General features: G+C 39.1%; 40 protein-coding genes (1 of these 40 running past the window's edge). 5 read left to right on the top strand and 35 right to left on the bottom strand.

The window, feature by feature from the left end; genetic code table 11:
* The 3 genes from BMY14_RS00210 to BMY14_RS00195 form a co-directional block, all read right to left on the bottom strand.
* Nucleotides 1-636 carry the 5' portion of a sugar phosphate isomerase/epimerase family protein gene (locus BMY14_RS00210; protein ID WP_019554256.1) on the bottom strand. It extends 198 nt beyond the left edge of the window, so only the first 636 of its 834 coding nucleotides appear in the window; its start codon is at nt 634-636; the stop codon falls past the left edge of the window.
* 544 nt (nt 637-1,180) lie between these two features.
* A complete protein-coding gene (locus BMY14_RS00205) occupies nt 1,181-2,083 on the bottom strand; it encodes a helix-turn-helix domain-containing protein (RefSeq protein WP_019554255.1) in 903 nt (300 codons plus the stop codon).
* A 1,037-nt stretch (nt 2,084-3,120) separates the two neighbouring features.
* On the bottom strand, nt 3,121-4,824 hold the full coding sequence (locus tag BMY14_RS00195) for an ABC transporter ATP-binding protein/permease (RefSeq protein WP_091828304.1): 1,704 nt from the start codon (nt 4,822-4,824) through the stop codon (nt 3,121-3,123).
* A 167-nt stretch (nt 4,825-4,991) separates the two neighbouring features.
* On the opposite strand from BMY14_RS00195, the gene BMY14_RS00190 reads away from it, so the two are divergent.
* Nucleotides 4,992-5,657, top strand: a complete 666-nt coding sequence (locus BMY14_RS00190; protein ID WP_091828303.1) for a hypothetical protein — start codon at nt 4,992-4,994, stop codon at nt 5,655-5,657.
* Between the two features lie 174 nt (nt 5,658-5,831).
* Here BMY14_RS00190 and BMY14_RS00185 read toward each other — a convergent pair whose 3' ends face one another.
* Nucleotides 5,832-8,753, bottom strand: coding sequence for a metallophosphoesterase (locus tag BMY14_RS00185; protein WP_091828302.1), 2,922 nt, complete (start codon nt 8,751-8,753; stop codon nt 5,832-5,834).
* A 75-nt stretch (nt 8,754-8,828) separates the two neighbouring features.
* Nucleotides 8,829-10,220, bottom strand: a complete 1,392-nt coding sequence (locus BMY14_RS00180; protein ID WP_091828301.1) for an MFS transporter — start codon at nt 10,218-10,220, stop codon at nt 8,829-8,831.
* A gap of 376 nt (nt 10,221-10,596) precedes the next feature.
* On the opposite strand from BMY14_RS00180, the gene BMY14_RS00175 reads away from it, so the two are divergent.
* Nucleotides 10,597-11,460: an AraC family transcriptional regulator gene (locus tag BMY14_RS00175; protein ID WP_019554249.1), complete on the top strand. Its 864-nt coding sequence runs from the start codon at nt 10,597-10,599 to the stop codon at nt 11,458-11,460.
* A gap of 82 nt (nt 11,461-11,542) precedes the next feature.
* Here BMY14_RS00175 and BMY14_RS00170 read toward each other — a convergent pair whose 3' ends face one another.
* The gene (locus BMY14_RS00170) at nt 11,543-12,433 is read right to left on the bottom strand and encodes an AraC family transcriptional regulator (protein ID WP_245741180.1); all 891 of its coding nucleotides are present in this window, start codon (nt 12,431-12,433) and stop codon (nt 11,543-11,545) included.
* A gap of 346 nt (nt 12,434-12,779) precedes the next feature.
* On the opposite strand from BMY14_RS00170, the gene iolG reads away from it, so the two are divergent.
* Complete coding sequence (gene iolG / locus BMY14_RS00165) at nt 12,780-13,805, top strand: inositol 2-dehydrogenase (protein WP_091828300.1); 1,026 nt, start codon at nt 12,780-12,782, stop codon at nt 13,803-13,805.
* Between the two features lie 148 nt (nt 13,806-13,953).
* Here iolG and BMY14_RS00160 read toward each other — a convergent pair whose 3' ends face one another.
* The 14 genes from BMY14_RS00160 to BMY14_RS00095 all read right to left on the bottom strand — a co-directional run bounded on the left by BMY14_RS00160 (nt 13,954) and on the right by BMY14_RS00095 (nt 31,111).
* Complete coding sequence (locus tag BMY14_RS00160; RefSeq protein WP_091828299.1) at nt 13,954-15,288, bottom strand: GntT/GntP/DsdX family permease; 1,335 nt, start codon at nt 15,286-15,288, stop codon at nt 13,954-13,956.
* Between the two features lie 80 nt (nt 15,289-15,368).
* Complete coding sequence (locus tag BMY14_RS00155; protein WP_091828298.1) at nt 15,369-16,211, bottom strand: class II fructose-bisphosphate aldolase; 843 nt, start codon at nt 16,209-16,211, stop codon at nt 15,369-15,371.
* A gap of 32 nt (nt 16,212-16,243) precedes the next feature.
* Nucleotides 16,244-17,668, bottom strand: a complete 1,425-nt coding sequence (locus BMY14_RS00150; protein ID WP_091828297.1) for a four-carbon acid sugar kinase family protein — start codon at nt 17,666-17,668, stop codon at nt 16,244-16,246.
* A 234-nt stretch (nt 17,669-17,902) separates the two neighbouring features.
* Entirely contained in the window at nt 17,903-18,799 is an 897-nt protein-coding gene (garR, locus tag BMY14_RS00145; RefSeq protein ID WP_091828296.1) for a 2-hydroxy-3-oxopropionate reductase, read from the bottom strand.
* Nucleotides 18,800-18,936: 137 nt separating this feature from the next.
* The gene (locus BMY14_RS00140) at nt 18,937-19,617 is read right to left on the bottom strand and encodes a GntR family transcriptional regulator (protein WP_019554242.1); all 681 of its coding nucleotides are present in this window, start codon (nt 19,615-19,617) and stop codon (nt 18,937-18,939) included.
* Between the two features lie 186 nt (nt 19,618-19,803).
* Nucleotides 19,804-20,730 (bottom strand): DMT family transporter, encoded by a 927-nt coding sequence (locus tag BMY14_RS00135; RefSeq protein ID WP_091828295.1) that lies wholly within the window; start codon nt 20,728-20,730, stop codon nt 19,804-19,806.
* Nucleotides 20,731-20,774: 44 nt separating this feature from the next.
* Nucleotides 20,775-22,190, bottom strand: coding sequence for a GntP family permease (locus tag BMY14_RS00130; RefSeq protein WP_026329382.1), 1,416 nt, complete (start codon nt 22,188-22,190; stop codon nt 20,775-20,777).
* A 161-nt stretch (nt 22,191-22,351) separates the two neighbouring features.
* Entirely contained in the window at nt 22,352-23,239 is an 888-nt protein-coding gene (iolE, locus tag BMY14_RS00125; RefSeq protein WP_019554239.1) for a myo-inosose-2 dehydratase, read from the bottom strand.
* A gap of 331 nt (nt 23,240-23,570) precedes the next feature.
* Complete coding sequence (locus BMY14_RS00120) at nt 23,571-24,995, bottom strand: sugar porter family MFS transporter (protein WP_091828294.1); 1,425 nt, start codon at nt 24,993-24,995, stop codon at nt 23,571-23,573.
* A 278-nt stretch (nt 24,996-25,273) separates the two neighbouring features.
* Nucleotides 25,274-27,220, bottom strand: coding sequence for a 3D-(3,5/4)-trihydroxycyclohexane-1,2-dione acylhydrolase (decyclizing) (gene iolD / locus BMY14_RS00115; RefSeq protein ID WP_019554237.1), 1,947 nt, complete (start codon nt 27,218-27,220; stop codon nt 25,274-25,276).
* 55 nt (nt 27,221-27,275) lie between these two features.
* Nucleotides 27,276-28,034, bottom strand: a complete 759-nt coding sequence (locus tag BMY14_RS00110; RefSeq protein ID WP_091828293.1) for a 5-deoxy-glucuronate isomerase — start codon at nt 28,032-28,034, stop codon at nt 27,276-27,278.
* The gene (iolC, locus tag BMY14_RS00105) at nt 28,031-29,062 is read right to left on the bottom strand and encodes a 5-dehydro-2-deoxygluconokinase (protein WP_091828292.1); all 1,032 of its coding nucleotides are present in this window, start codon (nt 29,060-29,062) and stop codon (nt 28,031-28,033) included. The genes BMY14_RS00110 and iolC overlap by 4 nt, the downstream gene beginning before the upstream one ends.
* A 16-nt stretch (nt 29,063-29,078) precedes the next feature.
* The gene (locus tag BMY14_RS00100) at nt 29,079-29,924 is read right to left on the bottom strand and encodes a class II fructose-bisphosphate aldolase (RefSeq protein ID WP_019554234.1); all 846 of its coding nucleotides are present in this window, start codon (nt 29,922-29,924) and stop codon (nt 29,079-29,081) included.
* 35 nt (nt 29,925-29,959) lie between these two features.
* Nucleotides 29,960-31,111, bottom strand: a complete 1,152-nt coding sequence (locus BMY14_RS00095; RefSeq protein WP_091828291.1) for an iron-containing alcohol dehydrogenase — start codon at nt 31,109-31,111, stop codon at nt 29,960-29,962.
* A gap of 463 nt (nt 31,112-31,574) precedes the next feature.
* On the opposite strand from BMY14_RS00095, the gene BMY14_RS00090 reads away from it, so the two are divergent.
* Entirely contained in the window at nt 31,575-32,372 is a 798-nt protein-coding gene (locus tag BMY14_RS00090; protein WP_019554232.1) for a DeoR/GlpR family DNA-binding transcription regulator, read from the top strand.
* Nucleotides 32,373-32,434: 62 nt separating this feature from the next.
* Here BMY14_RS00090 and BMY14_RS00085 read toward each other — a convergent pair whose 3' ends face one another.
* The 5 genes from BMY14_RS00085 to BMY14_RS00065 form a co-directional block, all read right to left on the bottom strand.
* Complete coding sequence (locus tag BMY14_RS00085; RefSeq protein WP_091828290.1) at nt 32,435-33,202, bottom strand: histidinol phosphate phosphatase; 768 nt, start codon at nt 33,200-33,202, stop codon at nt 32,435-32,437.
* Nucleotides 33,203-33,234: 32 nt separating this feature from the next.
* Nucleotides 33,235-33,495: a TIGR03905 family TSCPD domain-containing protein gene (locus BMY14_RS00080; RefSeq protein ID WP_019554230.1), complete on the bottom strand. Its 261-nt coding sequence runs from the start codon at nt 33,493-33,495 to the stop codon at nt 33,235-33,237.
* A 132-nt stretch (nt 33,496-33,627) separates the two neighbouring features.
* Nucleotides 33,628-34,902, bottom strand: a complete 1,275-nt coding sequence (gene serS, locus BMY14_RS00075) for a serine--tRNA ligase (RefSeq protein WP_091828289.1) — start codon at nt 34,900-34,902, stop codon at nt 33,628-33,630.
* 148 nt (nt 34,903-35,050) lie between these two features.
* Entirely contained in the window at nt 35,051-36,157 is a 1,107-nt protein-coding gene (gene alr / locus BMY14_RS00070; protein ID WP_091828288.1) for an alanine racemase, read from the bottom strand.
* A gap of 173 nt (nt 36,158-36,330) precedes the next feature.
* Nucleotides 36,331-38,298, bottom strand: a complete 1,968-nt coding sequence (locus tag BMY14_RS00065) for a penicillin-binding protein (protein WP_091828287.1) — start codon at nt 38,296-38,298, stop codon at nt 36,331-36,333.
* Nucleotides 38,299-38,683: 385 nt separating this feature from the next.
* On the opposite strand from BMY14_RS00065, the gene BMY14_RS00060 reads away from it, so the two are divergent.
* Nucleotides 38,684-39,130, top strand: a complete 447-nt coding sequence (locus BMY14_RS00060; protein WP_019554226.1) for an Lrp/AsnC family transcriptional regulator — start codon at nt 38,684-38,686, stop codon at nt 39,128-39,130.
* 875 nt (nt 39,131-40,005) lie between these two features.
* On the opposite strand, the gene addA is transcribed toward BMY14_RS00060, so the two are convergent.
* The 10 genes from addA to mce form a co-directional block, all read right to left on the bottom strand.
* The gene (gene addA / locus BMY14_RS00050; RefSeq protein WP_091828285.1) at nt 40,006-43,689 is read right to left on the bottom strand and encodes a helicase-exonuclease AddAB subunit AddA; all 3,684 of its coding nucleotides are present in this window, start codon (nt 43,687-43,689) and stop codon (nt 40,006-40,008) included.
* Nucleotides 43,665-47,120 carry a helicase-exonuclease AddAB subunit AddB gene (gene addB / locus BMY14_RS00045; RefSeq protein WP_091828284.1) on the bottom strand — a complete coding sequence of 1,152 codons (3,456 nt, stop codon included), beginning with the start codon at nt 47,118-47,120 and terminating at the stop codon, nt 43,665-43,667. The genes addA and addB overlap by 25 nt, the downstream gene beginning before the upstream one ends.
* Before the next feature lie 169 nt (nt 47,121-47,289).
* Entirely contained in the window at nt 47,290-50,337 is a 3,048-nt protein-coding gene (locus BMY14_RS00040; protein ID WP_091828283.1) for an AAA family ATPase, read from the bottom strand.
* Nucleotides 50,334-51,488, bottom strand: coding sequence for an exonuclease SbcCD subunit D (locus BMY14_RS00035; protein ID WP_091828282.1), 1,155 nt, complete (start codon nt 51,486-51,488; stop codon nt 50,334-50,336). The genes BMY14_RS00040 and BMY14_RS00035 overlap by 4 nt, the downstream gene beginning before the upstream one ends.
* 125 nt (nt 51,489-51,613) lie before the next feature.
* Nucleotides 51,614-52,573: a phenylacetate--CoA ligase family protein gene (locus tag BMY14_RS00030; RefSeq protein ID WP_019554220.1), complete on the bottom strand. Its 960-nt coding sequence runs from the start codon at nt 52,571-52,573 to the stop codon at nt 51,614-51,616.
* A gap of 119 nt (nt 52,574-52,692) precedes the next feature.
* The gene (locus BMY14_RS00025) at nt 52,693-53,475 is read right to left on the bottom strand and encodes a CheR family methyltransferase (protein ID WP_019554219.1); all 783 of its coding nucleotides are present in this window, start codon (nt 53,473-53,475) and stop codon (nt 52,693-52,695) included.
* A 314-nt stretch (nt 53,476-53,789) separates the two neighbouring features.
* The gene (gene nadC / locus BMY14_RS00020) at nt 53,790-54,635 is read right to left on the bottom strand and encodes a carboxylating nicotinate-nucleotide diphosphorylase (RefSeq protein ID WP_091828281.1); all 846 of its coding nucleotides are present in this window, start codon (nt 54,633-54,635) and stop codon (nt 53,790-53,792) included.
* A 4-nt stretch (nt 54,636-54,639) separates the two neighbouring features.
* On the bottom strand, nt 54,640-56,211 hold the full coding sequence (gene nadB, locus BMY14_RS00015; RefSeq protein ID WP_091828280.1) for an L-aspartate oxidase: 1,572 nt from the start codon (nt 56,209-56,211) through the stop codon (nt 54,640-54,642).
* A gap of 10 nt (nt 56,212-56,221) precedes the next feature.
* On the bottom strand, nt 56,222-57,130 hold the full coding sequence (gene nadA, locus BMY14_RS00010) for a quinolinate synthase NadA (protein WP_091828279.1): 909 nt from the start codon (nt 57,128-57,130) through the stop codon (nt 56,222-56,224).
* 214 nt (nt 57,131-57,344) lie between these two features.
* Nucleotides 57,345-57,671, bottom strand: a 327-nt coding sequence (gene mce / locus BMY14_RS00005) for a methylmalonyl-CoA epimerase (protein ID WP_143063123.1), incomplete at its 5' end; no start/stop codon positions are given.

Below are 57,671 nucleotides of genomic sequence, written 5' to 3'. Positions count from 1 at the left end.
CAGAGAGCCAATTGGAAAATCCTCTGTATCATTGAGATGAACGATAAAGATTTTTTTGCCATCGGCCTTTGCCAGATCTTCAACGTTGGAATTCATTCCATGAAAATGGAAACAATCAAGAGTAATGCCGACATTATCCATAGCAACTTCCTCGATGACCGAATATGCTTCACCAAACGTATTAATAGATGCTGCAGGATGACCGATGAATTCTACCGATATACGCATTTCATAGCTCGCAGCAATCTTCCCCATTTCCTTCAGGCATTTCACAGCGGATTCATGGATTTCCGTACGCGTAACTTTTTTAAGATCAACAGTCGGTACTGTAATAACAGTTTTGCAGCCAATCTTCTTCCCCCACGCACACATCTGGTGAAGTTCTGCCAGAACTTTCTGATAATCTTCTGGTGTACGGTTGTTAAAAAAGCAAAGCGTATTAAAAGCCAATGGCTTTACATGGTGCGTTTTGAAATACTCTCCCAGATCATCAATCGTATGCGTTTTCAAATAATCGGGTAAGCAATCCATCGTGCGCAGTTCGATCATGTCATAGCCATATTTCTCACAAAGCGCCAAATCTTTTTCCAAATTGGATTTTTCCAAAACTGTAGCTTCATTCATACTCAATCTCATTGTTTTTCAATCTCCTTTTTGTTCTTTTCTGTGCACAATTTATAAATTAATGCTTACTACACAAAAACTGTTTTTTTAATATCTCCCAGTTTAAGCCTCTAAAAACCATATTCAATGTAGAAACCAACAGCGCTATCATTGTTACTTTAGATAAGTACAAGGATAAACATCATTCTTTTTCCTTGCAGTATAACCAGATTATCACTGTTTCTATAGATTTTATCTGCCGCGTTCGCTTTGGGTAACAATCATCTTTGGTCATGATAATGTTCAACTTCAATTTTGAACAATTCGCCCCACCTTGTGGTGATATAACTCAATTTCTCCTCACCATCTCAATCAGTTCAACAAGCGTTTTGCAATACTCACGCATTTACTATAACTTCAGTTACTCTAGAAGACTTATGGTTTGTGCAATACACATTAAGTTAATTATAATGTAATATTCAGAAAAATACTTTGTTTTTTCTGTTCGTTTTTAAGCAAAAAAAAGAGTGCAAACCCCAAGTTTTGCACTTTTCTGCAAAAAACATATCCAACCCACTCATTTTTTCTGCCACAATTCGTAAATTTGATTGAGTTGTTTATATTGATTAGCGCCCACTCTATATTTTCGATAGCTTTGCGGTGACATTCCCACAATTTTTTTGAACTGGTTATTGAAATAGCTAATACTATCATAGCCTGCGCTTTCACTAACCTCGGTAATCGAAAGGTCGGTACTGATGAGCAAACTTTGTGCCCGACCAATACGCCGCCGAATAATGTATTGAATGGGCGAAAACCCCGAACGCTTCTTAAACTGATGAGCAAAACTCGATGTACTCATATGTGCCCGAACGCTGAGTTCCTCCACCGTAACCTCCTCCAAATAATGCTGATCGATATAACCTTTAAGCTCGAAGAACAAACTATCTTTATTGTTCTTCTGTTCTTCTGGTTCGTGCGGCACCTGATGCAACAGCATGACCAAGAGTGCATACATTAAATAATGACAAACGGCTCCGCCCTGCATCCGCCCTTCCAGAATCTGATCATATAAAGCATCGAACAACGCCAATATACGTCCGCTCATCATTCCAGTATGCAATATCGGCGAAGCTGCTTCCTCTAGCAGATGGTTTTCTGGTAAACCAGCCAGCTGTAAACCCATGAGGCCGCAGTTATAGAACCAGAGACCTTCTTTTGGGTCTGCACATTCATCATGTAACATACCGCTGTTATAAACAACCATATCACCAGCCCGCACGTCATACACCCGATTTCCAATGCGAATATTGCCGCCTCCTTTGCTAATATACTGTAACTCAAGATGATGTTCATGTGAATGAAATGCTGCTGGCATACTCGTCTGCTCCTGGTCCGCATAACAAACATAGAGCAGTTGCAGCTCCTTTTCGGAAAACTCCGGCTGGAACACATTTTTATTATAGTAAACTACAGTCATACTTTGATACCTCTTTACTGCCAAATAATTAACTTTCCTACCTACATTTTAACAAAAAACGCACCGTAACGACAGTAGTAACAGATGTAAAAACTGCAGAGTGGATTGTATATTTATTAAAGCATGATCTTGTGAAAACAAACTATTATTCCCATCGAAAAGAAAGGAAATATAAAACTGGCAAACGTAATTACAAATATTAATGATGAAATCGCATTACGTATTTTAACTCAATTATGATCTTCCGTCTATTCTTGAAAAGTATGTGTAGAAATCTCTTTCAATACGCTTTCAGTCCCAGCTTTCGATTCACTGATTTTGACAAGAATATTATCCGATTTATTAACTATATCCAAAATTCCCCCAGCAATCAAGGAATACCATTCCTAATAAATACACTGTCATAACATTTCATCTCCTATTCTATAAATTTAAATTCAAAATACACAAAGTTACTCAATGAGTATATTTTGAATAAAAATGGATTTTAAATTCAAAAATAGCTAATAAATTATTAATATATTGATTATATTATGATATTAATTTAATTGCATTATAATGTAATTGCACCAATATAGTCAATAATTAATTTTTATAAAACAAACATAAAAACCTGCTAACAAAAGTCAATCAAAATCAGATGAAATTTCTTTAGATATTTTATTGCATACGAATAGTCCGACACTATTTTAAATTTTTGCCCCGGTTCTGCGTATGTCATTTTTATGCCAGATGAATACGAAAGTTGGAAATAGTCGCATGATTCGGAGGTGCTTATCCTCAAGGAGAAACATGAAATTGAGGTCTCGTCTGTAGGCCTGCTCTATTTTGCGGGAGTTACGAATACAGTTCATGTGAGCATATATAATGATTTCCAGAATCTTCCATAGTACCGCCTGATTTTTCTTGATTTGCTTTTTTGCATACTTAAATTTTACACGTACTCTCAGACGATTAAAATCCTGTAAGTTCTTTTTTTGCAAAAAAAAGTTGCCGCACGTTTTTGTAACGTGCGACAGCCCCGTTTTTATTTTTATTTATATATTTCCTAATATGAAAGCACCATCACCCGTAAGATGCAGCTTTGTTTGATGATGCTGTTTGAGCGTATCACGATGACCAATACTTATCATCACCATCTGTGGCAAATTTTCAGCCAGCAGTTGATACATGATTTTTTCAGTTGCTTCATCCAATGCCGATGAAGCTTCATCTAAAAATGTCCAATCTGGACGAATCAGTAATACGCGCGCAAAGGCAATGCGCTGCTGTTCTCCCAAAGATAAAATTCTCGACCAATCCTCCACAACATCCAGCCTATTGATCAATTGTCCCAACTGGCAAAGCTGCAAAACATTCTGGATTTCATGATCACTCACCGCAATGTTTTTCTCGGGATAAAACAAGACAGTTCTAAGATTTCCCAGTGGCAAATATGGCCGCTGCGGTAAGAACAACCGGCTCGTTCCTAAAGGAATGGTAATATTGCCTTTACCGAATGGCCAAATACCCGCAATCGTCCGCATCAAAGTACTCTTTCCACACCCTGAAGCTCCCGTAATCAAAAGTTTATCACCTTGTTTTAAAACAAAGCTGCACTTTTTCAAAAGAACCTGGCCACTAGGAAGATCCACTGTTAAATCTTCAATCGCAATCACTTGACCATTTTTCTTAAATTGCAAATCTGATTGCACATTCTCCACCAATTGCATATGTTCCGTAAAACCAACCAGACGTTTTACAACGGCAAGCCATTGCGCTACAGATGTATAGGCATCAACAAAAAATGATAAAGCATCCTGCACTCTGCCAAAAGCACTAGTCGTCTGCATAAGTCCACCCAAAGCCATTTCTTTGGCAAAATAACGCGGTGCAGCAAATAAGAGTGGAAAAATTATCGCCAGCTGTCCATACCCGGCTGTAAACCAGGTCAATGCTTTTTCTCGACGCATCAAACTCCAATAATTTTTTATCACCTTAGCAAACCGCTCCGAAAATCCCGTTTTTTCTGGCTCTTCCCCGCGATAAAATGCTATACTTTCACCATTTTCTCGAACTCGCACCATATTGAAACGAAAATCAGCTTCATAACGCTGCTGATCATAATTTAAATGGATCAATTCGCGACCTACCCGATGCGTTAAATAGGTACCCGCAATTGCATAAATCAAAGATAACCATACCATATATCCATATATAGTAAATTCGTAACCACCAAACGGCACCCGAATGATACCTGATAAATTCCAAAGGATCATGACAAAAGCACCTAATGTAGCGGTTTGTTTCAAAAACCCCAATGCCAACTGTAATGTCAAACTCACAAACTGATTGATATCTTCCGAAATACGCTGATCGGGATTATCTGTATCATAGTCTAAGATTTGTAATTTATAATAAGTCTGCTTATCCATCCAATGCTCTAAATAACGAGTTGTCATCCAGGTCCGCCACTTTATCTCGACCATTTGCCGAAGATAAATTGCATAAACAGCAATGGCGATATGAACAACAGCCAGCAATGTGAACCGCCCAATCAGCGGCCAGAATGCTTCATAATTATAATCCTGCAAGGCAGTATAGAAAGTGTTATACCATTGATTGAGCAACACTAAAATATAAACTGCGGCAAAATTAAGTACAATAACGGCCCCCAATAAACCTCGCGCCTTCCACTTTTCATCTGAACTCCAATATCCTTTAAACAGCCGCCAAAAATCAGCCAAGAACTTCTTATTCATTACTTCACACCAAGCTTTCCCTCTATCTATAAATCAAATCCACTGTAAATATCTCCTAGTATAAACTTTATTGAACATTATCGCAAGAAATATCCCCTCAACTATATATAAATAAGCTAAATATGATAAAATAAACGAAGACACTTTATGATATAGGAGATATGATTATGGAAATTTTATCCTACACCTCAGCCAAAACTGCAATTTTCATTACCCTAATCTTGATTGGGTATGCTATTTACATTGAATTCCGCAGCAAAAAAATGATTGCGCTCTTTCTGATTAGCATTTTGGGTGCATCTATTTTTGTCTTGATGACGCACGTTACAACACCAGAAGCAGCAATGACAATTGCACAAAAAAATCAAATTCTCCAACAGCAGCACACTTTTATCGATTGGTATACCAATTATAAAAAAGACATCGACCTTCTGGATAGTAACTGGCAGCAATATGATAAAATACTACAGTCTTTTAAAAATGATGACATCAGCATTCAAACCGTATATCTACGATTGACGCAATTACAAGAACAATCGCTTGCACTTAAAAATAAATTTATCCAGCAAAAACCTCCCGAAAGTTTAGAAGATACAAATTATACTCTGACCGCAAAAATAATTGAGAAAACGAGTAATTATATTACAATGCAAACAGATGTTATAACAAAGTCAAAAGCTGCTGTTGATCCAGCTAACCTCAAGACCAAAAGCCATGATGAACAAGTACAAATACTCGAACGAATCATGACGATCGGCGCCCCTGCCCCTCTCACCATTGCCGACGAAGTTGCCGTACTTAAGGAAAATTTAACACTCCCTGATGAAAAATAAATAAAGCAGCCATTTTGAACTATTTACTGGTTACTTAACAGACTGTTCAAATGGCTGCTTTATTTTGTTTTGTATCCATGTTTATTGAGTACAAATCCATTGTTCGTTAAAAAAAGTGCCGCTATAAAATTTTTACAGCGGCTATATAATCATCACAAAATGATGAAGAGGGCCTCAACCGTGTATAACATCCGTATACTCTGGAAAATCAGATAATCTGTCAATTGGTTCAAACCCAACTGCCCCGGTAAACTTGCCCCGTTGCCAATCTTCTTGTGTTGACCAAAACATTTCGGTAAAATCCGTTTCATTGAAAGCACTGATTTGATATTCCTGTAATTCAGGAATAAATGTACCTTCTGAACCTACTTCAGCTGAAAATTCAGTGACAATACGAATGTACTGAGCTGGTGGCAAACCTTCTAAAACAATATAGTTTGTTCCATTTTTAAGAATAATTTGTTGACGTGCTTTAATGGAAGCACCATCATCTGATACCTCAACACTCGCTTTCATTCCTGCTTGCAACGGGAGTTTTGCTTTTGTTTTCAACTGTTTAAAGTTCCAATATTTTTTTTCAGTCTTATATGCTGGATCAAATACAGCTGGATGACACCATTCCGTTGTATGTGTCCCCACTGTTAAAATATCATGAAAATCAAGCCACACTGCCATTTTCTCAGCCTTTATGCCAGCTTTTTGCGGCTGTTCATAAATCTGCCGATTTTCTTGTTCTGATAAATGATCTTTATAAAAGCGGACTTGACTTATTTTTGCCGGAAGATGCGTAAAATATTTAGGTCTATCAATTTCTGTTATCACATGACCTATATAGGAGTATCCAATAAAAATTGGTTCATTTTCCCAATTTCGCAGTTTGGTATCAGCAGCAATTCCTGAAACATGGGCCACACGTTTTCCATTACAATATGAATTCCCCCCTATTTGCTTATCAAAAGTCAATGTATATTGTGTCCATTGGTTCAAGTTGACCATACCGCCCTGCCATGAATATTCTGTAATATCATGGCAAGTCCCCCATTTGAGTCCACCCGCACGTTCAACAACCATCCTCATTAAATAAGTTGCTCCCCAGCCAACCGATTTACCCTTTACCATTAAAGGATTATGCCCCATTTCGTTCTGCTTGGCCAAACGATCTACATTTGCCCAAACCATTCCACTAAAAGCATTCTTTACTCGCAAATTGGGTCGCGCCGGTATCTCAATATAATCACCATATTGCTCCAGACAAATCTCAACTTTGTCGGGTCTTGTGATCACTTTTGGATTGCCATGCAAAAGTGCATAGTTTCCCTGCCCTGATTTATCCTGAATTCTTGGTATGATCCGAATCGGTCCAGGAATTTTAATATCACGCGGCAATTGATCCGCAATACTAACCTGATAACTTCCACCCTGATAAAATTTATAACAAAAATCAACCTGTTTTTTTTCGTGCCCCCGAAAAAATATATTTTTAGTTTCAGCAATTCTTTGATCAATATATAAATGGACGGGAACAAAAATCTCCCGATCCAAATTATTCGTTGCTTCAATGCTTGCCATAAGCAGACTTGCATGTTTAACATGATCTAACGTAAGTTTCATATACTGAAATGTCAACTGTTCTGGCTCAAAAACCGTGATATTTTCACTGACATTTTGGACTTTAATTTCATGCTGACCTTGATTAACTGCTCTATACAGCATTGTAAAGCTGCGCTTTTCTTTTTCATTTAAAACAATGACTCTTTCTTTGTCCGCAGGTCCAAATAAATTCATGATATTTTCCACATTATTGTCAAAAAGCTGTAATGTCACCTCGGCCAGACCCCGACCAATATTTTCAGCAATTCCTTTAATTTCAACCTTTCCATTGTTATCAATACGGCGAATTTCAACTTTAGAAATTGAAATTTTAGGTTCATCATGAACTAAAAGCACACGATCTACAAGTGCTTCATTCCCTAATTTCTGTGAAAATCCATATGTTTCACATTGCAAATGTTCTTCTTCAATAGTAAGTAATGTGTAATTACTTTTTCCCATCGCTACAACTTCCGGAAACTCTTCTAATAGTCGATGTTCGCCTCCGCCCGTATCCAGCTCACATTCCGGTTCCTGCGTACTGCCTTGACTAATATAAACTGTTTTAGCACCAACTTTGGGATCAATTGATACTGTTTTTACATAATAATGCAGGTGCCCCCCGATCACCAAATTTACATTATAAGCTTCAGCAACCGGCACAATATAACGATTATTAAATTCATCTGTATACGGGTGATGAAGAACCAGTACACGCCAAGCTGCGTTTGCCGCAGCTTCACTCGCCAAATCCTGCTTAATCCAATTCAATGTCTGCTGGATGGTCCGCTTTGTTTTGGCATCTGCCTCCACCCCAGAATTAATTGCATTCATTTCAAACAGACCCCAAGAGTTGCTATCTACTAGCGTAAAATGTGTTTTGCCGCAATCAAACGAATATGTGCGACCGGTTTCATCACATCGACATGTTTTCGCCTGTGGTTTTGTAAAAAACTCATCATAAAATGGTCCATCATCATGATTACCCGGAATATAAAAAACGGGTATATGCTTTAACAACTCTGGTATTTTCTTAAACCAATTATTTACATATTGTTCATGTTGGTAGCCTGTTCCAAAAGAAATATCTCCACTATGGATGATAAATTCCGGCTTTATCCGTTCCACCATATCTGAAAACTGTTTTTCTGTATGAAAAAGATGTGAATCACTTAGCATTACAATTTTTAGTTCATTTGGTTGTTTTTCTAACGTTTTAAAAGTTCCTGATTCCATCGCACCCGAATGCAATTTAATTTGATACATATATTTTGTATCCGGCTTTAAATCACGTAAAACTGCTGTATAAAGACAATTCCCCTTATTATTATCTTCATATGGAATTTCACGTTCAAAATTCGGTGTCATCGTCTGATTTAAAAATTCTTGTTCACCATAAATCACTTGAATATCCACCGGAGAGTTTGTTTCCCAGGCAATCGTCATATGTGATGCTGCCGGGTCCAATAAATACGGTCCATTTAGTATAAAAAAATTGCTATTCATATTGCTGCCTCCCCGTTACTGCATCGTCTAATTTGTGTAAAGCCCTAATGTACAGCCTTGTTAAAATTTTGATCTTTATGCCTGCGTTTTCTTTTGCAGTTTCTCATCTAAATTCTTATTGTTGGAACTTTCATTGTGCTTTACTTTTTTAGCCCATAGCGTCGGAACAATAAGAATTGTCATAAGCGCAACTGCACCAATCCAAAAAAGCATGATATTTTCAAAATGATAAATCACCTGACCATCTACAACCGTCTTAGCGGCATCCATAAGCAACCCATTAATCAAATCTTGTGCCGCTGCACCACCATAAGATAATAACCCAATTGTTCCCATGGCGGCACCTGTCGCTTTACGTGAGCAAAGATCCACCGCAAGCATGCCGCCAACAAAACACAAAATAACCCCTAACCCAAATCCAAAAACCGAAATCCATAGCATATCAATCCAAGGACTGCCTGCTGGTGTATAACAAAAACCTATAATTCCAACCAGCATCATACAACCAAAAACAATCGTCGTCAAAGCATGATTTGCTTTGAATATCTTATCCGAAATAATGCCAGAAAAGAATGAACCAACACCTCCCATTAAAGGTGATAAAGCCATTATACTACCAGCTGTCACGAGAGAATACGCTTTATATTCTTGTAAGAATATAACCCCCCAGCTGCTCATTGAGTATCTTGCTATCCCAAGACAAGTTGCCGAAAGAGCAATCAACCAGACATATGGGTTTTTTATAACTTCTAATTGTGCATCCCGTGTTGTTTTTTCTTTTTCTTTTTTTTCCTGAAGAACTTCACCTTCAAATTCATTTGCTGAAGGCAGTCCATAAGCTTCGGGACGATCATACATATAACGATACATGATAAAGGCTAAAACAATACAAGCAATTCCCGGAACAAAAAAGGCTGCATGCCAGCCAAAAGCAACCACAAGCATCGCCGTTCCAAAATATGTTGCACCTTCTCCGATATAATGAGCAATACTGAATACACCATAATACGTGGCTAGCTGGCTTTTTGAATACCATTGCGCCAAAGAAACAATACATGGTGCTGACCCCATCGATTGAAACCAGCCATTTACAAACCATAAAGCCAAAAAAATCCAATATTGGCTAGAAAATCCCAAAATGAAATTTACAATTGCCGCCCCCAATAACCCAATTGGCACAATTTTTTTTATATTGCAGCGATCCGCAATAAACCCATTCAAACATTTCCCGACAGCGATAGCAATAAGCATGGCTGCACCGATTTGTCCAAGTTCTGTCGGTGTAAAACCAGCTTCAATCATTGGTTTTTTTACAACCCCCAAGGTCATTCGCATAACATAATACATGCCATACCCAAGAATCATCGCTGTGACACCTTGTATTCTGGCACTACGAAACATTTTTCTCACCATCGTTGGATCTGTGATTTTGGATTGCTGCTTACCTGTTAAAAACCATTTTAACATAAAAATAGACCTCCTCTTAAAATTTCAATAATCATACAGTAAGTAAATGATACATAAGATCTTTGTCAGTTATGCGCAAGATATTAATTTTCAATAGAAAATTAAGTGGCTTTTCTCTGGCATTTTTGTTAGTATAATATAAATAGTTTCATCATGATCATATTTTGAAACATTTAATATTATATTATGTGTACTTCTTGTCCTCTGATTCTCATTATAGAGACAGTTTGAATACTGTATCTTTGAATTCTTGCTATTTTATAAGCAAAAAAGACAAAATACTTTAAATTTTTGCTCTTTTTGTAAAATCTTAAAAACTGCAGCATTCAATAGTACAAACCGTGTCTATATAATTAATCAGAAGGGAGATATTTTTATGTCACAATATTTTGCCCAGGAGACATTCACCACAATTTTTGAGCTGAACAGCGTACCGGCTTTAGCCTACATCGGCAAAACAAGTCAAACGACCACGCCCCTGCCTCGAACATTCCATGTTCATCACGATTTAGCAGAAATTATTTTTATTCGTCACGGGCAGGGAACCTATACCATTAATAATCACTCCTATGAAATAAAAAAAGGAGATCTTATTTTTATCAACAGCGGTATTCTTCACAATGAAAACAATGAACAGAATTCTATAAGTACCTATTGTATTGGCATCAAAAAACTTCGTTTAAAAAGTTTAGCTGAAAATCAATTGTTGCCCAATACTATGTGTCCAGTTCTCCAAAGCGGCATGCTTTTTTCACGCATACATCAGTTTTTTTCAATTTTGGCTTATTTCGTTGAACATAATTTAGAACCTGGTGCCGCCGAAATTGGGAACTGCACAATGCGGTCTTTATTAGTCCTATGCCGGATCTTAATCGATAATAATAAAGTCGTGTTAGAAGGTGAAGATTATAACCTCGGCTTACGAATCAAGGAATATATTGATGAACATTATCTCGAAGATATTAATCTCTCAACCATCTCAACCGCCATTCGTGTTAATACATATTATCTATCTCATGTATTTAAAAAAATAGTGGGATACTCACCCATGCAATATGTTATTCATCGCCGTATTGGTGAAGCCCAAAACCTCCTCATCAATACCGATTACAGTATCACACAGATTGCCTTAATGAGCGGATACAACAATTCAAATTATTTTCAAGTAGTCTTCAATACCATGGTTGGTATGCCTCCCGGAAAGTACCGTAAATCATGGTTAAATAATTCTTCTAAATAGTAGACTGCTTTTATCGATTAACATACAAAAAAAGTTCTTTGCCGTTAAACAAATTGTACTTAATTTAACGACAAAGAACTTTTTATTTTCCTGTTTTATCAAAAAATTCTGGGACATCCGTTTCTTTCACCCACGATTTACGATAACGTCCTGGCGACATTCCAACGATTGTACTAAAAACCAGTTGAAAATAATTCGAATTATTATAACCTACCCGCATAGCTATTTTTGTGATACTATCCTCCGTATTAATCAATAAGTTCTGCGCTTCCCCCACGCGGCGGCGCATTACATATTGCATGGGAGAATAACCTACCATTTCTTTAAAAACATGTGATAAATAATATGTATTTATATGTAAAGCCTCCGAAATTTTACTTAAATTCAAATCTTCTAGATAATGCATATCAATATACTGTTTGATCTGTATACCTAAATTATACGGAATTGGTGCCATCGGCACTTCATATTTTTCGATACAATCATGAACTTTCACAACGAAAGCCCGCATCAGGTAATGGCTCATTTCCGTCTTGCAGTTCGTTTCTTCTTTCACTGTATCGCAAAGCAGCAAAAATATTTGTTTTACTTTTTCAAAATCTTGGTCCAAGTGAATAACCGGACACATCAAATTCGATAAAATTTCATTTTTTCCCAAACCCGTAATTTGAAGATTTTTAATAGCAGCACAGTATGTTAAAATATTCTGATCTTCACAAACTGCCTCATCATGAATAACACCACTATTAAAAAATAATAAATCGCCTTTTTGTACATGATATTTATTATTATGAATCGTATAGTCACCAAAACCTTCTACAATCAAAACAATTTCCACCCGATCTTCATGTACATGCATTGTCCGCGGCATTTTAGCATGCACAGGATCGACTTCACATACGTATAAAAGTTCCGGATTTTGATTCTCAACAAAAATCGATGACAATTTTTCTTTGACAAAATACTGCAGCAAACGAATCACCCACTCTATAGTTAATCGAAAATTCTAATATTTATTTATAAACAAAGCAATAATTTGGAGTATATTTAGCAAACTCATTAAAAGAGCTGAAAAATCAATGTTTTTCTTTGCAAAAAAAGCAAAATACTAGAGGTAATATTTGTTATTTCACCGTATACTTAAACATAAAGATAATCAAAACAAACATATAATATAACAATAAAGTTATCATTTTCCGAATCACTCTATTATTATATTACCAAAAACCAAAGATAATAGCCAGTAAAATGAATACTGGAAAACAAAATTAACAAGTTCCTGCGAAATGGAACTCATTTTGAAAGGCGGAATAAAAATTATGATTAACATTGGTATTATTGGCATAGGTCGAATTGGCCGCGTTCATGGCGAAAGTATTTCCAATCATGTAAAAAATGCTCAAGTAAAGGCGGTAGCAGACCCATTCCTGAATGAAAATTCAATAGCTTGGGCAAACTCCCTTGGCATTAAAGAAACCTATACGAATTATAAAAAAATACTGGCCGATCCAACCATTGATGCTGTATTAATCTGTGCATCAACCGATCAGCATTCGCCACTTTCTATCGAAGCACTTCAAGCTGGCAAACACGTTTTTTGTGAAAAACCAATCGATCACAGTATTGAAAAAATCAAAGAAGTTCTTAAAGTGGTTGAAACCTCCGGTAAAAAATATCAAGTAGGCTTCAATCGTCGTTTTGATCATAACTTTAAAGCAATTCAGGAAGCTGTAGCCGCCGGTCAAATCGGCAAGCAACAAATTATAAAAATCACCTCACGTGACCCTGAACCACCTTCTATTGATTATGTGAAAATTTCCGGTGGTATGTTCCTCGATATGACCATTCATGATTTTGACATGGTCCGCTACTTATCCGGCTCGGAAGTAGAAGAAGTTTATGCTGCCGGCTCAGTTACGGTAGATCCTGCTATCGGTCAAGCTGGTGATGTTGATACTGCCATCATAACATTAAAACTTGCCAACGGTGCAACAGCTGTCATTGATAACTGTCGTCAAGCTTGTTATGGTTATGACCAGCGTGCCGAAGTATTCGGAACAAACGGGGCAATTTCCATTAAAAATGATTCCAGTTCCAATGCAGTATTCAGCGGCAAAAATGGTGTAGTAGCTGAAAAACCACTCTTTTTCTTTCTGGAACGTTACATGAATGCCTATGCTGATGAAATTGCATCCTTTGTTAATGCAATTATCAAAGATACGCCAACTCTGGTAACGGCCCAAGATGGACTAGAACCCGTACTCATTGGTTTAGCAGCACAAAAATCCGCAGCGGAAAATCGTCCCATTTCACTTAAAGAAATCCGCGCTGCTTATGGTTTATAAAAATAAAATAACCACATCTTTATAAAGTAAAAACCGCTGAAACTATCTCAGCGGTTTTTACTTATTTCTTGAAGCGAATTGAACGAGATCACCAATACGTATTGATTGTAACTTCAGACTTCATCGTCTGATTCCTCGCTTATCCTCATTAAATAATTTTTGATAACATGACTGTCATGCTAATTGCAACCAGAGATGCAATACAAGTCGCTAATGTATAAGATTTTAATGCATCAGCAACCGTTAGCCCAAAATATTCTTTAACAATCCAAAATCCAGAATCTGTTACATGCGAAAAACAGATTGCGCCCGAGCCTACAGCTAAGGCAACAAAAGCCGGATCAAGGTTTGGATATTGCACAAGCATTGGCATGACAATACCAGCTGACGTCATCATTGCAACCGTAGCCGAACCAACAGAAAAACGCATAACTGCGGCCACGATCCAAGCTAGAATCAAAGGACTTAGGTCTAGACCCGTAAGAACTTTCCCCAGTGCCACCCCCAGGCCGCTATCAATCAATACGCGGTTAAATGCACCACCGGCACCAATAACGAGCAGTATACCCGCAACCGGAGCAAAGGATTGGTCCGTAAATTTTAAAAGTTCCGGCATTTTAAAGCCACGTGCCAGCCCTAAAGACCAGTAGGCAAAAAAAGCTGAAATCATTAAGGCTGTAATCGGATTACCAATAAAGTTCACAATTGGAGCAAATTCTGATGTTTTTAATGAACTTAAATCAAAAATCGTTTTTGAAACCATAATAAGCATTGGTAATAAAATCGTAAATAAAGTAATGCCAAAAGCAGGCAGATCTTTATCCGCTATTTCTTTTATTGGTGTCGTTAAGGATGGAAGATCTACTTTAATACCATTTTTAATGAATTTCGTCCAAATTGGTCCGGCAATTGTAGCGGATACAACACAGACCAAAAGCCCCAGCATAATCACTTTACCAATATCAGCATTGAGTGTCGCAGCAATGGCCATAGCAGCCGGATGCGGCGGCAGCATGCAATGAACAATCTGCAGAGATACGCCCATTGGAATACCGATTGCTACAATTGACATCCCTGTAGCCCTAGCTACACTAATAACCAATGGTATCAATAATACAAATCCTACTTGAAAAAACACAGGAATCCCTGTAATCAGACCAACGACCATCATAGCCCAATTTGCCCGCTGCTTCCCGAGCTTATCAATCAACGTCCGTGCCAAACGTTCAGCCCCGCCTGAAGTTTCCAGCATTTTACCTAAAATACTGCCAAGCCCCAGAACCGTCGCCAAAAAGCCAAGCGTACTGCCCATTCCCGCTTCAATGGATGCACAAATCTTAACCAAAGGCATCCCTGTCATAAACCCTACATACATACAAGCAACAATCAAACTAACAAATGCATGCAAATGCATTTTCATTATCAAAAATACAACTAACAAGATTGCTGTAAACAAAGTAATAACTAAAAATGTGGTTTCCATCACAAAGTCCTCCTATATCGCCGAACGCCTACGCATTTGTAAAAACATAATTTTAACATATGGTGCATTGTCGATCTCATTTATTTAAACAAATTGATATACTCTGCTACGGTTTGAGACATGGCGCCTTCAACGGCTTTTGCCAATATCTCGAAACGAGTATTTTTATCGAGATGGTCTGCTAAAAATGATCGTGCCGTTTGAATTCCTTTTGTTGATACTTCCGTATTAATATTGATTTTCCGCACACCTAAGGAAATTGCCTTACGCAGAGAATCCAATGGAATACCAGAGCTGCCATGCAAAACAATCGGCACCTTGATAGTTCGCTTAATCTCTTCCAGTCTTAGAAAATCAAGGGTGGGAATACCTTTATAGATACCATGCGCATTACCAATTGCGATAGCTAATGCATCTACTCCAGATTGCTCCGTATATTCTTTAGCCGCTGCAACGGTTGTGTAACCCTCCGCCAAACATAAGCCATCCGGTGATGTTCCATCTTCATTATTCATATACCCTAATTCACCTTCAACACTCACACCCACCAAATGCGACAATTCCACAACTTGGCGACTTCTTCGTATATTTTCATTAAGGGGTAAAGCCGATCCATCATACATGATCGAGGTAAAGCCAGCACGAATTGCTTTCATTATCGTTGCTAATTCTTTGCTATGGTCTAAGTGCAAACAAAATGGCACATCTGATTTAATACAGTATATTTTGACAATTTCGGCAATAACTTCGATTGGTGCATGTGAAGTATACGATTCGCCAAACGATATAATAACAGGTTGTTTTGCAGCCAAGGCTGCCTGTACGACAGCCTGAATAGATTCTAAATTATAAACATTGAAGGAACCAATCGCCGATTGATTGACCTTGGCATACTCTAATATATCTTTTAAATTCAGTAACATAAAAACTCCTTCATTAAAATAAAATTAAAAGTTTAACGATCATTCAGCATGTCTACTACTTCACGCAGTGTTTCAACCGCTCCAACATTGCCGGGGAAAATAATATAAGACATATTAGGGAATTTACTTTCACTGCCGGTTTTCCAAACGGGAATACCTGGTTTCACCTGTCCTAAAACTTGCGCTTTTTTCACGCCAAGACCTTTTGTTCCAACATCACTAGATGTAATACCGCCTTTTGCTATTAAAAACCCAGGTTTGATTGACAAACGCTGAACGATACTGGTAATTGCTTCGGAAATCTTAACAGATACTTTGAGTGATTCTTCCTCCGAACCAACATCCAATCTTTTTCTGCCAGTAAAGACAACAACCGCTTGTCCGTTTTTAATATCGCTTTCGGCTTCATTAATAATGCGTTTTAATTCAAGTTCTAAATTTTCTGGCTGCAAAACTAATAAATGGTTAAATTCAATAAATTTAATATAATCACATTTTTGTAGTTCAGCTAACTGCTGGGTTGTTTTTTGTACATGTGAACCAACAATTACCAGACCACCATTTGTATTCCCCTTTTCAACCAATTCTTTTTTCGTTAAAAGCGGTTGATCTGTAACGCCACCAATGACTTTAGTAAATGCAGCAGCAGTTCTAAACATAAATGTTTTTCCCTGACTCATCGCTTGAATCAAAGCAATTGCAAACACTTTCACATCAACATAATCGACAGCATTAACAATAACTTTATTGAAATTTTCTACTTTTAAGAGTTGATTGGTAATTTCTTGAATTTTAAATTTTCTGATATCTGTAAGCGATATATACGTTGTATCCGCCGCTTTGTATGCTCCTTTTGTTTTCTCTTCTATATACTCACCTAGATTAGAAGCTGTATAAGCAAAAGTTTTATCCTTCGCAAATTCCGTTTCACCTGCTGGAACCAAATATTCATCTTCCTGTACATAATGAATATTATTGATTGTAAAACGTCCGCCTTCTTTAAAAAATGGCATGATAACTTCACCATCCGTCTGTACACCGGAATTTTTTGCAACTGTGCTTTCAAGTATCTGTGTTTCTAATGGATAATGTCCCCGCAGCGTAGAATCACTACGGCTGATAATCATAAATTCTTGCTGCGTTTTTTTAGCTTCGCTTGCTATACGATTCGCAATATCACGATGAACAAGTTCGGTTTCGGCTGTTGAAAAAGCGCGTGAATTCGTTAAGATAAAGAACATCGAATTTTTTTCGGCAAAACCGGCAGCAATACTTTCTGCAGACCAATCTGTATAGACCGAAATATCATGTACCGTTTGAACCCCTGTTGGATCATCATCTAAAACCACAATTTTTTTACCAAATGCTTTTAATACATCTTTTAATGTGTCATCGACCATTGTTTCGTCGATTACTGGAATATCTTTAAATAATTCACTTTTGAGTATTTTTGCCATGATAAAGCTCCTCTGTCTTTCATTTAATTTTCAGCCTAAGACTAGTGAAACGATTCTGCCAGCTCAGGCTGAAATAATTTATAAGCTATATATAAATTGCAGCTTATTAGGCTGCTAGGAAAGAGGTATAGGGCATCGTTTGCTTCCTCCGTAACGCCACTCAACCCTACACCCCTTTCCTGACGATTGCCATACAAAATATTTAATGCAACTTATCTAGAATTGACTCACAATTTATTTTTGTGGAGTTTTTACTTCCACGCCAGAAATTTTTTCATAAAATTGAACAATACCACTATGGTCATCCATAATATGTCCATCGGATTTTAGGCTCAGCATAATTTGCTGTAACTGGCTTGTAAGAATCAACGGTACTTCAAGACTTTTGGCGGTATCCATAACATTGGTAATATCTTTTAAATTGATTGCAAGCGTTCCGCCTGGTTTAAAATTACGATTGAACATCATCGGTGCTTTTGCATCGAGTACGGTACTGCCCGCAAGTCCGCCGCGAACTGCTTCATATACTTTCTTCGGATCTGCGCCGGCTTTTTGGGCTAAAATCAAAGCTTCGGAAACCGCGGCAATATTAAGATTTACCATGATCTGATTTGCAAGTTTTGCTACCGAACCACTACCATTTGGTCCAACTACTGTAATTGAAGTTCCCATTGCATCATAAACATCTCTGATTTGTTCCACAACAGCTTCATCACCACCAACCATAAATGCCAACGTTGCATGAATGGCACCGGGCTCCCCACCACTTACTGGAGAATCAAGGAAAGGACATTGTTTGCTCTTTGCCAGTTCCGCAAAATATTTTGAATCCACAGGTGAAACCGAACTCATATCGACAATGACAGTGCCTGGTTTTACACCAGCTAAAATTCCATCAGGACCTTCTAGTAAAATGCCAACAATCTTAGCATTTGGAACCATTGTGATAATAACATCATTTCCGCCTGCTAATTCTTTCGGCGAAACTGCACCTTTTGCCCCAGCTTCTTTTAATGCATCAACCGCTGCCGGATTAATATCATATACCGTTGTTTCAATTCCTGCTTTTAATAAATTCAATACCATTGGTTTTCCCATAATTCCTAATCCAACAAAACCTACTTTTGACATAAAAAGACCTCCTTGATATTTTCTATTTATAAATGATAGGCTGTACACTACTTTTTTATATGAACCTGTATGTAGCATACTACTAGATATAAAAACAAAACATTGCTATGAAAGGCTATATTTTCATTTTCTTGAAATTAGTCTAACTGGCAATGTTTCATAATTTCTTCCGTTATTTTCATATGTTTTTCAAATGATTGATACGCTGCGTCAACATTACCGCTCTGTATCTTTGTCAGTAAATCCCGATGTTCAATTAAAGCGGCATTGGTTCTATTATATGCTTTAAGTGAACTGACCGTTGCTTTTTCCAGTCGGGATCTGAGCATATCGATCGTCTTAACAAAATATTCATTATCTGTAAAGGCTATAATAAGTCCATGGAACTGTACATCGGCTTTCATAAAATCATAAATTCCTAAGTCTTGCACTTCAACGGCTCGTTCTTGATCAAGACACGACTGCATTTTTTTTAAAGTTTCGCGCGCAACATCCGTTTCTACACGCTGCGTTAAATAACGTACACTATAGCCTTCAATGGCTACACGTGTTTGGATGATTTTCTGCGCGTCAAGAAAAGACAACGGTTTTACCATAATACCGCGATTATTATAAACTTCAAGCATATTTTCATTTTTAAGCTGTAAAACAGCTTCCCGCACAGGAGTCCTTGAAACTTGCAGTTGATCAGCAAACATCTGTTCAGAGTAAATTTCACCGGTACTCAGTTCACCATTTACAATGGCTTTTTTTAAATATTCATAAACCTGATCTTTAAAAGAAATTCTCTGTAAAATAGTATCACCGCCTTTCTGCAATAAAAGAGTAACTACGCATTATGTATTGTTTTATATTCTTTCGTTTTGATTGCCTGTATGTAGCATACTATTAGTTATTGTTAAAGTCAATATATTTTATTAAGATATTACAATTTATTTTTTTATCATACGTCAAAAACATCGAGTCCCACAACTTTGTCTGTGAACTCGATATTTATCCCTAGATTAAATACTTTTTTTCAACCAACATCGTGCTAGATATTCTTGTACTTTATTACTGTGCATCGTTAGATATACACCAGCAAAAATTCCTATAGCACCAACAATATCAGCCCGTCCGATTATTTCATTAAAAAATATGGTTCCCCCTATTACACCAACAACTGGTGTAATATTTTGGAAAATTGCTGTCAAGCTCGGACCAGCATCTTTTACGCCCATGTTCCAAAATAACATTGCTAAGACACCACCACAAATTACCGTATACATAAATGCCGCAACTGCTGGTACGAATAATGGCAAAAAATGTACCTCCTCAACGATTAAACCATAAAGAGCTGTAAACGTTGCTCCAAAAAAGCCCGCCCAGGCAGTTGCAGCAAGTGCCGATATTTGATGCATAACTTTAAGACCGATTATCGAATAAAGGGTCCAACTAAGCTGACAGATAAAAAATAAAATATCGCCCCGATTAAACTCACTATGTAATATAAATGTTAGGGAACCATGGCTTATTATACATAATACTCCCGCAAAAGAAATTCCAATTCCCATCCATTGTATGCCATTAAGACGTTCTTTAATACAGATAGCTGATAAAAAAGCTGTAATAGCCGGTGAGGTAGCGGAAATAAGCGTGCAATTAATAATAGTAGAATACTGCAGCCCCGTAAACTGGGCAATATTGTTTATCGCAATCCCCATAATCCCCATGAGAATCAAAGGGAAAAGACATTTTTGCGGTGGGAACAAACCTTTATCCTTCCGCAGGTATAAAATAAAGAAAAGTATCCCACTGATTACAAAGTAGCGGGCGCAGGTGATTGTCACTGGTGTCCACTTTGTAACAAGCAGTTTGATACAAAGTGGCTGAATTCCCCAAAAAGCTGTCGCAATTACCAACAAAAAATAGGTCTTGTTTTTATTTTCCATATGAATTCCTTCTTAATGATCTTATCCCTATCCCTCGATATCACTCAGACCAGTCCAGTTAATGTATAAATTGCTAAGCAGATAAATACTACCGCGGTCTTTAGCCCTGTTAAAATTATAACATCATAATAAGATTCTTTGTGCGTAAGCCCACAAACTGCCATAAGGGTCACCAATGCCCCAGCTTGAGGTACTGTATCTATACACTCCGAAGCCATACAGATTATACGGTGTAAAACTTCTGGTGACATGCCAATTTGCTGTGCCCAATCAAGCCATTGCTGTCCCAGCATTCCAAGAGCAATCGTCATCCCACCTGAAGAAGATCCTGTCACTGCCGTCATAATATTGGTCGTAAAAATCACTGACAAAAGCGGTCCGCCGCCAAAAGTTATACCTAACAGCATTTCTCGAATGACCTGAAATGCCGGTAAGGCCGCAATAACACAACCAAAAGCATACCCAGAAGCAACATTTAAAATTGCACTGGTTGACCCAATCGCACCACTATTAATGGGATGTACCACACCACCTTTTCCTTGTAAGCGTTTTTTGCCAATCACAGCAGCTGCTATACTGCTGATTACAAGTGCTGCATTAATCGACCAGATTGCCTGTACTTTATCAACACTGGATGCCAATAAAGACAAATTTAATGGTAAAAAGGAATCCAAACTGCTGCTATCCCAATGATAGGCCCACGCCCAATGGAATGGATTACTTATCAATAAATTTAAAACAATAACTAACAGAAGCGGCAATGCTGACAATCGCCAATCTGGTAAAGCTTCTTTTGCTACCTCTGGCTCATTTAATACATGTTTACCATAGCCTTCACCACGGGCTTTTAATTTTATATGGCGATGACGAATCCAGCCCCAGGCAATCAAAAAATAAAGAACTGCACCAATAAGCCCCAACCCTATACCGGCCCAAGTCGTCGTTCCAAAAAAAGAAGTTGGAATAATATTTTGAATTTGCGGTGTTCCCGGGATGGCTACCATGCTATATGTAAAAATCCCCATCCAAAGCAATGCCGGCAACAAACGTTTCGGAATATCTGCTTCTTTAAATAAAATTGCTGAAAACGGATACATTACAAAAGCAACAACAAATACACTTAATCCACCGTATGTTAGAACACCACACCCCAAAAGTATAGCCAGAATCGCTTTTTCTTTTCCCAATGTGGATACAATTTTTTCGGCTACAGCTGCGGCCAACCCACCTTCTTCCATGATTTTAGCAAAAACTGCTCCCAATAAAAAAACCGGATAATACGTTTTAATATATTCTGCGGCCTTAGTCATATAAATCTCACTATAAATCGGCATAGCTGCATGCCCGCTGCCGATCGCAGCTACAATAGCAAACAATGGGGCAATAAAAATAATAGAATAACCTCGATACGCAAAAAACATAAGCAACAGTAAACTGATTACAATCATTGTAAGTCCCACGAAAATCACCCCATCTATAAAAAATGAGCTGCTGCGAAATAAATATGGCCAATAAGCCAACCTCAATTTTAGAAATTCATCTAAAATAGGTATATTTATTTTCACAGCACCCCTACCAGCCTAACCTATAAATTTAACATAAAAAATTGTATTGCTGAATATTACAATTTTGCCTGTTCTCTGATATATTTTCTTGCTATTTGTGCATATTCCAGAGGATTTGCCTTAGCTGGATCTTGTTCTGCTTCGACAATATACCAACCCTGATACTGACTTTTATTAACAAGGTCAAATACTGGCGCAAAATCAACATCTCCATCGCCAGGAACCGTAAACATACCAGCTCGAACGCCATCAAGGAAACTCATATTTTTTTCCTTAACCTGTTTAACTATATTCTTACGAATATCCTTTAAATGGATATGCTGGATACGCGGTAAGTATTTTTGGAGAATGCCCAGATAATCTTCACCTGAACAGACTAAATGCCCCGTATCAAATAAAAGATATACCAATGCTGGATCTGTCATTTCCATCAGTTTATCAATTTCACTTTCAGTTTGGACACCAGTCCCCATATGATGATGATACACGACTTTCATGCCCTTTTCTTTTGCCAGTTCACCTAGTTTATTAAGTCCTTGGACAAGTTTGTCCCATTCCATATCTGTAAAATATGGTTTCCCCGCAAATACGGGTGTATTGAGCATTCCCTGAACACTATGCCCTTGTTCAGCAACAACAATAACCTTTGCGCCCATGGCAAAGAGAAAATCCCGATGTTCAATAAAAGCCGTTACTGTTTCTTGTAATGGTTTCGTTGTTAAAAATGAACTAAACCAAGCGCTGGCAATTGACATATTGCGAAGTTTTAGTGCTTTTTGTAAAACCTCTGTATCTCGTGGATATTTACCACCAACTTCGCACCCTGTAAAGCCAGCCAGGGCCATTTCGCTGACACATTGTTCAAATGTATTTTCTTTTCCAAGATCGGGCATATCATCGTTTGTCCAAGCAATCGGTGCAATACCCAATGTTATATCTGCCATTTCATTTTCCTCCAATTCATTCTACTAATCTGTATATTTATAATTTTTTTATCATTTGATCATCCTATTCCCCGAAAAATTTCGCTTAGCTTAATTGTAATTTAATTTTAACAGCAGTCTATCATTAATTAGATAACCTGCTGTTAAACAACACAGAGAAACTCAATCAGACATTGACAAGTTAAAAAAATAACTCTAGTATTAGGATGTAACACTTAGGACGTTATTCGCAATTTATGCGAGGCCTGCTTTGCAGTGCTGGTTCTCAGGTCTTAGCGGGACTGAACCATAGCGTTCTTTTTTATATGTAATTATCATCCTGCACCTCTTATCATTCTGCAGAAGTACTCGCTTTAGTCAGTGTTTCTGCTTTTTTTTTGCCATGATTTCTAAAATCTTGTTCGATCTGTTCTAAGGAGCGGCCTCTCGTTTCTGGAACAAATTTATACGCAAATAGTAACCCAAAAAGACCAATTCCTACAAACGCAAAAAATGTATGCGATAGTCCAAATGCATCCATTAATACAGGAAAACTTAAACCAACGAAGAAATTTGTGATCCATAAACATAAAACCGTTAATCCCATCCCCATACCACGGAGCCTCATAGGAAAAAGTTCGGAAAGCATCAACCAGGTAATTGGTGACAAAAAACCTTGTTGAAAAAATAAGAAAGTTACAGTCAATGAAAGTACAACATATGGCAATATGGTAGTTCCTTCTAATACATTGGAAAATGTTCCAATTAAAAACAGTGCACAAATCGTACCAATCTGACCTGTCATTAAGAGTGGTCGGCGCCCATGACGGCCCATCATCCAAATGCCAAAAAATGTAGCCGACACCGCAATTACACCATTCGCAATGTTACCAATCAGTGCTGCTTCTGTACTAAATCCCGCTTTTTGCAAAATCTGCGTTCCGTAATACATAATTGAATTTACGCCCGATATCTGCTGGCAAATTGCAATCCCCATAGCGATAAAGACAATTCGCCTCACCCAAGGCGTTGTAAGATCTTTTAGTGTTGCTTTTTCAATACTTGTTTCTTGTGCCAGATTATCCTGAATTTCATTTAACTCAGCAATCGCGCGACCTTCATCTCTGGCCTGTTTCAAAACTTTAAGAGCTTCACCAATTTTACCATTCATCACAAGCCATCTTGGGCTTTCTGGCATCGCCAGCATTCCAAACCAGAGCACAACCGCTGGAAGCGAGGCAATTACTAACATGTAACGCCAAACATGTGCGCTTTCACCAAAACTTACACCAATGATTGCATTAAAAACAAAAGCACATAACTGACCAGTTACAATCATCAGTTCATTTTGTGTAACCATTCGTCCACGATTTTCCGCTGGTGACATTTCAGCTAAATATGCTGGCACCGTTACAGATGCACCCCCAACTGCTAACCCCAGCAAAAATCTAAAGCATACCATAACTTCAACGGTTGGTGATAATGTGCAGCCAATTGTTGCAAAAAAGAAAATAACGGCAAGCATTAAAAGCATTTTTCTGCGACCCTTTGCATCGGAAATGCGTCCACCCAAAAATGAACCAATTGCCGCTCCAAATAGAAGCCCACTCGCGACAAGTCCTTCTGTAAATGGTGTAAGATTTAATTGATCGGGAAGTGCCATGTACGGCAATGCACCATTGACCACACCCGTATCATACCCAAAAAGCAAACCTCCAAATGTAGATATAATTGTGACTGTTCTTAAAAATTGCTTAGGTGTTTTCTGTTGTCCCATACTATTTCCCCCTCATCATTTAGTCTTTAATAGACTTTATAAAATAGTAATTTGCGAGAATATCCTGAAGCAGTATTATATTTTAAGAAATTAAAAGATTAAGAAATTTTCATTACGGTTCTTACAAATTCATAACTCAAAATTAAAACTATTCAGTCTATTCTACTGGATAATCCTGGGTCACCTATCTAAAGATAAAACGAAACCCGCAATGCCATTTTTATAATATATGTCAGTAATAAATATTTTATGCGGATTTCGTATATCAAAAGAACCTTTTAGTATTTCCTAGCTTCAGCCAAATGAGGTAAAATTACATTTTCATAAACATCGTGTACTTTTTGACTTTTTGAAACTTCCGCAACGCCGACACGCCACCAAGATCCATATTTATGCACCATGGTTTTCGGTAATACTTTAATATCAATTAAAGTAGATACAGTTTGCTTTTTCGAGTCAATAAGTGCAGTTTTCAGTTCTTCTACCGTTTTAACAGTATATGTCTTGCAGCCATAAGATGCTGCATTCATCGCAAAATCAATCGGCACAAACCCGCCATCAAGCTTACCTGTTGCTTGATTTCTAAATCTAAATTCTGTACCAAAGCTGCCTTGTCCATGTTCAATCTGTAAATTATTGATACAGCCAAACGTCATATTATCAAATAATATAACATTGATTTTTTTGCGTTCTTGAATAGAGGTTGGTAATTCTGAATGAAGCATCATATATGAACCATCGCCTAGAAAAGAATACACTTCTTTATCTGGTTCAGCCAGCTTTACACCAAGTGCCGCATTAACTTCATAACCCATACAGGAAAATCCATATTCCACATGATATGTATTGGATCCTTTTACGCGCCACGCCCTCTGCAAATCTCCCGGCAGACTGCCTGAAGAACCTACAATAATATCTGTATCATTCAAACATTCATTTAATACACCTAAAGCACGCGATTGTGTGAGACAAGACCCCGTAATTGCTTGATATTCAGCAAACACTTTTTCGCGATCTAAGCTGTCATCAATTTCAGGAATGAAGCCTACACCTGTGTATTCTACGTTATAAACACGATCTATCTCAGTATCATATTTCCTTTTTGCTATCTTTATTTCATCTGTATACGCTGTTTTCCAATCTGTTGTACTAAGAATTTCCTCAATTGCCGCCAAACCCGCTTTTGCATCGGCTATAATCTGTACTCCATCCATTTTAGCAGCATGGAATTCAGATACATTGATATTAAGGAATTCCACATCTGGATTTTGAAACAACCATTTCGAAGATGTTGTAAAATCCGTATAACGTGTGCCTACACCAATAACTAAATCTGCTTCTTTAGCAATCATATTTGCAGCCAAACCACCTGTTTCACCAATGCCGCCAAGATTTAATGGATGATTCCACACAATTGCACCACGACCAGCTTGTGTTTCAGCGATGGGAATATTATAGGTTTCGGCAAATTCTTTGTACATTTCAACAGCTTCTGAATATTTTACCCCTCCGCCGAAAATAATAATCGGCTTTTTCTTGCGCGTAATAATATCCACCGCATCAGCAACCATTGCTTTTGTCGCCGGACGACGGTCAATACGATGAACACGCTTTTGGAAGAAATATTCCGGATAATCATAGGCTTCACCTTCTACATCCTGCGGCAGCGCAATTGTAACCGCCCCCGTATCGGCTGGGTCCGTAAGCACACGCATTGCATTGATACAAGCCGACATGAGAATTTCCGGGCGAGTAATTCTGTCCCAATACTTGCTGACAGCCTTAAACGCGTCATTTGTGCTAATAGACAAATTACTCGGTTGCTCCATCTGCTGCAATACTGGATCCGGTTGACGCGTCGCATAGACATCGCCTGGTAAAAATAGCACTGGAATACAATTGGCAGTTGCTGTTGCTGCTGCTGTCACCATATTGGCCGCACCAGGTCCAACCGATGAAGTACAAGCATAAATCTGTTTACGCATTTTTTGCTTGGCAAACCCCATCGCCGCATGAGCCATGCCTTGTTCATTGCGTCCCTGATGTACAACCAGTTCTCCTGGATCTTCCTCCAATGCCTGTCCTAACCCAATTACATTACCATGCCCAAAAATAGTAAAAATACCTTTGAACATTCTATTTTGTTTACCATCAAATTCAATATACTGATTATTTAAAAATTTAACAAGAGCCTGCGCTACTGTGAGTTTAATCGTATTTGCCATTTCATTCCACCCTTTCGTGATCTGTCATACCTTAAAATTACAAAATTTTAACAACTTACTCCAATAACCATACATGATCCGGATCATCTGTTCTTGTTTTATTCCATGGATCTCCTGGTAAATGGCGAATCATCCAGCTATACCACATTGCATAACCAGGTGCCGTAACCTGAGGATGACTATCTCCCCCCGGAATCGCCGACCAACTATTATGTGAAATTTTAAATGCTTCCTCACCGATAAAAGAACAACCAAATCCCTGCGGTTTATCAAATTTATATGTATATACTTCAGGCTGCGGATGCGTGTGCGGAATATAGCCGGACCAGCGTCCTGGGCGGTTGATAACTTCGCCGTTGACCATATTTGAATAGGGTGCATTGGTATAATCAAAAATTGTTCGAACGGTTCGTTCAGCCGTACCATTCCACATTCCTGCACCAAATTGATCGCACTGCACGTCTGCAGGACGATAAAATTTAGCTGGAAACAATTTTTCATTTTCTGTTTTTTGAATCAATATTTCTGCTGCTGATACTGCTTTTATTTGTACTTGTGTATTGACTGGTACATGCAAACAATATGGATTTTCATCAAACAAAGATCTGCGTTCCATAGTCTCAGTTTTTTCATCCCAAGTTATGCTGATCTGTCCAGTTAAAATAACAAAAGCTGTTTCTTTCGTTGTATCAATAAAGCTCAAAATTTCTTTTGGTTCCATTACCTGATAGCCAATATCCATTAACATTTTGCTATCACAAGTTGTCATTGCATTATAACCATGCTGAAGTTTGTCTAACCGCCCAAATTTCATATTTTTTCACTCCAATCTAATTTTGTAACGACTTGTTCCTCTTTATGTTTTTCAATAAAATCTCGAATCTGCTCTGCCGTCTGCATTGCATTCGAACAGCTATGACTGGCAACAACCATTGCGGCATGAGCTGTAGCATATTTCAATGCTTCGGGTAGTGACCAGCCTTCAAGTAATCCATACACAAAAGCAGAACCATACGCATCACCACCACCAAATGATTTCAGCAATTTAATATTATAGGAATCAATTTTATAGGCATTTTTATCTGCACTATAGGCAATTGAACCTTTTTTTCCGTGTTTGATGATAACAATTTGATTGCCATGCGCAATATATGTATCTGCCAATTCGTGATCAGCAATTTTACTGTCTTCCGAGATATTTTCCATTAAATTAAATTCTTCTCGGGACCCAATAATAATATCACTCATCTTCCCCAGCAAAGAATAATAAATTGCCAGTTCTTCTTTTGATTTCCAAGTGTATTCTCGATAATCAATATCAAAAATCACTTTAACCCCATGTTTTTTTGCATATTGTACGGCTAAAAGACAGGCTTCACGAGATGGACTTGCTGCCAAAGCTGTGCCTGAAACCAGTAAAATCTTACTATCGGCAATATATTTTTCTGAGACATCCTGCGGTGAAATCTGCAGATCTGCCACACCATTTCGATACATCAATATTTGGCTATCCGTTGGACTCGATATTTCCGTGAATGTCAGCCCTAAATTTTCACCATGCTGCGCTCTGACCATTTGTGATATATCAATCTTGCGTTCCTTAAAATAATTAAGGATAAACGTGCCAAATTGATCATTGGATACGCAACCGATAAATCCAACATTTTTACCTAATTTATTAACACCAACGGCCATATTCCCCGGTGACCCGCCAAGATACATCGAAAACGTTTCAACTCTATCAAGCGTACGATTTAATTCATTCGGATTGAAGTCAATCGTTACGCGGCCAATTAAAACCAAATCCCTGCTTTTCGTCTGATCAAACTCTATCACTGCCATTTTTAATCTGCCTCCTTCAAGCTTTGTCTTTTAATCCAAAAATCAACATATGATGCTCAATGTTTTCACAAGCAGCCGCCACTGTTTCATGACTTAAATCAAAATAATTCGCTTCGGGTTTCGTTTTCAGTAAAAGTTTTACCCGTTTTGCAATATGATCATAGGATGCCGTAGCAATATTAATTTTTTTAATACCGTTTGCTAAACAATTTTTGAAATCAGCATCCGTAAGTCCAGTCCCACCATGCAGTACGAGCGGGCACTTGACGACTGCGGCAATTTCTTTCAATCTTTCAATGTTAAGCTTTGGCTGTTCTTTATAATTGCCATGTGCTGTCCCAATGGCAATGGCCAAAGCATCAACACCAGTCTCTTCCGCAAACTGAACCGCTTCCGCTACACTTGTCAAAAGTATATCCACACTTTTATAATCACCTTCGGCTCCGCCAACACGACCAATTTCACCTTCAACATCAGCACCATAGCGACTTGCCAATGCTTTTACAGCTTTTGTTTTTTCTATGTTTTCCTTGAGGGAATATTTCGAACCATCAAACATTACAGAAGTAAAACCAACATCCAGTGCTAATTGGATTGTTTCCAGTGTAAAGCCATGATCAAGATGCACCGCTGTTGGTACTTTTGCCTGTCTGGCTGCCGCCACCATCATCGGTCCCAGAATTTCCAGTGGTGAATATTTAAGCCGACCTTCCGCAATTTGCAAAATCAGTGGTGCATTTAGTTCTTCCGCTGCCTGCACCGCTCCCATTGCCATTTCCATATTCGAAACATTAAAGGAGCCAACTGCATAGGTATTGTCTGTTACATCATTTAAAAGTTCGCTTAATTTTACGAGTGGCATTTTTTGTCCTCCTTTAAAGTAATATATTCTTAAAATTAAAACAATTTTTTGTATATTTCAATAATTTGTTCTTTTGTTGGACTCCGAAACGTATTTTGTGGGCTGCCGCTGTCTAAGGCATCTTCTGCCATTTTATCAAGCTTTGACATAAAGTCTTCTTTCCGCACACCCAATTCCGTCATTGTTGGAATTTCTATTTCTTTACAAAAGCGGCTGACTTCTTTTACCATGGCCTTGGCCGCAGTTTTATCATCGGTTTTTTGATCAGCAACTTCCATGAGCCTGCCAATCTCCGCGAATCGTTTCGTATTGTCTTCAATCGCAAACTCGAGACAAGCTGGCAATAACACCGCATTTGATACACCATGTGCAATATGAAAAAGTGCTCCAATTGGCCGACTCATGCCGTGAACCAATGTGACGGAAGCATTATTAAAAGCAATTCCAGCTTCATTCGCACCTAATGACATCTGCAATCTTGAAGCTTCATTTTTCGCATCATGAAAGCAAATCGGTAGATTTTTATGAATTTTTTTAATTGCTGACAGCGCGAATATATCGGAAAGCGGCTGTGCTTTGCGAGAGGTATAGGCTTCTATCGCATGTGTTAAAGCATCAACCCCGGTTGCCGATGTTACTTTTGGTGGAGCAGTCATCGTAAAAACAGGATCAATAACGGCAAGAGCCGGCAAAATTGAAGGACCTGCTAAAAGCATTTTAACATTGTTTTTTGTATCGGCAATGATTGTAAATTTAGTCGCTTCTGAACCAGTTCCCGCCGTAGTTGGTATTGCAACAAGATAAGGAACTTTTTCATCAATTGTTTTATGGAGATATTCTCGGATATGCCCCGATGAATTCGCCATAAAGCCAATGGCTTTTGCCGTATCAATGGGACTGCCTCCGCCTAAGGCAATCAAAAAATCACATTGCTCTTTTTTATAAAGTGCAACACCATCTGCAACAATGGTATCGGTTGGTTCACTATTCGCTCCATCATAAATAACATAATCAATATGTTCCCTATCTAAAACTGCTGTAACTTTTGCAGCATTGCCAAATTGAACCATAAATTTATCCGTAACAATCAGTGCTTTTGTGCCTTTTCCTGCAATATGTATACCAAGTTCATTTATAACATCTACACCGGATATTATTTTTGCTGGCACTAAAAATACATTCCCCACTATGAACACCCCTTATATAACTGAGTATATTTTATTATTATCTTGATAATCTTTTGATTATCTTATGGTTATAAGTTAATACATTTACTTCTTTTTGTCAATAGTTTTTCATGTTTTATTAATTTTTATTATTCCTCCATAACTATTAATAATTTCATATTAGATTTGAATTATTAATAATTATATATATGGCATGAAACATTTAGTCTGTCAGTCTGTCAGGAATGGGGTATACCTATACCCCATTCCTGACAGACTGACAGACTAAATGTAATTTCTTTAATGCGTTCTATATAGTTAAAATAAACATCCAAACCGATCTTTGTGAAAATAACTTGTATATTCAAGGAAAGACATTTATAATAAAACATAAGGAACATACTCAAAATATACTTATTTTTATGAACACATTGTGAGTATGTGTGAAGATCTACGAAAATCAAAAGAGAACAGGGGAAAATTTATGAAAATTAACCGCTTAAACAAGATTGAAGAAATCCTCGAAGATTCCGATAGTATTTCCATCAATAAACTTTGTGAAATTTTTGATGTATCCAAAAATACGATTCGCCGCGATATTGCTGAACTTGAAAAGCACGGTATTATAACAAAAGTATATGGTGGAATCATGCTGAAACATAGTACAGAATCCCCTGAGCCATTTGCTACCCGCGAAATAAAAAACCCATCTTTAAAGAAGCAAATTGCTCGCTTGGCAGCTGATCTTGTCTGTGACGGTGATGTTATCTATATTGATTCAGGGACAACTACAATGCATATGATCCCATATCTTGCCGAAAAGAAAAATCTAACAATTGTAACGGCCAGCGTCCATGTCATCAACCTGGCAGCAGCATACAGCCAACTCAATATCATCGCGACTGGCGGCTCTCTATACCTGCCATCTAATGCATTCGTTGGTCCTAGTGTTGTAAACTGTTTAAACAACTATAATATATCAAAAACATTTCTTGCTTCAACTGGGATCTCACTAGAAAACGGTGTAACGAATGCTTCTCCTCTCGAATGCGAAATCAAACGCTATCTTGCCCAGAAAAACAATATGAAAGTGTTACTCATTGATTCTTCAAAAATTAATGTTTCCTCACTAATGACCTACTGTGAAATCAGCGATCTCAATTACCTCATTGTCGATAAAGAACCACCTGTGGAGTATTTAACCTACCTCAGCAAACATAAAGTGAAGCTCCTTACAAATCAAACAAATTTCTCGCAAGAAGAAAATTTTTACAAACTATAAAAAAAGAAACCTTCGCCTGACAAATATTCTATACTTGTCATACGAAGGTTTCTTTTTAAAATTTATACATACTGCATTCGCCGATTTTTAAAATACACCATTTTCAAATTGCACCATTCACTTAATTCCTTTGCCGCCGTAAAATGACTGCCAATATCGACCATTTTATGTGCATCGGAACCAAGCGTTACATAACGTCCACCCAAATCATAGTATCGCTTATAAATAGGTGCCAGGGATTTAATGACAGAACGATCCCCTAAACGCCGCGTATTGAGCTCTATGACGGTATCATGTGTGATCAATGCTTGTAATACTTCATCAATCTGCTCGGCAAATTCATGATAATAAATTTCTGGTTCCGCATAAGGAGCATATCGTGCAATATAATCAATATGTCCCAAGGCATCAATAAAAGAATACTGCTTCACAGAATCTGCCATCGTCTTAAAATAAATCGAATACACTTCCTGTTTCAGTCGATTTCCGTAAAAAGCTGGATAATATATATCTCCGGTATGCTCCAATAAATGAATTGAGCCAATAACGTAATCAAATTGGTTTTCCTCTGCCAAAGCACGACTTTTTTCATAGCAGGATTCCTGCATACCAATTTCCACACCAAGCAATAAAGACTCACTCCTATAGCTGGCATATTCAGTAAAATAAGCTTGCGGATCAAAGATAAAACTTGGATCTGGATAATCAAAATCCATATGTTCTGTTACGATTAAACCAAGCTTCAGTTCACGGGCTCTGGTCAAAGCCTCTGTTATCTGCATTTCGGAATCGGCCGACACTTTCGTGTGAAGATGGGTATCAAATATCATGCGAACCAGCCTTCTTTCTATTGATCTCGATCTTATGCGTTTTCGGCTGCATAGGCTTCTTGCAAAGCTTTCGCTAATTGATCTGGACAAGATGTCGACCTTGGGCCACAAGTATTACCAGCAAATTTTGCAATAACAAAATCCATATCCATGCCTTCTACAATTTGTGATATACCACTTAAATTACCGGCGCAACCACCTTCAAATTCTACTTTTTTAATGGTTGTTCCTTCTAAATCAATGCTAATTTGACGGGAACATGTTCCCTTGGTTTTATATACATAAGTACTCATTACTAAACACTCCTAACAAATAGTATAGTTCTTATTATAACGAAATCAACAGATTTGTAAATAGTTCGCAGCGAAGCATCACATCAAAAAAACTGTATTCATCTCGAGAAAGATGAATACAGTTCAAAAACCTTATGCTTTTTTAATAATATCCACGCCCATATATTTACGCAATGCCTCAGGAACAATAACCGAGCCATCTGCTTGTTGATAATTTTCCAAAATAGCTGCCACGGTTCGTCCTACAGCTAAACCGGAACCATTTAAAGTATGAACAAACTCCGGTTTTGATTTTGCATCCCGACGGAATTTAATATCAGCACGACGTGCCTGATATGATTCCGTATTTGAACAGGATGAAATTTCGCGATACATATCAGCACTTGGCAGCCACACTTCAATATCATACGTTTTTGCCGCCGTGAAGCCCATATCTCCCGTGCAAAGCAGTACCACATGATAAGGCAGTCCCAATATTTGCAAAACATGTTCGGCATCATTCGTTAATTTTTCCAATTCATCATAAGATGTTTCAGGTTTTACGAACTTGATCAATTCAACTTTATTGAATTGATGCTGACGAATCAGGCCGCGTGTATCACGCCCCGCGGATCCTGCTTCAGCACGAAAGCAAGCCGTATATGCACTATATTTTTCCGGCAATTGATCGCCGTCGAGGATTTCGCCACGATGATAATTGGTGGTTGGAACTTCAGCCGTTGGTACTAAATAATAATCAAGACCTTCTAACTTAAACATATCATCCGCAAATTTGGGCAGCTGTCCAGTCCCAATCATGCTTTCTTTGTTAGCAATAAAAGGTGCTAACATTTCCGTATAACCATGCTGATCGGTATGCAGATCCATCATAAAATTAATGAGAGAACGTTCCAAACGCGCTCCCAGTCCTTTATAAAAAGTAAACCTGGCTCCGGTCACTTTAGCGGCACGTTCAGCATCTAAAATTCCTAAATCCTCACCAATTTCCCAATGTGGCTTCGGTGTAAAATCAAATTGCTTTGGCTGACCCCATTTTCTAACTTCAGGATTATCATTTTCGTCTTTGCCTACCGGTACAGATTCATTTGGTATGTTGGGAATACTGAGCATGATATCTCGCAGTTCTGCTTCGACTTCTTTAAGACGGCTATCCAAGCCACTGATTTTTTCACCAACCTGACGCATTTCAAGAACAATTGCATCTGTATTTTCATTGTTTTTTTTCATCACGCTAACCTGTTTAGAAACGGAATTGCGCTGACTTTTCAGTATTTCAACTTCGCCTAAAATAGCCCGGCGTTCTTTTTCTAGTTCCATAAACCCAGCCAGAGTCATTGAACTACGACGGTTTTTTAAAGCCGCTTCTACTTTTTCCGGATTATCGCGGACAAATTTAATATCTAACATCTCTTCGACCTCCATATAATTAAAAACAAGGGAAACATCCTGTTATGTCTTATAATTTACAAATATATCTCTCTATTATAGTATATAGTTCAAATTTCTGTCAAACCAGATCCCCTTACTGGATTCATTTTACTCCATGAATTCGTCTTCAACGATATATTCTCGGTACACGACTGCTAACCATACAAGCCAGCTCATAATTGATAGTACCCAGCCATGCTGCTGCTTCATCCATTGGCAGCGTTGCACTGCCAAACAAAACAACCTCATCGCCATTATGTACAGTTTCAAGATCCGTCACATCAATCATACATTGATCCATACAAATACGTCCCACCAAAAAAGCACGTTCTCCGGCGATCTCAATTTGTGCTTTACCGGAAAAGAGCCGCGTATAACCATCCGCATAGCCAATCGGCAGTGTCGCAATCAAACTATCACGATTGGTTATAAATGTGCGACCATAACCAATCGACTGCCCTTTTTTCAGTTCTTTCAAATAAGCAATTTTCGCCTTAAGAACCATAGCTGGATGAAGATCCACGCAGCGTTCTACTTCATCAGACGGCCATAATCCATAAAGAATAATCCCCGCTCTAACCATATCAAAATGAGCTTGCGGCATTTCTAATGTTGCTGCACTATTGGCAATATGTTTCAGCGGAATATCGATACCTTGTTTTTCGATCAGATCAATGGCTGTTTGAAACCGCTGCAGCTGTTCGTTCGCAAACGATTTATCACGGCTGTCAGCTAAGGCAAAATGAGAAAACAATCCTTCTAATTCAATATGAGGTAATTGTTGAATTTTTCTGGCAAGTTCACCTGCATCTTCCGGTAAAATACCGATACGACTCATCCCCGTATCAATTTTTAGATGAATTTTTGCCGTTTTTTTCTGTAAAACAGCTTCTTTTGACAAAGCCTCTGCTGCTTCATAAGAAAATACCGTCTGTGTAATACCACGATCAACGAGAATGCCCGACTGTTCGAGCGGCGTAAAGCCCAAGATCAAGACAGGCTCCGTAAAGCCTGCATCGCGCAGCTCAACTGCTTCATTCAAAATTGCTACTGCCAGATAATCAGCCCCAGCAGCAATCGCAGTTCTAGCTACAGGTATAACCCCGTGGCCATACGCATTCGCTTTGATGACTGCGCAGAATTTTGCGCCGCCATGCACTTTTTTCTTAATTTCTCTGATATTGTGTTCAATGGCTGCTAAATCAACTTCAGCCCAGACTGCACGATTTGGCATACGGTTCACTCCCTCATTAAATAATTGCAAAATAAAATTCAGATAGCAGGTATTGCCTCTCTGAATTTTATTTATAGCTATAACCTAAAGATTTTCTCTGCTGAATTCTTTTTTTATTTTACACCGTTCAGTTCTAAATTGAAAGGTTAAAATTCAGCCATTTTTCTCCAGCATCAACTCGTCTCAAAATAAACCGCCAGCTCTGTGTGCTGATCGACAATCGTATTTGGTTCGATGCTTTGCCGTACGGCAATCCCTGTACCGCTTGGTTTCATAACGAGCCCCAGACCATCCAATTCATCAGAAACCTGACGCAGGCTTTTGCCCGTCATATCTGGCACAAGAATTTTGCCCTGAGGCACCATTGGAATGGCTGTTGCCGGAAAGGTTCCTTCTACTTGAGCATTTTTAGGCTGCCCTGCCAAGGGATCACTTGATGGAGCAATATTCAAATAACGAAACAATTGTGAAAAAATATCCCTGGCAATTGGTGCAGCAATCTGACCGCCATAATAGATCCCTGATGGGTCATCAATCATCACGAGAACTGTTATCTGTGGATTTTCAACAGGGGCAAACCCGCAAAAAGAAGCAATATAATGGCCTTCCATATAGCCTCTGCTATCATCGCGAATTTTTTGTGCCGTACCGGTCTTACCAGCAATACGATATCCTTTTACCGCTGCCTTGCTGCCACCACCAGAAGCTACAACCTGTTCCAGCATGCCAACCAACGTCGTATCGGTATCTTGGTCGATAACACGACGTACGGTATCCGTCTGTGTTTGCGCATACGTCGAACCATCGGCGTTATTAACAGCTTTTAAAATATGTGGTTTTAGTAATACGCCATTATTCGCAATTGCGGACATTGCTGTTACTAACTGTAGTGGTGTAACAGCAATGCTTTGCCCAATCGACATCGTTGCCACATCTGAGTCACGCATATCTTTCGGATCAAATAAAATTCCTTGTTCTTCACCCGGTAATTCAACACCAGTAGGCTGACCAAAGCCAAAAAGCTTAGCATAATGTGTCAGTTTTTCAGCACCTACACGAAGACCAACCTGAACAAAACCTGTATTGATAGACTGTTTGACCACATCCAAAAACGTAACGGTACCAAAACTGTCTGCGCTCCAGTTTTGGATTCGACGTCCCGAAACCATGACATATCCGGGATCAACGAAAACTTGCTGTGGCGTAACGAGATTTTCCTGCAGTGCGGCAGCTGCCACAACGGCTTTAAATGTTGATCCAGGTTCATAGACAAATGAAACTGCTTTATTTTTCCAATCAGCCGCTTTATAATCATAAAATTTATTTGGATTATAAGACGGACGACTTGCCATAGCTAAAATTTCGCCAGTTTGTGGATTCATTACAATCGCTGTAACTGCACGTGGATTATTTTCAGTCACTGCTTTATCAAGCGTTTGCTCAACAATAAACTGCACCGTAGAATCGAGAGTCAAATAAACATCCTTGCAGCGTTCCCCCGTAAAGGATCTACTGGAAAAAATAGAATCAAAAATGGGACGAGCCTGCATGTCCGTAAACAACAACTGCTTTTTTGATTCACCTTTTATAACAGAATTAAACTCCTGTTCAATTCCATCAAGACCTAAATCATCCGTACCGACAAAACCGATTACATTCGCCGCTAACATATCATTCGGATAATAACGTTTGCTTTCTTCTTTAAACCCCAGACAATTCAATCCTTGTTCATCGATAAGTTTTTGTACCTTCTCAGATTCATCATGTTCAAGCCGGCGTTTAATCCATACAAAACCACCGCCTTGAGCTATGTCTGCTTTGATTTCAGCTTCACTTATCATCAGTATCGGTGCTAAGTCAGCCGCCAGCTGATCGCCATCTTTTACATTACTTGGATCGACAAAAAGTGATTTGGTCAGCATACTCACGGCAAGTTCCCGACCATTGCGATCGTAAATAGTACCACGAGGTGACTGCAAAACTTTTTGTTCACCGCTTTGTGCCTTGACTCGTTCAGCCAGCTGCCCCCCTTGAACCAGTTGCAGCCAAGCATAGCGTCCACACAAAATGATAAGAAAACACAAGATCAATCCTATAAAAATAGCAATACGTTTCTGAACGTTTACTTGCAATCGAATCAAACTACTTCACTCCTAAAAATATTTCAATGTGATATATATTCGTTTGCTGTCATTAAAGTTCCTTTGTTTTTAGAAAATACCTATATTATTTTCTAAAATACCTATGATCTATATAAGTTGCATTACATATTTTATATGGCAATCGTCCGGAGTTGGGTATAGGGCTCCGTGGCATTACATAGGAAGCAAACGATTTCCTGCCAATTACTGGAAACCTAATAGACTAGATGCAATTTCTTTAATCAACTTATATATAATGTATTGATCACAAATTTTACATTATATAGTAGAAAAAAGCTTACAGATTCGCTTGAGCCTGTTATAATATAATATGCATATAAAACAAAAAGATGCTTAAAATTATATAGAACGGCGGTGTTTCATAATGGATGATATTGATAAAAAAATTCTGAAAAATCTACAGCAAAATGCTCGCATGACAATTTCTGATTTGAGTTCGCAAGTTTCTTTGTCCATGCCGGCAATCAGTGAAAGACTAAAAAAGCTGGAAGCATCCGGCGTCATTAAGCAATATACAGTCATCTTAGATCCAGCCATGCTCAATAAACACCTGATGGCTTTAATGTTTCTTCGTTTTGACAATCCAACCCATAGCGACAGCTTTGCCGAATTTGTAAAAAACGAAGCTGAAATCAAAGAGTGTTTTTACATTACCGGAGATTTTGATTATTCGTTGAAAATCATTACTGAAAACACCCGAACTTTGGAACTATTATTGACCCGAATCAAAAATCATCCTGGAATCGTAAAAACACAAACTATTGTTATTTTATCAACGATTACGGATAGTCCTTCTATTATCCCTGATTAAAATCACTGGATCAGAAAATCTATTTTACTTAAATACATAACGGTGACTCCTATCGATTTTCTTATTACGATAAGGGTCTTTTTTTTTATAAACAAAACCCATCTCCGTCAAAAATATCCACTATATTATTTGTCCCTAATTATTTTAAAAATAATAATTAGAATATTGCCATAACATATTTTCTATGTTATAATAAAAACATAAAGAAGAGCAACAGAAAATCATTTACCACCTCAATTTTACTCTTCTTTTACCAAATGTGAAGGGATGTGGTGTTATAAAAAAACACAGCAAGTCGTTCTCAAGTGGGTTTGGATTCACGTGCATTTTTGGAAAGATTATTTTCAAACGGCACAGTTAGACGCAATGATGGCTCTTAGCATTATGCGTACTCAAAAGCCTAGAGGAAAATTAAAGTCGCACAGTAATAACACAGTTGAGAGCATAACGATTTGACAACCAGCCTTCCAATGTATTGCAATACAAAATTCCAAGCTCGATATATTTATAAGGCACTTCGATATATGTTGCGTATCCTGGTTCTTGTCCCTGTAAGTAGTATCGAAAAATTCGTAAATGAATGCGTAAGCATGACATGCATCATTTATAGCTAGATCTAACTGTTTGATAAAGCATTACTTCTACTTAAGAGAAGTCTTGCAGACAAATGAATAAAGAAGGTAAACAATGATAACTCGTAACTCGTAAAAGCGACTCGCATGTAATATGCAGTCGCTTTTTTATTGGTCAATTTCCTTTAGCCAATATTTACGATTTCAAAAATCCGCTAATTACCTAAAAATAGCACGAGTCGACACCGACCCGTGCTATTTTTCATCCACTTTTTTATCTGCTACAGTTTCTCGTATCTGTCATCAATCCATCGGAATTACGGTTCCATTATGAAATAGATAAAGATATTTTTCTTTTATGTCTTTTTTTAATATTTTCTCAGCAGCTTCACTGTAAAGATCAATCTGCAGTTTGTATTTATTGATTACCGCTTCCGTTTGTGTATTTTTATCAGTTTTATAATCAATTAAAACCATGCCATCTGGTTCATCAAATAAAACATCAATAATTCCTTGCACAAAAATATTTTCCCGCTCATCCAATATATCCGGATAAAACTTTTTCGCTTGCAGCATTATGCTAAAAGGAAGTTCGCGCCTTACCTTAGTTGAGACTGTCATTCTTTGCCCGAGTGGAGAAGTGAAAAATTTATGCACCCCTGCTAAATCAATGAGGCTGATCTGTTTTGGCAAAATCATCTCTTTTTTAACAAGGGATTCCAGTTGCAATTTTAGTCCATTTTCACTCAAGTCTTTACAAAAATCAATATGCTGCATAACACCATGCATAAGCGTCCCATATTCCGCACCAGTAAGCTGTGTTTGTTCTTGAATAAAGCGTGGTCTTGTGACAATCAATTTTGGTTTAAAAAGCGGCAAGGCTTGTGTATCCATTACCTCAAAACGCCGTTTCATCTCCGTCACAGAAAGTTTTGCCGGAACTTCCTGCATGGTCTTATCAGGATATTGCCAATTCAAAACTTGTTCAACCCATTTTTGCTGTGGCGATCCCGGTAAAATCTGCTGCGCTTTAACCGCAGCCAGCAATACCTCCGTTTCGCTGGATATAACGTCTTGGTTTTGAATGTCACTGGCTGGTATAATATGAATTTCCCAACGTGAATGATTCTCATAAACTATATTAAGACGTTTTTTCGTTGTCTGCGCAAAATCCCGCAGCACTTTACCATCCTCATGGCGGGCAAGCGCGGCACCAATCCAATCTAAATAAGTCTTCGCACCCGCAATTGTATACGTTGGCAGCACCGGGCAGGTCAAATCAATATTACGGCACCAGTTTAAAGCCCGGTCAGCCAGCTTTGTACTTGATCCAACTAAAATTAATTTTTCACGCGAACGCGTTAGCGCAACATATAAAACCCTCATTTCTTCGGCTTTACTTTCCCGATTCATTAAACAAGCGATTGCCTGTCTGGCAATGGTTGGATAGCGCAAAGAAATATCCGGCTTACTTACAAATGGACCCAGACCATATTTTCGATGCACCAAAAGTGTATCACTGCTATCTTGAAGATTAAATTTTTTACCAAGATCAGCAACGATAACGACCGGAAATTCCAGTCCTTTGCTTTTATGAATACTCATGACACGTACTACATTTTCACTTTCCCCCAGCGTTCTGGCCACGGCCAAATCCGTACCAGTATCTTTCATCTTATCGACAAAACGCAAAAAACGAAATAGTCCACGAAAATTTGTGGTCTCGTATTCTCTAGCTCTGTCATAAAGCACCCTGAGATTTGCCTGTCGCAAAAGACCGCCCGGCATCCCCCCGACATAATCATAATAGCCCGTATCACGAAATAATTGCCAAATAAGATCTGGTACACTGCTGCACCTCGCCAAATTACGCCAACTGCTTAATTGAAGCACAAATTTCATCACTTTTTCTTTAACTTCACGATCTATCTCAGTCGAAGGCTCATTGACCAGCAGGAGCGCTGCAAACAAATCATCATTGGGCTGTAAAAGTTTAATTTTTGCCAGCATGACTGGTGATAAACCAATAATTGGCGAATATAAGATACTGGCCAGCGGTATGTCCTGACGTGGATTGTCAATAATATTCAATAAGGCTAGCATGATTCGTACTTCCGTTTCCTCAAAATAGCCCGAGTCCACTGCCGCATAAGCTGGAATATTATTCGCATGCAATATTTCCAGTAAAATGTTTGCCTTTCCCTTGACAGAACGCAATAAAATTACAATATCACGCCATTCTAAAGGGCGATATGTTTTTGTCGCTTTATCAAAAACCTGTTTTTTTTCTTCCATCAATTTTTGAATTCTACTAGTAATAAATCTGGCTTCTAAAGGGAATCCTTTTAACTCTTCCGTTTCTTCCTCAGCCGCTTGTGTCTCACTCACAGCAAATTCGGTTTCACTAAAAGTTCCCGTTTCATCGCGGTCAATCAAATCAACCTCGATCGAGTCATCCAAAGTTCCTTCGCCTTCAGGATATGGCGGTCCAGGGTTTAGTTGTTCGGCTGCACCATAGGGAAGTTCCATGGCCTTTTCTGACATGACCTGGGCAAAAATATAATTGATTGCCTCTAAAATCCCCGCCCGGCTGCGAAAGTTTTGCGCTAAATCAATACGGGCAAAATCACTGCCTGCCATTGGATATTCACGATATTTTTTCAAAAAAAGTTCTGGATCAGCCAGGCGAAACCGATAAATACTTTGCTTTACATCACCAACAACAAAAAGATTTGGTCTCGATGATTTTCGTACCAATGACAAAATTGCTTCCTGTACCCCATTCGTATCTTGATATTCATCAACCATGACTTCGACATATTTCTGCTGCAAATTCCGTGCTGTAACCGATGGCTTCATCTGCTGCGGTGTGGATTCTTTGTCGAGTAAAATCTGTAAAGCAAAATGTTCTAAATCACTAAAATCCACAACCATCTTATTACGTTTTGCAGCCGCAAAGCCATTCGCAAAGGCGACTGTCATATCACAAATAGCCTGTATCAATGGAGCTGTTTCACGTAAATCCTCAACCAATTCCATACTATCTGACATAAAATAGACTTCTTTTATAGCTTTTATTTTTTCTTTGACTTGCTGTCGTGGTTTTTGAAACAATGTTTTCAAATCGACATCCGTGCCACGTGGTGCCGTAAGTGTTGCAAATTTCACCGCATACAGACCATTGCGCAATGTTTCCCAATCCGCTTGTAACAACTCCTGCAACTGAATGATTGTGTCCAGATCCGATTGCAAAACCGGTAGATAAAAGGCACAATCGAGCTCTTGCGCCATTTGCACAAGCTCATCACAGTAGACTCGGCACTCTTCAAATACCAGGTTTAGCTGTTCTTTAATGATTCGTGGCCACGGTGTATCATCGACCGTCATAGCTTCTGACAAAACAAAGTTTTCCGGCAGAGTTTCAATCCAATGCTCTGGATAAGGCTGACTACGCGAAAATTCATACAGCTTTAATAAAATTCCATACATTTCTTCATCACTACGTTCGTCGGCATAAGCATCAACAAAGCTCAAAAATTCAGCATTCTTGCTTTCATACCCCTCTTCAAATATCGCCTCCAAAACATCCCGCTTCAATAAGTTCATTTCCTGTTGATTTGCCAGACGAAATTTCGGGTCCAAATCCAAAAGATGAAAATTTTGCCGAATGATCGTTTGGCAAAAAGAGTGCATCGTCGAAATTGATGCTGTATTGAGTAAAACAGACTGCCGTTCCAGATTAGATGACTGCGGATTTTTTTTAAGTTCGGCATCAATTGCCAGAGCAATTCGCTCCCGCATTTCTGCCGCTGCCGCATTTGTAAATGTGACCACTAAAATTTCATCAATACTACAATTTCCACTGAGCAGTCGCTGAATAATGCGCTCTACCAAAACAGATGTTTTACCCGAACCTGCAGCAGCAGCTACCAATAAATTTTTATTATAGGTAGTAATTGCTTTTAATTGTGCTTTAGACCATGCCATGTTGCTGCCTCCTCTGTAATGGATTCCATAACCGCTTCATTCCCCATTTTTTTCAGTTGTCTATATTCATGTCCTGGTATCATACGGTCAAATTGACAAAAAGAACGATACGGACAAAACGTACAAGCCTCTTTATTATCTAAAGCAAACGGACTGACGGAAACCTCACCGCTAAGGATCTGCCGCCCCGTATCCGATAAAATATAATCAACAAACCCCAGCAAAGCCATAAATTCCTCTTCACTTTTTACATTGTTTTTTCCGGTTTGCTTTATTTCACCATCCGTTTTTAATGAAACTTTAATAAAATTAAACGACGAATCAATCTGACGAATAATCTCTGAATCCGCCAGTATCCACCCCGGCATTTTAAGCATTTTCGTTAATTCCGCTTCGGTTTCTTTCTCACTCAGTCGATATTTTGCACTCACCACGGGATTTTTTAAGAAATAATATAAAATACCGGCCGGTATCGTTTTACCACCAACTAGTTTTTGTGCCGCATTTTGTGCGACAAGCAGATAGGTCAGCAGCTGTAATCTAAGTCCATAGTAGACATCAATCAAATTCAAATAAGCATTACCGGATTTATAATCAATCACCAAAAAATACTTACGATTTTCCGCTTCCATACAGTCAATGCGATCAATCTGTCCAGTGATTTCTATCTGATAACCATCTTCCAAACTATATGTGAGCGGAGGCAGTGCATCAAAACCATGACCAAACGCTTTTTCAAAACCAATTGGCTTAAAGCAGCTCACATAATCAAAGGCAATCAAACGTTTCACCGCTCGCTCGACCGTACGACGAATTCGACCTAACAAATGCTGATATTTAGCTGAACTAAGCAAAATTTCATTTTGCAATTTAGGTGCCAAATCCGCAACAATTTCACCGCATATATTTTGATATTCGTCCTCTTTAACATCACTCCAATTACGATCTTCCGCCTTCATCCGTTCACCAAAGGCTTTTAGTGATGCATGTAAAAAATTTCCTAAATCCGGAGCAGCAAAAGAAAATTCAGCTCGTTCTTTAAGTTTTAGTCCATACTGCGCAAAATGCTGAAACGGACAGGCACGAAATCTTTCAAAGCGGGTTACACTACCACGTAAACGTTTATTTTTCGTAAAGAGCAGTTTTGCTACATCCATTGGTAAGGCTTCGGCTTGACGCAAATCAAACAAACCCGCTGTAACCATTTTTAAAACAGGATTCATGGTCTCATCCTTCAAAGCCCAATTATACACATCCTGCCAAACAGGACTTAAAAAACCGTTTTTCCGATAAGCACGTAAGGCTCCCGCCAATTTCGCTACCGCCTGTCGCGGTTGAGCAATTGACCAGTATTCAGATCCCGGTAAAGGTTCCAGCGGCAAAGACTGTAGTTTTACAGCCGGCAAAAGTTCACGCAGCCGCTGTACCAATGAAGATGGATTCAGCCCTGCCCCTTCCTGATCCGCCAAAGGATAAGACACCCAAAGATATTCTGTGCCGCGTGTAAAAGCGCTATACAAGAAATATTTTTCCGCAAAATTGTCGGCACCGACCCCTTGAGAAAGTTCTAGTCCCAGCGAAGCCAGCTCTGCTCTTTCACCATCCGTCAGCAAGCCCTCTGCCCGACCGCGCCTTGGCATTACACCTTCATTTGCCCCAATAATATAAATAGCTTTTGTATTGTCCAGGCTATTTTGATCAAATGGCGCAATCGTCACATAATCAAGTCCCGGAGGAATCAAACTAATCATCAGCCCATCGAGCCCATCATTGATTGTTTGCTCATAAACATCCGCGGTCATTACATCCGCGCCGCAAGTTTCCACTAATTGATCAAACAACTGAATAACATTATCCCAAAGCTGCTGATGCTGACGAGCTTCGGCAAGATTCCCCTGCTTTTCGGCTGCTTTGGCCCATTTTTCGAGTGTATCCGGCACTGCCAAATCCGTAAACAACTGATATAAAGCCGCCGTGCGTTCACAAACAGTGGCTGCTTTTTTTATCTGCTGCGCAAATTTTGTCAACGGAAGCATAACCTGTCGCCGAATCTGATTGATTTGTGCTAACCGTTCGGCATTTTCATCACTTATTTCACTGTCTTCGTCCAAAGATAAACGTTTATGATAACTCCAATCTTCTTCCATCAGCCAGCGATTGCCGCGGATACCAAATTCCAATACATAATTTTCGAGCAAATCAATTTGTGAGCGTGTGACGGGAAAAAAATCCGTTTTAAAACACCGAAATAAAGGCTCATATTTCCAGCCACGCAAGGCTTCAAGAACCGAACGCAAAAGTTCTGCCAATGGATGATGAATTGTTTGACGTTTGCTGTCACTAAAAAATGGAATTTGATAATCTTGTAATACCGCCTGCAATACATCTTCATAGGCACTGCTGTCACGTACTAATATACCAATATCACGCCACTTGTAGTGTTCTTCGCGGCATAATCGTAAAATATCTACCGCAACACCTTCAACTTCAATACGACGATTCGCAGCTTCCACAATCGCGACCCCATCAACTTCAGCAAACTGCTGGATGGGATACTTAAATAAATTTGACTCGATATGCCCTAAATTTGCCCTTATAAAACGTATTGGCGCAGTAAGCTCCAATACCTCTGCCTTCATATCCAATTCTTCTGCCAAACGTTTGACTTGCTGCAGCGTCTTCCACTGCCGATGAAAAAGCGATGTATCAATCGTATGCTCCACCGAATCAATAGCCTCTAAAGAAAGCGTTATTTTCACACTTTTCGCAGTCAATAAAATCTCCCGCAAAATATTCATTTCCTGTGGATTAAAAAAAATGAATCCATCAATCCAAACTTCGGCATCACGCAAAATAGACGAATCTGCAATTTTCTGCTCCATCACCTCAAGTACATCTTCCGCATCCGTATAATGTCCTTCCATCCCAAGGTTAAAGCCCTGATAAATCAAAGCTAAATCCGTCAACTTATCTTTTAATGCACTGGCTGTCATAGATTCTGCCGCTTGCTGCAAAGTCTTTGCATCAACACCATAGCTTTTGAATTCCTCAATCATGCGTGAGAGTGAATCAGTAAAATTACGCTGGCGGGCTGCCCTGCCCAATGTATGCAATGTATCAAGATTATCACTCAGTACCCGGGAAAGAAGCAATCGTTTTCCAATTTCTGTAATTGATGGATAAATCGCGCCACCAGTCTCTAAAAGTACGCGCTGGGCCAAGCGTCGAAAACCAAAAACATACGCTCTTGTAAAGCCATGTAAACCGGGCGTATTCGCTAATTCTTTTTCTACTTTAAATGTCATGTGTTCCGGTAAAATCAAAACCAAAGGCGCCCCTTCCGGCTTGGCAAAAAGTTTAGAGCGCATGGACTCTAAACAATACGCTGTTTTCCCAGATCCGCCGCGTCCAATAATAAATTGCAATGACATCGTTCCACCTGACTCCCTATTTTATAATATATATAACGCATGAAAGAAATTACATCCAGTCTATCAGTCTGCCAGGAAGGAGGTATAGGGCATCGTTTGCTTCCTACGTAACGCCACTCAAACCTATACCCCCTTCCTGACGATTGCCATATAAAGTATTTAATGCGTTCTATCCCACATGAAAAGCAGCCTGACTGCCTTGTTTGCCTTTGGTAACTTCAAGTCTCGCATCAATTCGTTCTTTAAGTTCTGGCACATGCGAAATAATCCCCACCAGTCGACCGCCTTTTTGCAAATCAATCAGAGCTTTAATTGCCATATCCAGTGCCTCCGGATCTAAAGTTCCAAAACCTTCATCAACTAAAATCGTATCCAAATGTATTCCGCCAGCATAGCTTTGCACCACATCAGCCAAGCCCAAAGCCAGTGATAAAGATGCTAAAAATGTTTCGCCACCTGATAAGGTTGCCACAGATCTCGCATATCCCGTATATTGATCAAAAATCTCTATTTCAAGACCACCTGCTGCATTTTTACGCGTTCGTTCCGGCGTGCTTTGCAAAGTATACTGGCCACGGCTCATAATTTTCAATCGCATATTGGAAGCATCAATCACATCCTCCAATAATGATTTCAAAACAAAACGCTGAAATGTCATGCCATGTATATTATTGCCGCCAGCAACAGCTGCCAAAGTTCCAACCACACCATATTCTTCCTGAATAGAAGCTGATCTCGCCTCAAGGGTCTGCAACCGTTTCGCTTTATTTTGACTTTGCCTGATCTGCTCTTTGTCTCGCTGCCACAGGGCATAGGCTTCATTATAATCCTTCGCCGTCTGTTGCAGTTCTTGTTCTAATGCGGTCAGATCAGGCCGCGTTAACATTGAAATCGCCGCCTGTGCTTTTTGGTCAGCATCTTCTACCGCGGCCAACTTATCATCAAATATCCGGATCTTTTCCTTAACTTCCTGCCTTTTTTTCTCCGTCCATTTCGCAGCCAGATATTCTTCCTGACTACTAAATCCCGCATTTTGACGCCGCATAGTAAATTTTTGTTCAGTCTGCGCTAACCGGTCCTGCTCTTGCAGTAAATTTTTCTGTACCATTTCAAGAGTTGCCGTTGCTACAGCATATTCACTGCGAAAACGCTGAACTTCCTGATCTGCTTTTTCAAAGGCATATTTAAGATCTTTTTGTTTACGGATTGCATCACGTTGAGCTTCTAATAAAACAGTTGAATCCCGATAGATTTCTGGCAAGGACTCTTCCCGTTCCTTGGTAACAGCTACCGCTGCCTGATATTCATTATCGGTTTGTTTGCAGCGAAGGCTCCACTCAGCTTGTTGTTCGTTATTTACATTTTCTTCCATCTGCAGTTTTTCTAATAATTGCTCTACTTCCGTCAGCTCCGTGCCTGCCTGTTTCGCTCGTTCCAGATAACTCTCATATAATGTAATCTGCTGTCTCACTTCACCAATGGCTGGTGGGTTTTCTCCCAAGACAAATTTACTGTCATTTTTCCGATTCATAGCTGTAGCATATTGGGTTTCAATCTTACTAAAATCAAGGTGCTGCTGCTGTCTTTTTTTATCAAGTTCTGCCAATTGCTGCTGTGCTGCCTGCACTTCGTTTTCAGTTGGCAATAGTTCTGTACTGCTCGCTGCATGGGGATGTGACAAAGATCCACAAACCGGACAAGGCTGTTTTTCTTTTAAACCCCGGGCTAAGATAGCAGCCTGTCCAATCGAAAATAGATGTTGAAGACGTATCACTTGCAGCTGCTGGTTTTCATAAAGTTCATTTACCTGCTGCATTTTCAGGTCTTCCTGCTGCTTTCTTTCAAGTATTATAAGCAATTCACGATCAATTTTTTCCGCTTCATTCAATTTGATCTGTAAATTTTCAAGACGCACTAGTTCACTCTGATATCCCTCAATTTTCGCCTTTTCCTGCGTTAATGGCAAAACCAAAGCTTGTGCTTTTTGACGTTTTTCAGCGAGCAGCAAAACCTTTTTTTCACCATCGGTCTGCAAAGCTAAAGCTTGTGCGAGCGCAGCTTCTTTTTGTTTGGCAGCCTGCCGGGCATTTGCCAAGCCAGTCAACTGTTCAGCAAATGCAGTCAATTTCAGAACTTGTGCATCCATAGCCAGCCGCTTTGGTTCGTCTTCTTGCCCTTTGCGAAAATTCTCTTCCGCCACTTGTAACTGTTTTTTTAAATAATCTACACGCTCACTCGTTTGCCTAAGTTTACCTTCATCCGTTTTGACATTCACTAGCAAAGATTGAACCTGCACTTCAAGATCCTCCAGGCTTGCCGCTTGCTGTGCCGCCTGGTATTTTTTACGATAATCTTCCACCACTGGAATTTTCGTTTTCTGTTCTGCTTTTTCCAAGGCAGCTTTTGCTGCTGACTCAAATTTACTCTCAGTAAGACGACCAGCCACATCTTCAGCTTGCGCTTTTTGCTGCAAAGCTTTCAAAACCTCTACTTTTGCACCTGTCTGTTCAAGGGTTATTTTTTTACTTGCAATACTCGCCTCTAAGCAAACCAAAGAATCAACTTCCAGTTCACGCAAAATAAAATTCTGTTCATCATCCAATACTTTTTTAGCCGCTGCGATATCTTTCGCTTTTTCTTTAAGATGTTCCTCAATTTGACGATATAATTCTGTTTTAAACAAAGTTTGCATGATTTCTTGTCGCTCGGCCGAATTCGCTAAAAGCAGCCGACGAAATTCTCCCTGCGGCAGCAGCACAACCTGTCGAAACTGATTGCTCTTGAACCCCAGTAGTTTTTCAATTTGCAGCGTAACATTTGTATAGCCCTGCACCAATAATTTTTCTTCGCTGCCATTTATTTTATAAAGCAATGCATCGGCCGTGCTTAAGGTCGTCCCCTCGCCGCGTTTTTTGGGACGTTGCTGTTCAGGAGCACGCCATACCTTATATAAATCCTGACCTAAGGAAAACGTAAACTCGACCTCTGTCATTTGTCCAATATCAGCATTATCACTGCGCAACATTTTCGCTTCACGATTTTCGCCGCTGGCATCACCATAAAGAGCAAAACAAATCGTATCCAGTATAGTAGTTTTTCCAGCCCCAGTCGGTCCATGGATCAGAAAAAAAGATCTTCCCTGCAAATCAGCAAAATCCAGAGTTTCTTTGCCCAAATAAGGACCAAATGCACTAAAAACAAGTTTCAACAATTTCATGATTTGGCCTCCCGTTCTTTAAGCAAAAGTTCATCCAAATTTGTGACAAAAGTTTGTTTTTGCTCTTGACTCAACTCCCGATCTGTCATCTGCTGAAAAAAATCGCCAAATAATTGCAGCTCCGTCTTCGTACGATAATCCAAACGCTCCTTAGCTAATTTTCCCCCTATATTTAAATAAGGTCGTTCAATCTGCATGAGGTTCGGATAAATTTTCTCCAATTGCCCATGCACATCAAGAATTGCCTGTGTATCGTTCAGTGAAACCATCATATAATCCTCCTGCGAAGGATATTTTTCACGGTTTTGCAAGATATCGGCAAAAGAACCTGACACTTTACAAACATCATATTTGGGCTTGAGTGAAACCAGCTCAATCTCTACTTGCCCATTCTTATCCATATCCACGATATTAATTCCTTTGGTTTGATTTGCCTCATCAAAAGAATATTTCATCAAAGAACCCGAATAACAAATCTGTTTCCCACCTGCTTTTTGTGAATTATGTAAATGCCCTAGTGCTGTATAGTCAAAGGCGGCAAAGCTTCCTGCACTAACATTGCTGCTGCCACCTACCGATAACGGGCGCTCTGATTCTGACTCTTGCCCGCCAGCAATAAAAGCATGTGCCAAGGCAACTTTACGTACGCCTTGTGGGATTCTTTGCAGACTTCGCTGCACTAAAAATTTCATGGCCCCATCAAAGTCCAGCAATTCATTATGTTGATATACGGATCGGACCAAAGATGGTTCGGCATAGGTGAACGGCATAAAATACACATCGCCAAACGAATCCGTCAGCACCACTGGCGTGAGAGGATTCGTGAGTTGTCCTGTTACATACAGACCCTGCCCGGCAAGCAGTTTACTGCCAAATCCAATCCGCTGCGCGCTGTCATGATTACCAGCTATCATAATGACCGGTATCTTTTGATCCAGCAAAAGACGTGCCAGCGTATCATCTAAAAGTTCTACCGCCTCAATCGGTGGTACCGCACGATCATAAATATCACCTGCGATCAATATTGCATCTGGTTTTGTGTCTTTTACCACTTGATAAAATTGTTCAAGAACATACGACTGGTCCTGTGTTAAATGTTTACCATGAAACAACCGTCCTAAATGCCAATCTGACGTATGAATAAAACGCACTGACGTTCCCTCCTCTATCTATAAAGCTTAAATTCTTTTCAGCTTGCTCAAAACCCTGCAAGAATAAAAAAAGCACCAGATTTTTATCCGGTGCAGCAAACGTACAGTCTTTAAATTTTCTTGTATTAAGGTGTCGTCAGCCGAATCAATGTACGACCACACTTACAGGTATCCTGATCAAGCATCACCATCTGTCCTGTTCTGAAACGAATCAAAGGCATTGCTTCTAAAGCCAAAGATGTGATAACGAGTTCACCCATATGATTTTCATCAATAGCTTGATTATCACCCAATCGAATAACTTCCGGATAAAAATAGTCTTCCTGTATATGAAAACCACATTTATATTCACATTCAAACAACATTCCCGCACAGCCAAACTCAACGGGTGAATACATATTATAAATTTTTGCTCCAATTCTGGACTTCAAATGCGTGTCCATATTGTTGCGAAGCAAATCATTCATACAAAAGATGGCTGTAAGCGGCATACCCTTAATATCATTTTCAAATGCCTGTGCATTGATGATGAGCTGTAAAAGTTGTTTCGGATTGCTTACGATTGCATCCACGCCAAATTGGTTCATCATCGTAATCGCACGTTCTAAGTTTGTCAAAGGCGACGGAATAACCGTCGCCCCCAGGACTTCGGCTGCATATTGAACACTCAAAGCATTTTCATCTGAATATTCATCAATCACTTCCATGATCGTTCCCTTGGTTACACCCCCAGCCATCAGACAGCGTGTCATCATTTCAACATTGCGTCCGACATCAGCATTTGTATAGGCACGAGCAATGTTAAAATTTCTTCCAACAATCCGCATACGGATCGTACCGCTGATTGGTACCGTCAAAAAGCCAAACGGGGAATTTACAATCAGATCATTTTGTGTTGTAAATGGCATTTTTTTTAAATCATCTAACGTCTGTATAGACTGGTCTGTCAGCCCCATCGAGTTCATTTTTTCATGATAAAACGGGCTCTTTTCATAAGCCCATTTCATTGTCTTGCGCAATCGTTCCGTCTGCAGCTGCGTCATGAGTTCGCGAGGCATCGTTTCGATTTTCTGATTCGAGTACATAAAATCTCCTCCGCAATTGATTCCGCTCTAGAGTATGTTTTCATTGTAACACATTTCTCACGATTAATTCTGACGAAATCAATTTATAGCAAAATCATCCCCATAATCCAGATGATCTATTACATTGGTCTGCGATAAAAAAATGGTAAATAAGATTCATAACCCATATTGCGGAAATTTAAGATAGCCTCGGTGGCACCAACAAATAAAACGCCACCTGGTTTCAGTGCTGCAAAAAAGTCCCTATATAACTGATCCTTAGCTTCTTCTGTAAAATAAATTACTACGTTACGGCATAAAATAAGATCAAAGCCCGTTTCAAAACGATCCTTTAATAAATTATGCTGTTTAAATTCAATACAGGACTTGATCTCAGGCAAAACTGCAAATTTATCCGCCTCTGCAGTAAAATATTTTCTTTTACGATCCGCTGAAATACTTTTTAATTCATTATCAGAATAAACACCTTTTTTGGCTTTCGTAATAATTTCAATATCAAGATCACTCGCTAAAATACGATGTTTTGACATCGGTGTCATTTCTTTTAAAATCATTGCCATGGAGTAAGGTTCCGCTCCAATTGAACAACCAGCACTCCAAATATTAAGTTTTGAACTTTTTTTCAATAAATCTGGAATTACCGTTGTTTCCAGCTGAGAAAATTTATCCGGTGTCCGAAAAAATTCCGATACATTTATCGTCAGATATTCAATAAAATTAGCAAAAGCTTGTTTATCATTTTCAATGCTGCTAAAAAAAGCCACATACGATGTACTGCCATGCCGCGTCATTAGATTCCCGATCCGGCGCTGCATTTGATTTGCTTTATACAAATTTAAATCAATACCCGTCTTCATTTTCAATTTTTGTTTAAATAATTCCCAATCTTTTTCATCGAGCATATATTTACCCCCTCATTATCATTAACACTAATAATCCTTATGGTCAAAAGGTTAACCTTTGTTATATACAATGGGCATACTTTTAATATCGAGTCTCCAGCTCTTACAAAAAACACTTCCCAATAAAGATAATATTCGTTCTTTAGATAGCAAAGTCCTACATAAATGCACGAAAATTCATAAAAACTTAATAAATTCTCTTTTTACCAAGCAGCCTGTCATATTTTTATTTCTAACTAGTACAAAATATGCTTCAACATAAAAATAGAACCGGCAGCTTCATCCACCGATTCTATTCGACATCTTCCTATTTTTTATTTATTTAAATCAATATCAAGACTGATATCAAGGGATCGAACCGAATGTGTCAGTGCTCCCACGGATATAATATCTACCCCCGTTGCAGCAATAGCAGCCACCGTTTTTTCTGTAATACCACCGGAAGCCTCCACTGGGACACGTCCACGAATCAGTCTTACGGCTTCTAACATCTGATCACAATCCATGTTATCCAGCATGATAATATCCGCGCCACCACGAAGAGCTGCTTCGACTCCAGCAATATTTTCCACTTCAATTTCAACCTTTGTCATATGCGAAATTTCTTTTTTGGTCAATTCCAACGCTGCCTTAATGCCTCCAGCCACTTTGATATGGTTGTCTTTAATAAGTACTGCATCATAAAGACCCAGACGATGATTGAAGCCCCCGCCTACTCTCACTGCATATTTTTCGAGTAATCTAAGCCCTGGCGTAGTCTTGCGAGTATCTACCAGCCGTGCACCATATGGCTCTGCCAACGCTGTGAAATGTGCTGTTTGGGTCGCAATGCCGCTCAAATGCTGAAGCAAGTTGAGTGCCAGTCGTTCACCCGCCAAAATACTGCGTGCATCACCTTCGACGGTTGCGATCACGGTTTGTTTATCAAGCTGCGCCCCATCTCGTGCATACACCGTAAATTGAATGTTGGGATTGAGTAAAGTAAAAACACGCCCAGCAACATCAATACCAGCTAAAAGTCCTACGTCTTTAGAATGAATACACGCCTTTGCCACAGCTGCTTCCGGTACAATCAAATCGGTTGTCAGATCACCACTGCCAATATCTTCAGCTAACCAGTTTTCAAGCCAACGATCCAGATTAAAGTTTTTAAATTTCATAGTTTTACCTGCTTTTCTCTAAAATATGCTGCTGCCAGGCAGCCGAAGGTCTGGAATAGTCACTGCGATAATGTCCGCCACGGCTTTCTTGGCGCATTGCAGCCGTCTGGGCAATAAGCTTCGCAGTTAGCAGCATATTACGATATTCCAGCTCCTGTTGGCTAAAAGCGTTTGTCCCATCGAGATTATTATGTATACCAGCAAAAAATTCATTGGCAACCGTCAAACCCGAAAAATCACGAATCAGACCCAAGTGACGGCTCATTATTTTTTGCATGGCTGTTATATCACAGCGATAGGCTTTCTTTTGCAAGGATGTACATTTCCAATCAATGCTTTCCTGGATTGCCACATGTCGCCGTGCGATAAGCTCAGCAATTCGCCGTCCAAAAACGAGTCCTTCCAGCAGGGAATTGCTCGCCAGACGATTCGCACCATGCAGCCCTGTACAAGCAGCTTCACCACAAACAAATAGTTGCTGGATGCTGCTCTCGCCATTTCGATCAACCTGGATACCTCCCATCATATAATGTGCTGCTGGAGCAACGGGAATAAGATCCGATTGTATGTTGATCCCATACGTTTCACAAGTTGCTGTAATCATGGGAAACTTTGTCGTCAACTGATCAATCGCCCTGGCGTCCAGATAGATATGATCCGCACCATCTTGTTTCATTTCCTGGAAAATAGCGCGTGCCACGATGTCGCGCGGTGCCAATTCCGCCAGTTCATGATACTTTGGCATAAAACGTTCTCCTCGTGCATTGCGTAAAATACCGCCCGCCCCACGTACCGCCTCAGAAATTAAAAAATTATCTCCACCACTAAAAGCAAGTGCTGTTGGATGAAATTGAACAAATTCCATATCCATAAGAACTGCACCGGCGCGATAAGCAATGCTAATTCCACTTCCCGTTGCACCATCCGGATTCGTTGTATGAACAAACAATTGTCCGGCACCGCCAGTAGCCAAAACAATCGAGCCTGCACGAACCGTCAATAATTCTTTATTGTGCTCGCACCATAAAAGTCCCCCATAACAAGTTCCCTGTTGAATCAATAAATCTACTAAATAATGATGTTCCATAATAACTATATTCGGATGTGATTCAACCGCCGCCAGCAAACAGCGCACAACTTCAGCCCCGGTCGCATCGCCTTTGGCATGTAACACCCTTGAACGTGAATGACAACCCTCACGCCCCAAAGCAATATTCCCCTGTTTATCATGATCGAAAATCGCCCCTAATTTCATCAGATTCTCTACCGCATCATGTCCTTCTTCAACAACCAGTCTCACAATTTCTTCATCGCAAAGTCCAGCTCCGGCTTTGATTGTATCGGCCACATGCAAAGCAAAGGTATCATCTTCACCAAAAACGGAAGCAATGCCGCCCTGCGCCTGATTGGTATTGCTGTCATGTAATGTATCTTTTACCATCAATAAGACCTTCTGACCTTTTTCAGCCGCATACCAGGCAGTAGTGAGCCCAGCAACTCCGCTGCCGACCACAAGACAGTCCGTTTTTTGTACGGGAAGATCCTTTGTCGAAAAATTCATTAAATAACGCTGCATTCTAATTCTCCTAACCGCAAATTGCCAGCATTTTTTTCAAGCTTCCGACTGCCCGCAAGCGAGTTTCTTCCGGAACGATGATTCGTGGTTCCAACTGAATCAATGAACTTTTAACTTTTTCGAGTGTCGTTTTTTTCATATTGCTGCAAACCATTTTATCCGATGCCAAATAGAAACTTTTCTCTGGACACGCCTTTTCCAGTTGATATAAAACGCCCTGCTCCGTTGCAATAATAAATTCATGGTTTGGGCTTCGTTTTGCTTCTTTTACAATATTAGTCGTGCTGCCAATAAAATCAGCAAGCCCCCGCACTTCCGGCTCACATTCCGGATGCATTAGAACGAGCGCCTGGGGGTGCTTTTCTTTCATTGCCTGAAGTTCCTCTTTTGACAGACGTGCATGCGTTGGACAGCAGCTGGGCCAGGAAAAAATATTGGCATTCGTTTGCTCTTGTACATACGAAGCGAGATTTCGATCCGGCACAAAAATAATTTCTTTGTCACGCGCGATCGATTCAACCACGGCGACTGCATTGGCGGATGTGCAGCAAATATCACTCATCGCTTTAACCGCTGCTGGTGTATTAACATATGACACAACGACCGCATCCGGTTTTTCCTGTATTTTTTTCTTCAATGCCTGCTCAATCATATCGTCAAACATCAGGCATCCAGCATCCAGTGCCGGGAGCAAAATTGTTTTTTCCGGTGATAAAATAGCAGCGGTTTCCGCCATAAAATGAACACCGCAAAACACAATGACTTCGGCATTCGTTGCCGCTGCTTGCTGTGATAGACCAAATGAATCTCCTGTGTAATCCGCAATCGCTTGAATTTCCGGTGGCTGGTATACATGAGCTAAAATCACAGCCCGTCGCTCTTTTTTTAATTTTTCGATTTCCTGTACTAAATTTTTCATTTATAATTTCTCCATCATCTTCTTCACTGTCTTGACAGCTGACAATATCATAATTATAAATCCTTTTTCCCAATACCGCAACGGTAAGCAAAAAAAATATTTAATACAACTTATATATCTTAAATATTGGGGAATACCAAAAAACAAAGAGGAGCAGAAAAAATCATAATGATTTTTTCTGCTCCTCTTTGTTTAACTCTAAATTATGATATGTTTATTTATTGCGTTGGCAAAGTTCAACTAAAATTCCGCCTGTGGATTTTGGATGAACAAACGCAATACTTGATCCGCCAGCACCATAACGTGGTTTTTCATCAATCATACGAACGCCTTTTGCCAATAAATCTGCAATCGTTTGTTCAATATTATCAACACGAAGTGCAATATGCTGAATCCCGTTTCTGCCATTGTTTTTTTCAATGAATTTTGCAATCGGACCATCCGGGGATGTCGATTCCAAAAGTTCTAATTCGCTGTCACCCGATGGGATAAAGCAAACTTTTACTTTTTGTTCTTCAACAATTTCTTCGCCTGTTGCTTT

Origin of the sequence: Propionispira arboris (assembly GCF_900109225.1) — a bacterium.
In the GTDB taxonomy this organism is placed as follows: domain Bacteria; phylum Bacillota; class Negativicutes; order Selenomonadales; family Selenomonadaceae; genus Propionispira; species Propionispira arboris.
This window is presented reverse-complemented; position numbering and strand designations above follow the sequence as displayed.

What these genes read in the sequence shown, in the direction of transcription:
- BMY14_RS00085 (WP_091828290.1), bottom strand. Translation starts at nt 33,202, where the DNA reads ATGATATTTGATACCCATCTTCACACGAAAGTGTCGGCCGATTCCGAA.
- nadB (WP_091828280.1), bottom strand. Translation starts at nt 56,211, where the DNA reads ATGCAGCGTTATTTAATGAATTTTTCGACAAAGGATCTTCCCGTACAA.
- BMY14_RS00040 (WP_091828283.1), bottom strand. Translation starts at nt 50,337, where the DNA reads ATGAAATTGTTGAAACTTGTTTTTAGTGCATTTGGTCCTTATTTGGGC.
- iolC (WP_091828292.1), bottom strand. Translation starts at nt 29,062, where the DNA reads ATGGCAGTGATAGAGTTTGATCAGACGAAAAGCAGGGATTTGGTTTTA.
- BMY14_RS00090 (WP_019554232.1), top strand. Translation starts at nt 31,575, where the DNA reads ATGAAAATTAACCGCTTAAACAAGATTGAAGAAATCCTCGAAGATTCC.
- iolG (WP_091828300.1), top strand. Translation starts at nt 12,780, where the DNA reads ATGATTAACATTGGTATTATTGGCATAGGTCGAATTGGCCGCGTTCAT.
- BMY14_RS00150 (WP_091828297.1), bottom strand. Translation starts at nt 17,668, where the DNA reads ATGGCAAAAATACTCAAAAGTGAATTATTTAAAGATATTCCAGTAATC.
- BMY14_RS00135 (WP_091828295.1), bottom strand. Translation starts at nt 20,730, where the DNA reads ATGGAAAATAAAAACAAGACCTATTTTTTGTTGGTAATTGCGACAGCT.
- alr (WP_091828288.1), bottom strand. Translation starts at nt 36,157, where the DNA reads ATGCCAAATCGTGCAGTCTGGGCTGAAGTTGATTTAGCAGCCATTGAA.
- iolE (WP_019554239.1), bottom strand. Translation starts at nt 23,239, where the DNA reads ATGGCAGATATAACATTGGGTATTGCACCGATTGCTTGGACAAACGAT.
- BMY14_RS00100 (WP_019554234.1), bottom strand. Translation starts at nt 29,924, where the DNA reads ATGCCACTCGTAAAATTAAGCGAACTTTTAAATGATGTAACAGACAAT.
- BMY14_RS00190 (WP_091828303.1), top strand. Translation starts at nt 4,992, where the DNA reads ATGGAAATTTTATCCTACACCTCAGCCAAAACTGCAATTTTCATTACC.
- addB (WP_091828284.1), bottom strand. Translation starts at nt 47,120, where the DNA reads ATGTCATTGCAATTTATTATTGGACGCGGCGGATCTGGGAAAACAGCG.
- BMY14_RS00060 (WP_019554226.1), top strand. Translation starts at nt 38,684, where the DNA reads ATGGATGATATTGATAAAAAAATTCTGAAAAATCTACAGCAAAATGCT.
- BMY14_RS00185 (WP_091828302.1), bottom strand. Translation starts at nt 8,753, where the DNA reads ATGAATAGCAATTTTTTTATACTAAATGGACCGTATTTATTGGACCCG.
- iolD (WP_019554237.1), bottom strand. Translation starts at nt 27,220, where the DNA reads ATGGCAAATACGATTAAACTCACAGTAGCGCAGGCTCTTGTTAAATTT.
- BMY14_RS00080 (WP_019554230.1), bottom strand. Translation starts at nt 33,495, where the DNA reads ATGAGTACTTATGTATATAAAACCAAGGGAACATGTTCCCGTCAAATT.
- addA (WP_091828285.1), bottom strand. Translation starts at nt 43,689, where the DNA reads ATGGCATGGTCTAAAGCACAATTAAAAGCAATTACTACCTATAATAAA.
- BMY14_RS00155 (WP_091828298.1), bottom strand. Translation starts at nt 16,211, where the DNA reads ATGTTACTGAATTTAAAAGATATATTAGAGTATGCCAAGGTCAATCAA.
- serS (WP_091828289.1), bottom strand. Translation starts at nt 34,902, where the DNA reads ATGTTAGATATTAAATTTGTCCGCGATAATCCGGAAAAAGTAGAAGCG.
- nadA (WP_091828279.1), bottom strand. Translation starts at nt 57,130, where the DNA reads ATGAAAAATTTAGTACAGGAAATCGAAAAATTAAAAAAAGAGCGACGG.
- BMY14_RS00120 (WP_091828294.1), bottom strand. Translation starts at nt 24,995, where the DNA reads ATGGGACAACAGAAAACACCTAAGCAATTTTTAAGAACAGTCACAATT.
- BMY14_RS00110 (WP_091828293.1), bottom strand. Translation starts at nt 28,034, where the DNA reads ATGAAATTTGGGCGGTTAGACAAACTTCAGCATGGTTATAATGCAATG.
- BMY14_RS00175 (WP_019554249.1), top strand. Translation starts at nt 10,597, where the DNA reads ATGTCACAATATTTTGCCCAGGAGACATTCACCACAATTTTTGAGCTG.
- BMY14_RS00030 (WP_019554220.1), bottom strand. Translation starts at nt 52,573, where the DNA reads ATGTACTCGAATCAGAAAATCGAAACGATGCCTCGCGAACTCATGACG.
- BMY14_RS00195 (WP_091828304.1), bottom strand. Translation starts at nt 4,824, where the DNA reads ATGAATAAGAAGTTCTTGGCTGATTTTTGGCGGCTGTTTAAAGGATAT.
- BMY14_RS00205 (WP_019554255.1), bottom strand. Translation starts at nt 2,083, where the DNA reads ATGACTGTAGTTTACTATAATAAAAATGTGTTCCAGCCGGAGTTTTCC.
- garR (WP_091828296.1), bottom strand. Translation starts at nt 18,799, where the DNA reads ATGTCAAAAGTAGGTTTTGTTGGATTAGGAATTATGGGAAAACCAATG.
- BMY14_RS00025 (WP_019554219.1), bottom strand. Translation starts at nt 53,475, where the DNA reads ATGCTCGATGAAAAAGATTGGGAATTATTTAAACAAAAATTGAAAATG.
- BMY14_RS00160 (WP_091828299.1), bottom strand. Translation starts at nt 15,288, where the DNA reads ATGGAAACCACATTTTTAGTTATTACTTTGTTTACAGCAATCTTGTTA.
- nadC (WP_091828281.1), bottom strand. Translation starts at nt 54,635, where the DNA reads ATGAAATTTAAAAACTTTAATCTGGATCGTTGGCTTGAAAACTGGTTA.
- BMY14_RS00180 (WP_091828301.1), bottom strand. Translation starts at nt 10,220, where the DNA reads ATGTTAAAATGGTTTTTAACAGGTAAGCAGCAATCCAAAATCACAGAT.